This is a genomic window from Plantibacter lichenum, assembly GCF_050587525.1.
Taxonomy (GTDB): Bacteria; Actinomycetota; Actinomycetes; order Actinomycetales; family Microbacteriaceae; genus Plantibacter.
Genome location: NZ_JBOBFT010000005.1, coordinates 57,430 through 113,522, shown reverse-complemented (window position 1 = coordinate 113,522; position 56,093 = coordinate 57,430). Strand labels below are relative to the sequence as shown.

54 protein-coding genes (2 of these 54 only partly in view) are annotated in these 56,093 nt (G+C 68.2%); 34 read left to right on the top strand and 20 right to left on the bottom strand.

Translation table 11 applies throughout. From position 1 onward, the window contains the following. The 4 genes from ACQ3HB_RS08700 to ACQ3HB_RS08685 all read right to left on the bottom strand — a co-directional run. A protein-coding gene (locus ACQ3HB_RS08700; RefSeq protein WP_430919543.1) for an NADPH-dependent FMN reductase crosses the window boundary here: on the bottom strand, positions 1-257 show its 5' portion. Its footprint begins 328 nt before the window's first position; the window shows 257 of its 585 coding nt (coding positions 1-257); the start codon lies at positions 255-257; its stop codon lies off the left edge, out of view. A 64-nt stretch (positions 258-321) separates the two neighbouring features. Beyond that, a complete protein-coding gene (locus tag ACQ3HB_RS08695; RefSeq protein ID WP_430919541.1) occupies positions 322-1,617 on the bottom strand; it encodes a hypothetical protein in 1,296 nt (431 codons plus the stop codon). A 38-nt stretch (positions 1,618-1,655) separates the two neighbouring features. Further along, entirely contained in the window at positions 1,656-2,267 is a 612-nt protein-coding gene (locus ACQ3HB_RS08690) for a GNAT family N-acetyltransferase (RefSeq protein WP_430919539.1), read from the bottom strand. Between the two features lie 10 nt (positions 2,268-2,277). Continuing rightward, positions 2,278-3,123 (bottom strand): ABC transporter permease, encoded by an 846-nt coding sequence (locus ACQ3HB_RS08685; RefSeq protein WP_430919538.1) that lies wholly within the window; start codon positions 3,121-3,123, stop codon positions 2,278-2,280. A 389-nt stretch (positions 3,124-3,512) separates the two neighbouring features. On the opposite strand from ACQ3HB_RS08685, the gene ACQ3HB_RS08680 reads away from it, so the two are divergent. Further along, positions 3,513-3,812, top strand: a complete 300-nt coding sequence (locus tag ACQ3HB_RS08680) for a rhodanese-like domain-containing protein (protein WP_430919536.1) — start codon at positions 3,513-3,515, stop codon at positions 3,810-3,812. A gap of 10 nt (positions 3,813-3,822) precedes the next feature. Here ACQ3HB_RS08680 and ACQ3HB_RS08675 read toward each other — a convergent pair whose 3' ends face one another. Next, a complete protein-coding gene (locus tag ACQ3HB_RS08675) occupies positions 3,823-6,030 on the bottom strand; it encodes a hypothetical protein (RefSeq protein WP_430919534.1) in 2,208 nt (735 codons plus the stop codon). A gap of 276 nt (positions 6,031-6,306) precedes the next feature. Between ACQ3HB_RS08675 and ACQ3HB_RS08670 the strand changes: the two genes are divergently transcribed. From ACQ3HB_RS08670 to ACQ3HB_RS08655, 4 genes are read left to right on the top strand one after another with little or no spacing between them, the layout of a single operon-like run. Further along, complete coding sequence (locus ACQ3HB_RS08670) at positions 6,307-6,927, top strand: TetR/AcrR family transcriptional regulator (RefSeq protein ID WP_430919532.1); 621 nt, start codon at positions 6,307-6,309, stop codon at positions 6,925-6,927. Then, positions 6,920-8,164 carry an MFS transporter gene (locus tag ACQ3HB_RS08665; protein WP_430919530.1) on the top strand — a complete coding sequence of 415 codons (1,245 nt, stop codon included), beginning with the start codon at positions 6,920-6,922 and terminating at the stop codon, positions 8,162-8,164. Before ACQ3HB_RS08670 ends, ACQ3HB_RS08665 begins: the two co-directional genes overlap by 8 nt. Beyond that, complete coding sequence (locus ACQ3HB_RS08660) at positions 8,164-9,408, top strand: amino acid deaminase/aldolase (protein ID WP_430919529.1); 1,245 nt, start codon at positions 8,164-8,166, stop codon at positions 9,406-9,408. Before ACQ3HB_RS08665 ends, ACQ3HB_RS08660 begins: the two co-directional genes overlap by 1 nt. After that, positions 9,405-10,718, top strand: a complete 1,314-nt coding sequence (locus ACQ3HB_RS08655; RefSeq protein WP_430919528.1) for a D-arabinono-1,4-lactone oxidase — start codon at positions 9,405-9,407, stop codon at positions 10,716-10,718. The genes ACQ3HB_RS08660 and ACQ3HB_RS08655 overlap by 4 nt, the downstream gene beginning before the upstream one ends. 53 nt (positions 10,719-10,771) lie before the next feature. Here ACQ3HB_RS08655 and ACQ3HB_RS08650 read toward each other — a convergent pair whose 3' ends face one another. Together ACQ3HB_RS08650 and ACQ3HB_RS08645 are read right to left on the bottom strand one after the other, a co-directional pair. Continuing rightward, on the bottom strand, positions 10,772-11,506 hold the full coding sequence (locus tag ACQ3HB_RS08650; RefSeq protein WP_430919526.1) for an ABC transporter permease: 735 nt from the start codon (positions 11,504-11,506) through the stop codon (positions 10,772-10,774). Then, entirely contained in the window at positions 11,503-12,336 is an 834-nt protein-coding gene (locus ACQ3HB_RS08645; RefSeq protein ID WP_430919525.1) for an ABC transporter ATP-binding protein, read from the bottom strand. Before ACQ3HB_RS08645 ends, ACQ3HB_RS08650 begins: the two co-directional genes overlap by 4 nt. 186 nt (positions 12,337-12,522) lie before the next feature. On the opposite strand from ACQ3HB_RS08645, the gene ACQ3HB_RS08640 reads away from it, so the two are divergent. Beyond that, on the top strand, positions 12,523-13,089 hold the full coding sequence (locus tag ACQ3HB_RS08640) for a LemA family protein (protein ID WP_430919524.1): 567 nt from the start codon (positions 12,523-12,525) through the stop codon (positions 13,087-13,089). 126 nt (positions 13,090-13,215) lie between these two features. Next, the gene (locus ACQ3HB_RS08635; RefSeq protein ID WP_430919523.1) at positions 13,216-14,100 is read left to right on the top strand and encodes a M48 family metalloprotease; all 885 of its coding nucleotides are present in this window, start codon (positions 13,216-13,218) and stop codon (positions 14,098-14,100) included. A 60-nt stretch (positions 14,101-14,160) separates the two neighbouring features. On the opposite strand, the gene ACQ3HB_RS08630 is transcribed toward ACQ3HB_RS08635, so the two are convergent. Together ACQ3HB_RS08630 and ACQ3HB_RS08625 are read right to left on the bottom strand one after the other, a co-directional pair. Further along, the gene (locus tag ACQ3HB_RS08630; protein ID WP_430919522.1) at positions 14,161-15,705 is read right to left on the bottom strand and encodes a zinc ribbon domain-containing protein; all 1,545 of its coding nucleotides are present in this window, start codon (positions 15,703-15,705) and stop codon (positions 14,161-14,163) included. A 43-nt stretch (positions 15,706-15,748) separates the two neighbouring features. Further along, positions 15,749-17,113, bottom strand: a complete 1,365-nt coding sequence (locus tag ACQ3HB_RS08625; protein ID WP_430919521.1) for a winged helix-turn-helix domain-containing protein — start codon at positions 17,111-17,113, stop codon at positions 15,749-15,751. Between the two features lie 139 nt (positions 17,114-17,252). Between ACQ3HB_RS08625 and ACQ3HB_RS08620 the strand changes: the two genes are divergently transcribed. Next, on the top strand, positions 17,253-18,476 hold the full coding sequence (locus tag ACQ3HB_RS08620) for an AI-2E family transporter (protein WP_430919520.1): 1,224 nt from the start codon (positions 17,253-17,255) through the stop codon (positions 18,474-18,476). Next, on the top strand, positions 18,469-19,740 hold the full coding sequence (gene ilvA, locus ACQ3HB_RS08615; protein ID WP_430919518.1) for a threonine ammonia-lyase: 1,272 nt from the start codon (positions 18,469-18,471) through the stop codon (positions 19,738-19,740). Before ACQ3HB_RS08620 ends, ilvA begins: the two co-directional genes overlap by 8 nt. A 106-nt stretch (positions 19,741-19,846) precedes the next feature. On the opposite strand, the gene greA is transcribed toward ilvA, so the two are convergent. Together greA and ACQ3HB_RS08605 are read right to left on the bottom strand one after the other, a co-directional pair. Beyond that, positions 19,847-20,335: a transcription elongation factor GreA gene (gene greA / locus ACQ3HB_RS08610; protein WP_430919517.1), complete on the bottom strand. Its 489-nt coding sequence runs from the start codon at positions 20,333-20,335 to the stop codon at positions 19,847-19,849. A 276-nt stretch (positions 20,336-20,611) separates the two neighbouring features. Then, positions 20,612-21,031 (bottom strand): DUF4307 domain-containing protein, encoded by a 420-nt coding sequence (locus ACQ3HB_RS08605; protein WP_430919516.1) that lies wholly within the window; start codon positions 21,029-21,031, stop codon positions 20,612-20,614. 91 nt (positions 21,032-21,122) lie between these two features. On the opposite strand from ACQ3HB_RS08605, the gene mca reads away from it, so the two are divergent. Both mca and ACQ3HB_RS08595 read left to right on the top strand, forming a co-directional pair. Beyond that, positions 21,123-21,989 (top strand): mycothiol conjugate amidase Mca, encoded by an 867-nt coding sequence (gene mca, locus ACQ3HB_RS08600; protein WP_430919515.1) that lies wholly within the window; start codon positions 21,123-21,125, stop codon positions 21,987-21,989. Then, positions 21,986-22,336, top strand: coding sequence for a hypothetical protein (locus ACQ3HB_RS08595; protein ID WP_430919514.1), 351 nt, complete (start codon positions 21,986-21,988; stop codon positions 22,334-22,336). Before mca ends, ACQ3HB_RS08595 begins: the two co-directional genes overlap by 4 nt. A 38-nt stretch (positions 22,337-22,374) precedes the next feature. Here the strand turns inward: ACQ3HB_RS08595 and trhA are convergent, their stop codons facing one another. Beyond that, the gene (gene trhA / locus ACQ3HB_RS08590) at positions 22,375-23,172 is read right to left on the bottom strand and encodes a PAQR family membrane homeostasis protein TrhA (protein WP_430919513.1); all 798 of its coding nucleotides are present in this window, start codon (positions 23,170-23,172) and stop codon (positions 22,375-22,377) included. 120 nt (positions 23,173-23,292) lie between these two features. Between trhA and ACQ3HB_RS08585 the strand changes: the two genes are divergently transcribed. The 5 genes from ACQ3HB_RS08585 to ACQ3HB_RS08565 all read left to right on the top strand — a co-directional run bounded on the left by ACQ3HB_RS08585 (position 23,293) and on the right by ACQ3HB_RS08565 (position 28,884). Then, positions 23,293-24,075 (top strand): isoprenyl transferase, encoded by a 783-nt coding sequence (locus tag ACQ3HB_RS08585; RefSeq protein ID WP_430919512.1) that lies wholly within the window; start codon positions 23,293-23,295, stop codon positions 24,073-24,075. Between the two features lie 4 nt (positions 24,076-24,079). Then, positions 24,080-25,201, top strand: coding sequence for an aminotransferase class V-fold PLP-dependent enzyme (locus ACQ3HB_RS08580; RefSeq protein WP_430919511.1), 1,122 nt, complete (start codon positions 24,080-24,082; stop codon positions 25,199-25,201). A 392-nt stretch (positions 25,202-25,593) separates the two neighbouring features. Beyond that, a complete protein-coding gene (locus ACQ3HB_RS08575; protein WP_430919770.1) occupies positions 25,594-26,868 on the top strand; it encodes a PhoH family protein in 1,275 nt (424 codons plus the stop codon). A 218-nt stretch (positions 26,869-27,086) separates the two neighbouring features. Continuing rightward, positions 27,087-27,824 carry a prepilin peptidase gene (locus tag ACQ3HB_RS08570; protein ID WP_430919510.1) on the top strand — a complete coding sequence of 246 codons (738 nt, stop codon included), beginning with the start codon at positions 27,087-27,089 and terminating at the stop codon, positions 27,822-27,824. 76 nt (positions 27,825-27,900) lie between these two features. Beyond that, positions 27,901-28,884, top strand: a complete 984-nt coding sequence (locus ACQ3HB_RS08565; protein ID WP_430919509.1) for an aldo/keto reductase — start codon at positions 27,901-27,903, stop codon at positions 28,882-28,884. A 143-nt stretch (positions 28,885-29,027) separates the two neighbouring features. Here the strand turns inward: ACQ3HB_RS08565 and ACQ3HB_RS08560 are convergent, their stop codons facing one another. The 6 genes from ACQ3HB_RS08560 to xseA form a co-directional block, all read right to left on the bottom strand. Continuing rightward, the gene (locus ACQ3HB_RS08560; RefSeq protein ID WP_430919508.1) at positions 29,028-29,471 is read right to left on the bottom strand and encodes an EF-Tu/IF-2/RF-3 family GTPase; all 444 of its coding nucleotides are present in this window, start codon (positions 29,469-29,471) and stop codon (positions 29,028-29,030) included. Positions 29,472-29,642: 171 nt separating this feature from the next. Beyond that, positions 29,643-31,046, bottom strand: coding sequence for a class II fumarate hydratase (locus tag ACQ3HB_RS08555; protein WP_430919507.1), 1,404 nt, complete (start codon positions 31,044-31,046; stop codon positions 29,643-29,645). Between the two features lie 5 nt (positions 31,047-31,051). Further along, positions 31,052-31,681 (bottom strand): carbonic anhydrase, encoded by a 630-nt coding sequence (locus ACQ3HB_RS08550; RefSeq protein WP_430919769.1) that lies wholly within the window; start codon positions 31,679-31,681, stop codon positions 31,052-31,054. Positions 31,682-31,752: 71 nt separating this feature from the next. Next, positions 31,753-32,424 carry a DUF4245 domain-containing protein gene (locus ACQ3HB_RS08545; protein WP_430919506.1) on the bottom strand — a complete coding sequence of 224 codons (672 nt, stop codon included), beginning with the start codon at positions 32,422-32,424 and terminating at the stop codon, positions 31,753-31,755. Next, on the bottom strand, positions 32,421-32,690 hold the full coding sequence (locus ACQ3HB_RS08540) for an exodeoxyribonuclease VII small subunit (protein WP_430919505.1): 270 nt from the start codon (positions 32,688-32,690) through the stop codon (positions 32,421-32,423). The genes ACQ3HB_RS08545 and ACQ3HB_RS08540 overlap by 4 nt, the downstream gene beginning before the upstream one ends. Positions 32,691-32,699: 9 nt before the next feature. Continuing rightward, a complete protein-coding gene (gene xseA, locus ACQ3HB_RS08535) occupies positions 32,700-33,953 on the bottom strand; it encodes an exodeoxyribonuclease VII large subunit (RefSeq protein WP_430919504.1) in 1,254 nt (417 codons plus the stop codon). Between the two features lie 277 nt (positions 33,954-34,230). Between xseA and ACQ3HB_RS08530 the strand changes: the two genes are divergently transcribed. Both ACQ3HB_RS08530 and ACQ3HB_RS08525 read left to right on the top strand, forming a co-directional pair. Continuing rightward, entirely contained in the window at positions 34,231-35,265 is a 1,035-nt protein-coding gene (locus ACQ3HB_RS08530) for a 4-hydroxy-3-methylbut-2-enyl diphosphate reductase (protein ID WP_430919768.1), read from the top strand. Continuing rightward, a complete protein-coding gene (locus ACQ3HB_RS08525; RefSeq protein ID WP_430919503.1) occupies positions 35,262-35,885 on the top strand; it encodes a DUF6264 family protein in 624 nt (207 codons plus the stop codon). The genes ACQ3HB_RS08530 and ACQ3HB_RS08525 overlap by 4 nt, the downstream gene beginning before the upstream one ends. Before the next feature lie 8 nt (positions 35,886-35,893). On the opposite strand, the gene ACQ3HB_RS08520 is transcribed toward ACQ3HB_RS08525, so the two are convergent. Beyond that, entirely contained in the window at positions 35,894-36,838 is a 945-nt protein-coding gene (locus tag ACQ3HB_RS08520; RefSeq protein ID WP_430919502.1) for a zinc-dependent alcohol dehydrogenase, read from the bottom strand. 319 nt (positions 36,839-37,157) lie between these two features. Here ACQ3HB_RS08520 and ACQ3HB_RS08515 point away from each other — a divergent pair, with 319 nt between their 5' ends. From ACQ3HB_RS08515 to aldh, 16 genes are all read left to right on the top strand, one after another. Continuing rightward, on the top strand, positions 37,158-38,237 hold the full coding sequence (locus ACQ3HB_RS08515; protein WP_430919501.1) for a Gfo/Idh/MocA family protein: 1,080 nt from the start codon (positions 37,158-37,160) through the stop codon (positions 38,235-38,237). Continuing rightward, a complete protein-coding gene (locus tag ACQ3HB_RS08510) occupies positions 38,237-38,971 on the top strand; it encodes a ThuA domain-containing protein (protein WP_430919500.1) in 735 nt (244 codons plus the stop codon). The genes ACQ3HB_RS08515 and ACQ3HB_RS08510 overlap by 1 nt, the downstream gene beginning before the upstream one ends. A gap of 70 nt (positions 38,972-39,041) precedes the next feature. Continuing rightward, positions 39,042-40,019, top strand: a complete 978-nt coding sequence (locus tag ACQ3HB_RS08505; RefSeq protein ID WP_430919498.1) for an ABC transporter permease — start codon at positions 39,042-39,044, stop codon at positions 40,017-40,019. After that, positions 40,020-42,089 carry a dipeptide/oligopeptide/nickel ABC transporter permease/ATP-binding protein gene (locus ACQ3HB_RS08500; protein WP_430919497.1) on the top strand — a complete coding sequence of 690 codons (2,070 nt, stop codon included), beginning with the start codon at positions 40,020-40,022 and terminating at the stop codon, positions 42,087-42,089. Beyond that, positions 42,086-43,267, top strand: a complete 1,182-nt coding sequence (locus ACQ3HB_RS08495) for an ABC transporter ATP-binding protein (RefSeq protein ID WP_430919496.1) — start codon at positions 42,086-42,088, stop codon at positions 43,265-43,267. Before ACQ3HB_RS08500 ends, ACQ3HB_RS08495 begins: the two co-directional genes overlap by 4 nt. Before the next feature lie 107 nt (positions 43,268-43,374). Beyond that, positions 43,375-45,030: an ABC transporter substrate-binding protein gene (locus ACQ3HB_RS08490; protein WP_430919495.1), complete on the top strand. Its 1,656-nt coding sequence runs from the start codon at positions 43,375-43,377 to the stop codon at positions 45,028-45,030. Between the two features lie 86 nt (positions 45,031-45,116). Further along, positions 45,117-45,782 (top strand): ThuA domain-containing protein, encoded by a 666-nt coding sequence (locus tag ACQ3HB_RS08485; protein ID WP_430919494.1) that lies wholly within the window; start codon positions 45,117-45,119, stop codon positions 45,780-45,782. Beyond that, positions 45,779-46,600, top strand: a complete 822-nt coding sequence (locus ACQ3HB_RS08480) for a sugar phosphate isomerase/epimerase family protein (protein ID WP_430919493.1) — start codon at positions 45,779-45,781, stop codon at positions 46,598-46,600. Before ACQ3HB_RS08485 ends, ACQ3HB_RS08480 begins: the two co-directional genes overlap by 4 nt. Beyond that, a complete protein-coding gene (locus ACQ3HB_RS08475) occupies positions 46,597-47,577 on the top strand; it encodes an NAD-dependent epimerase/dehydratase family protein (protein ID WP_430919492.1) in 981 nt (326 codons plus the stop codon). The genes ACQ3HB_RS08480 and ACQ3HB_RS08475 overlap by 4 nt, the downstream gene beginning before the upstream one ends. Positions 47,578-47,773: 196 nt before the next feature. After that, the gene (locus ACQ3HB_RS08470; protein WP_430919491.1) at positions 47,774-48,814 is read left to right on the top strand and encodes a Gfo/Idh/MocA family protein; all 1,041 of its coding nucleotides are present in this window, start codon (positions 47,774-47,776) and stop codon (positions 48,812-48,814) included. Then, positions 48,811-49,602 (top strand): GntR family transcriptional regulator, encoded by a 792-nt coding sequence (locus tag ACQ3HB_RS08465; protein WP_430919490.1) that lies wholly within the window; start codon positions 48,811-48,813, stop codon positions 49,600-49,602. The genes ACQ3HB_RS08470 and ACQ3HB_RS08465 overlap by 4 nt, the downstream gene beginning before the upstream one ends. Positions 49,603-49,745: 143 nt before the next feature. After that, complete coding sequence (locus ACQ3HB_RS08460; protein WP_430919489.1) at positions 49,746-50,522, top strand: sugar phosphate isomerase/epimerase family protein; 777 nt, start codon at positions 49,746-49,748, stop codon at positions 50,520-50,522. 80 nt (positions 50,523-50,602) lie between these two features. Then, positions 50,603-51,721 (top strand): Gfo/Idh/MocA family protein, encoded by a 1,119-nt coding sequence (locus tag ACQ3HB_RS08455; RefSeq protein ID WP_430919767.1) that lies wholly within the window; start codon positions 50,603-50,605, stop codon positions 51,719-51,721. Positions 51,722-51,778: 57 nt separating this feature from the next. Next, entirely contained in the window at positions 51,779-52,810 is a 1,032-nt protein-coding gene (locus ACQ3HB_RS08450; RefSeq protein ID WP_430919488.1) for an SIS domain-containing protein, read from the top strand. Continuing rightward, complete coding sequence (locus ACQ3HB_RS08445; protein WP_430919487.1) at positions 52,807-53,850, top strand: N-acetylglucosamine kinase; 1,044 nt, start codon at positions 52,807-52,809, stop codon at positions 53,848-53,850. Before ACQ3HB_RS08450 ends, ACQ3HB_RS08445 begins: the two co-directional genes overlap by 4 nt. A gap of 2 nt (positions 53,851-53,852) precedes the next feature. Continuing rightward, on the top strand, positions 53,853-55,229 hold the full coding sequence (aldh, locus tag ACQ3HB_RS08440) for an aldehyde dehydrogenase AldH (protein WP_430919486.1): 1,377 nt from the start codon (positions 53,853-53,855) through the stop codon (positions 55,227-55,229). A gap of 225 nt (positions 55,230-55,454) precedes the next feature. Here aldh and fbaA read toward each other — a convergent pair whose 3' ends face one another. Next, a protein-coding gene (fbaA, locus tag ACQ3HB_RS08435) for a class II fructose-bisphosphate aldolase (RefSeq protein ID WP_430919485.1) crosses the window boundary here: on the bottom strand, positions 55,455-56,093 show its 3' portion. 387 nt of this gene lie beyond the right edge of the window; 639 of the gene's 1,026 nt are visible here — the last part of the coding sequence; its start codon lies beyond the right edge, outside the window — the gene reads right to left on this strand; the stop codon is at positions 55,455-55,457.

Here is a 56,093-nt window from a genome sequence, read left to right as displayed (position 1 = left end):
GCCGGAGCCCAGTTGTAGATCGGGAACGCGAGGACGACCCCGTCCGAGTGGCTGATGACGTCGTGCAAGCGAGTGAAAGCAGAACTCGTGAAGACCGCGTCGTTGTCGAATGCGGGGAGCGGATGGTCCACCAGGTCGACGAGCGGAGCAGTGTGCCCCGCCTCCGCAAGATATCGGGCCGACCGCTCCGCCAGTCGCCGACTGGCGCTCGACGGATCAAGGCTGCAGGAGATGACAGGAAGGGTGAGCGGAGGCACACTCGACGGTATCGCGCCGGACTCCCCGTCGGCATCGCCTCCGCGCGGGACGGGCCGCTCCCGTTCAGATGTCGAGCACGCCGCCGACGGCCTGGTCGACGGGAGGGAGCTTCGTCGCCAGATCCTCCCTGAGGTGCACGTCCGCGTACTCGCTTAGCTGCACCCGACCGGCGTCGTCGAAGACTCGGACCCGCCGACGTATCCGCGCATCGGGCCCCAGAGCGTCCGTCGCATGGGGATGGGCGAACACGACCTCGATGATCGTTCGGGGCCAATCGCCGACCGCCCGCACGACCGCGTTCGTGATCGAATGCGAACCGAAACCCGTCCCCTGCGATCCGTCCGGCGTCACGAGCGGTTCGAACAGCCGACGACCCGCAGTGACGGCTGCATCGATTGTCTCGGCGGGCAGATCGACGAGTGGCCATCGCGAACCGGGTACCCCGCTCAGATCGATGTCGGGAGCTGGCGGCTGCTGCCGGGAGCGATTCGCGATGTCGAGTACTTCGGCCATGTTCGCTTCCGTCACCTCGGTCACATCGCTGGGATCAAGATCATCGAAGCCGATCCTGGCGGGAAGGCGCTCGGACGATGGCAACCGGACGAGCACGACATCGCTCTGGCGTTTCTTCGACGAGAGCGAGTTCGGGATCGGCATCAACCCGGAACCGCCGGGCGTGCGGACCATCATCCGGACCGGCATGAATCCGGTGCTCCCGAGTCCGTCAACGGTCGAGACGACCATGATCGGCGCCGACCGCTCGAACAGGACCTCGACACCGCCGTCGGACACGGCATCAGCCGATGCTCCACCGACCGCTCGCACCATCATGATCGGCCGATCCCAGCCGAGCGTCCTCGTCGAACCGTCCACCGACTTCAGGGTGATGTCCCACGGCGCGGTCCACGCGTCCTCGTCGCGCGCTGCCCCGGAAGGACGCTCATCGATCCAGAGCGTCCTGTCCTCTGCGCCAACCACTCGGCCGGCGCCGACGTCGATCCAGTCGACGGAACCATCCACACCGATGCGAACGGCGGAGACAGCCCCGATATCGGGAGGAGGGCGGAGGAGTCCGGGATCAGTGACCTGGTAGATCACCCACACGCCGTTCGGCACAGCGATCAGCCGAGCGGACATCGCGATGATCGGTTGGGGCGCATCAGCCCACGTCACGAACCGGAGCCCGGTCCCTGCGCCGCCATCTGCGCCGCCCCCATCGTCGAGTGCCGCGACCGGGCGCTCCGCGTCCACGAAGAACGACGTCCCGTCGACGGTCTCACGGCGCAACGAATGCAGCAGGTCCGTCGGTGTCGGAGGGCGATCGCCACCCGGTTCAGGCAATTCGGCTTCGGGACGCATCCACCGACCCTACGCAGCCACGGCACGGAAGACCAGACTCACGAACTCCGAAGCGCCCGAAGATCGAACACCCACGCGTTGACGCGGATGGGATGCCCTTTCGGATACTCGAAGTCCTGCTCGCCCCGGAACACGAATCCTGCTCGCCGACAGAGCGCGTTGGACGCCGTGTTGTCGATCCGGGGGAACGCGACGACATCCGAGCGCTCCGGCTCGCCGTGCTCGGCCGCGTGGCGCAAACAGGCGGCGAGCGCTCGGCTCGCGATGCCACGCCCTTGGTGCGCGCTATGGATGCTCCACCCCGTCTCGTACACCGGCCGACCCTCCCACTCGGTCCTCCAGTAGCCGATCGATCCGACGGCCTCCGGCTCGCCTGCGACGACGATGCGGAACATCGACGCCTCGCCGGTCTCCCAGAACCGGAGGAACTTCGCGTGCCTCGCCATGACCTGCTCCGGCGACTCCGGACCGCCCAGATACACCGTCATCTCTGGAGTGTTGCTCCGCTCGATGACGATCTGGTCCGCAGGCCCCCAACGTTCGAGCGAGACCTGCACGTCCGGACGCGCTGCACCGGTAGATGCGCCTGCATCCTGGGGACCGGGCATGGACTGGTCGTCAGGATGCACGTGCTCAGAACGGTCGGACATGGCTGGAACGCTACGCTTCTCCTCCGACATGCGGAACAGGCGCATCAGGGCGGGACTTCGGAGGGCGACGCTGGCCGGGTGGATGACGGAGCGCTCCGTCATCATCAGGTTTCGTGGCGACGGCGCCGATCATCCGCATGAGCAGCACCGCAGTGATGGATCCTGCCGCGAGGATGCAGGCGAGCACAACGATCTGGAAGCGTCCGGCCTCCAGTGGCGACGCGCCACCGAAGATCGCACCGACGAACGCGCCGGGTAGGACCACGAGGCCGGTGGTCTTCGTTTGGTCGATCGAGGGGATGAGCGACGAGTGGATCGATTGCCTCGCCATCGACCTGGTCGCCTCGATCGGTCGCGCACCGAGTGCCAACCAGCCCTCGACCTCGTCCCAGCGACCGATGACCACGTGCCCGAAGGTCCTCCCCGCGAGCGTCGTGATGCTCATGGTGTTGCCGATGACGATGCCGGCCAGCGCGAGCACGTAGCGGGGGCTGAACTCCACGGCACCGAGGGCGAACACCGTGCCGAGCGCGACGATGATCCCGGCTCCCATGCACGCGATGATCTGGAGGATGGACGCGCCCCCGGAGCGGATCCGACGGTGCACAGTGACGGCCGCGGCCACGAACATCACCACCAGTGCCGCTGCGACGAGGTACGGATCACCGATGACTCCGGAGAGGATGAGGCTGAGGACGACCAACTGCAGGCTTCCGCGGAGGAGTGCCCAGAGCGGTGCCGTCGGGCTCGGGGCGCCGGACCATCGCAGCATCACGATCGTGACGCCGGCGAGGACGACGACGGCGATGACCGTGGGAATCACCGCCGTCGAAACCCCTGCAGACCACCAGTCCATATCGACCGACACTAGTCCACAGATGTTGGGTTCGGAGCTTCGATCTGCCCTGGTGGTCGGCTGATTTCCGGCCGTTCCGGAGCCATGGGAACCCGGTGGAACGACCGGTTGCCAATCCACCCCCATTCGCGGCACAACTTCGTGTTCGCGACACGCGCGACACGACCCCCGAAGGGCAGCGCGCGCTCGTCGTTTCCGCTACCTTCGTCTGAGGGCGTCCCCCGTGAGCCGGTCGCCCGAGCCTCTCTGAGTGCTTGTGCGTCGACCGGTAGCTAGACGCCTCAGTGGGGGCGAGATATTCGGGTTATCTCGCCCCCACGCCCCATTCGGCGGAGTGATCCCACGATCCTGCGGGATCTGAGGCGCGCAGACCCGGGTATCGTGGGACCGTGCAGCAGATCACTCCGCTCGACCTGAGCAAGCTCGACCAGCCCGTCATCATCGATGTCCGCGAGACGAATGAAGTCGAAGCGGCGGCCGTGGAGGGCGCGACCCACATCGCCATGTCATCGTTCCTCGATCACATCGGGGAAGTGCCGCGCGAGGAGACGGTCTACGTGCTCTGCCACTCCGGCGGACGAAGCGCCCAGGTCACCCAGTACCTCGAACAGCAGGGCTATGACGCCGTGAACATCGTCGGCGGCATCACCGAGTGGGCCGCGAGCGGCCTGCCCGTCGTCCGTCCATAGCGATCCGGAGCTAGCCTGCCTGCTCGAGCATCGGGCGGAGATACCTCGTCCACGCCCACGCTGTGGCGCCCACGGCTGCGAAGATCAGGACGACGATCACGACCGACGTCAGATCGGCCGCAGACCCCGCCGCAGTGATCGCAGGTCCGAGGAGGCCGAAGAGGAGTGTGAACGCGGCGAGGGCCGTGAGCGACCACACGCTCCGAGACCACCGGAACACGGCGAGTCCGCCGAGCGAGCCGATGGGCAACAGGGCGATCGCGGCCGAGCCGATCCCGGCCATCGCGGTGACGTTGACGACTTCCGCGACGAAGGACTGGGCAGCCCCCACGGGTTCAGCCATCACGGCGGACACGAGCCAGGCGAGCGCACCGATCGCGGCAGCGGCACTGATGCGCACCTGTGCGAGCCGTCCGGCGATCGCGAGATCGGCAGCGGGGGAGTCCTCCACCTCGGTCGGCGCCTTGACCGGCCGCGCCTCGGCGATGAGGCCGAACAGCAGCGCTGGCTGCAACCCGAGGAACCGCGAGAGCATCGAGACGGCGCCCACCGTGAGGATCCATCGAGGCGCGGGACTGATCTGCAGAGGTCCGAGTCGTCCGAAGTGCGCGAGGAGGAACTGGGCCCCGACCGCGACCGTGTTCACCAGGACGATGGCGGCGAGCGAGGCGCCCCAGAGGCGCAGGTACGCCGGCTGCCCCTCCACCGGATGTGCGAGGATCACGAACCCCGACGCGAGCACAGCGGTCGTGACGGCCACGATGACCGTGCTCGGGGGCCCCAGACGGGGCGCCGACTCGAACTCGGAACGGGAGCGATTGCGTCCCGTGAGCGGTGCGCGGCGAGCGGCGAACGCAGCACGAAGCGCAGGACCGACACTCGACGCCAGCATGCGCGTCGGGATCGCGATGAGCAGGAGGGCGGCGAGGGCGAGCAGTACCGCGACCCACCAGACGGGCTGGCCGCGTCCGTCCGCGGAACCAGCGAGCGTCGCCGTGAACGGTGTCGCACTCGCCCACGGTCCTGTGCCGCCACCGCCGCCGCCGAACGACGGCGCCGGGCCGGAGGCGTCGGGCCGACCTGTCTGCGAGGGCGACGGAGCTGGCGATGCTCCAGGCGTTCCCGGTGCCGGAACCACGGGAGCCGCCGACGTCGGTCCGGGCGTGGGAGTCGGCGAAGCCGTGCTCGGTGGCGCGTACCGGAGGGTGAATGCTGCGCTCGCGCCACTCGTGTTGCCAGCGAGGTCCTGCTGGATCGCGAGGACGAGATGCGGTCCCTCCGGGACGCCGGAGCCCTGGCAGCTCCACTGGCCGCCGGTGACCACGGCGCTGCAGACGGAGGTGCTGTCGGCGAAGACCGTGACGGTTGCGCCGTCCTCTCCCGTGCCCGTGTAGCTCGACGGGCCGAGCGGCATGAGTGTTCCGACCACGGGGCTCGTGATGACGGGGGCGGCAGGGGCGTCGCGGTCGATCATGACGGTGATCGGTGCGGAGGTGGCCGACCGCTTGCCGTTCGTGAACGGAGCGCTCTGGGTGGCGGTGATCGTGTGCCGACCGGAGGAGAGTCCCTCGCCGAGGACGCAGAACCAGCTGCCGGAGGCATCGGCCGGGAAGGAGCAGCTGGAACCGTCGTCAGCGGTGGCCGTGACGATGGCGCCCGGGTAGCCCGTCCCGCGGACTCCGCCGTTCGTGACGTCGGTGGGGGAGATGACGGGAGCGCTGAGCGACGAGACGGTGAGCTGTGTCGTGAGGGTGTCGCCGAGGCCGGTCTGCGCGGCACGGATGACGATCCCCGGGCCGTCGGAGACGGAGATCGAGCACTCCCAGCTCGTGCTGTCATCGGCGTCCACGATGCACACCGGCTCTCCGGAGGAGCCGATCAGGAGTTGGATGCCGGCACCCTGCGCCTTCGTGCCCCTGACGGTCAGCCGGCCGTCGTCGGTGAAGGCGCCGTCCTCGGGGGAGGTGATGGTGGGCGGTTCCGTTGGCGGGACCGATGGCGTCTGCGTCGGCGTCGCGGAGCCTCCGGGTGCCGGATCCGGTGAATCCGAGGGCTCGGCGGCAGGTGGCTGGATGCCGGTGTCCACCGAGCCGGCAGGGGCGCTGGCGAGAGGTGATGCTGCAGCCGCTGCGGCTCCCGGACCGGTGAACGCGAGCGCTGCGACGACCATCGTGAGGAGGACTCCGGTGGCGAGGGATCCGAGGAGCTTTTCGCTCATTGTTCCGGCCCCGAGGACCGCTCGACGCCCGGTCGACCGTGTCGACCGGACTCCTCGCTCGTCTCGCGTCGTCCCCTGCACCGTGCTTCCATTCCCCCAAAGCGAGGGGGCAAAGTCAACCTCCTCGGCCCGGTGTCGGGGGATTCACGGGCAATCTGGTGCGAAATCGGCTCTGATCGTGCATACTTACCGCACTGGGTCATTTGACCCAGTCGGCCCGACGTCATCGCCGACGACGGGACCTGACCCGCTGGCGGGCACCACCGGAGGTGGTCGGTGACGAGGATCCCCGCGTCGGAACGTCGACAGGCGCTCGTGCGTGCAGCACTTCGGGTCGTGGCGGCCGGGGGAGTCTCCGCCGCGACCACCCGCGCCATCGTCGCAGAAGCGGGCATGTCCCTCGCGAGCTTCCACTACGCCTTCGCCTCGCACGACGAGCTCATGACCGAACTCATCTCGCACGTCGTCGCGGAGGAACGGGTCGTCCTTCCCGCCGACACCGTGACGGAAGGCGACCTCCGCGACCTCGTTCGGGGTGGCCTGCAACGGTACTTCGAGTCGATGCGCGCCGACCCCGGTCGGGAGGCGGCGATGCTCGAACTCACCTACTACGCCCTCCGCACGCCCGGCCTCGAACACCTCGCGGCCGAGCAGTACCGCCGATACTCCGAACTCTCCGCCGAAGCGCTCGAAGCTGCGGCCCGCCTCTCCGGCTGGCAGTGGCAGCGCCCCATCGACGAGATCGCCCGCCTCGCCGTCGTGTTCAGCGACGGCGTGACCGTGTCGTGGCTCGTGCACCATGACGAACGCGTGGCCGAGGAACTCCTCGACCACGCGGCCGACTTCCTCACCTCCCTCGCTTCCCCCGCTGGACGGAGCACCGATGACCATGGCTGATGCAGCAACGACGGGCGCCGAACGGCGGGTGACGGGCCGATGGGTCGCCGCCTTCGCCATGGCCTGGCTCGGCATCTGGATGGCGCAGCTCGGCCCCATCCAACTCCTCCTTCCCGCGCAGATCGACGAGCAGCTCCACCCCGACCACTGGATCGAGAGCGTCGTCGCCTTCGGCGTCGTGTCCGGCATCGCCGGCCTGTGCTCGGTCATCGCCTACCCGCTGACGGGCGCGCTCTCGGACCGCACCCGCTCACGGTTCGGGCGCCGTCGCCCCTGGATCGCCTCCGGCGCGGTCGTCTTCGCCGTCGGACTCATCCTGCTCGGCCTGCAGCAGGACATCATCGGGATCGGCGTCTGGTGGTGTGTGGCGATCATCGGCTTCTGCGTCCTCGGTGCGGCCCTCACTGCAACGATCTCCGACCAGGTGCCCGTCGGCCAGCGCGGATTCGTCTCCGGTTGGATCTCGGCGCCGCAGGCCGTCGGAGCCATCCTCGGCATCGCCCTCGTGCTCCTCCTCGCGACCGACCGCTTCTTCGGCTACTCAGCGCTCGCCGTCCTGTTGCTCATCCTCGTGATCCCGTTCCTGCGGTTGCCCGATCCGCTCCCGCCGGCATCGGTCGTCGCACCGCTGTCCGCGAAAGGGCTCATCGAGAGCCTCTGGATCTCGCCCAGGAAGTACCCGGACTTCGGCTGGACGATGCTCAGCCGCGTCTTCGTGAACTTCGGCAACGCCTTCAGCACCTCGCTCCTCTTCTACTTCCTGCTGTTCGGTCTGGGGGACAAGGAAGCGGAGACCGACCTCCTGCTCGTCACGATCGTGTACACGGTCTTCGTCGTCCTGGCGTCCCTCGTGCTCGGACGGGCCTCGGACCGATCGGGCCGCCGCAAGCCGTTCGTGGTCGCGGCGGCCGGCTCGCAGGCGCTCGCCGCACTGCTCCTCGCGATCTGGCCGTCGCTCCCGATGGGCTTCTTCGCCGCCGCCCTCATCGGTCTCGGCTACGGCTGCTTCATGTCCGTCGACCAGGCCCTCGCCACGCAGGTGCTTCCCGGCCCGGCGTCGCACGGCAAGGACCTCGGCATCATGAACATCGCCCAGGCCGTGCCGCAGGCCATCGCCCCGCTCGCCGGAGCGCTCGTCGTCGCTGCGCTCGGCGGATTCGCCGGCCTTTACTTCCTCTCCGCGCTGTGCGCCGTCGCCGGAGCCCTGTCCGCCCTCAAGGTGAAAGCAGTCAACTGATGACCATCGAACTCTCCGCCGCGGGCAACGCCACCGTGCCGGCGCCCTGGCGTGATCCGCGCCGATACTGGGGCGGCCTCACGACGGCGACGCAGACGATCGACTCGCCCGTCGCGGTCCTGCACCTCGGGGCACTCCGGTACAACACGCACGACATGCTGCGGAGAGCCGGCGGGAAGCCCATCCGGGTGGCGAGCAAATCGATCCGGGTGCGCGGCGTCGTCGATGCGCTGCTCCGGCAGCCGGGATACGCAGGCGTCCTGGCGTACACGCTCACGGAAGCCCTCTGGCTGTCCGAGACGATCGACGACATCGTCGTGGGGTACCCGACCGCGGAACGCAATGCGATCGAGCGCCTCGCCAGTTCGTCAGAAGCCGCATCGCGCATCACCCTCATGATCGACTCGATCGAGCACCTCGATCTCATCGATGCCGTGCTCGCTCCGTCGGCCCGGGAGGCCATCCGGATCTGCATCGAGCTCGACGCATCGTTCCAGGCCCCCGGCCTCGGCCACATCGGCGTGCGGCGCTCGCCGCTCAGGACGCCGGACGAGGTCAGGGCGTTGGCGGAGGTCGTGCTCGCACGGCCGGGCTTCACCCTCGTCGGCATCATGGCGTACGAAGCGCAGATCGCGGGCCAGGGCGACGATGTGGAAGGTCGGCCGGGCTGGTCCGCGGTCCTGCGCGGCATCCAGAAACGCTCGTGGGCCGAGCTGCGCGAGCGCCGTGCCGCGGTCGTCGAGGAGGTGCGGTCGATCGCCGAGCTCGAGTTCGTCAACGGCGGCGGGACGGGATCGCTCGAACTCACGGGCTCCGACGACTCGGTCACGGAGATCGCGGCCGGCAGCGGCATCTTCGGAGGTCACCTCTTCGACAACTACCGTCGGTTCACCCCGGCGCCTGCCGCGGCCTTCGGGCTGTCCGTCGTCCGCAAGCCGACGCCGGGCTTCGCGACCGTGCTCGGCGGGGGATGGGTGGCGTCGGGCCCTCCAGGACTCGATCGGCTGCCCAAGATCGCCTGGCCGGAGGGCATGACGATGCTGCCGCGCGAGATGGCAGGCGAGGTCCAAACGCCCCTTTCGGGCGATGCAGCGGCCGCCCTCCGACTCGGCGACCGCGTCTGGTTCCGACACACGAAGTCCGGAGAACTGAGCGAACGCATCGACGAGTTCCACGTCGTGGACGGCGACCGCATCGTCGACGTGCTGCCCACCTACCGGGGTGAGGGGAAGGTGTTCCTGTGACGGCGACGGGCGCCGTCTGGCGGAACTGGGCGAGGACTGAGCACGCGAAACCGATCCGTGTGGAACGTCCATCGTCGATCGGCGCCGTCCAGCGGGCCGTGCGTGCCGCCGCGGGCGCGGGACTGCCGATCAAGGCCGTCGGCGCCGGACACAGCTTCACGGGCATCGCCGTAGCACCGGGCGTCCTGCTCGAACTCGATGATCTGCAGGGGCTCGTGAGCGTCGACCGGGAACGGTCGCGCGTGACGCTGCTCGCGGGCACCCGTCTCCACGCGATCCCACGGCTCCTCCGCCCCTACGGGCTCGCGATGGCGAACCTCGGCGACATCGACCGGCAGTCGATCAGCGGTGCGATCTCGACCGGTACGCACGGGACCGGCACGACGTTCGGGGGCATCGCCACCCAGGTCGTCGGCATCACCCTCGTGACCGCCGACGGGGAACTCCTGACGGCTGACGAGCACGAGCACACGGAACTGCTCCCGGCGCTCGCGCTCAGCCTCGGCGCCCTCGGCATCATCGTCTCCGTCACCCTCCAGTGCGTCCCGGCGTTCGTGCTCGAAGCCGTCGAACGACCGGAACCGCTCGAACCGCTGCTCCCGACCCTGCTCGACCGCGCCGCCGCGGCTGACCACTTCGAGTTCTACTGGTTCCCGCACACCGAGACGGCGCTCACGAAGACGAACACCCGCCTGGCCGGCGACGCACCGCGCAGCCCGATGCCGCCGGTCCGGCGCTGGGTCGACGACACCGCCATCGCGAACGGCGCGTACCGCGTGCTCTGCAACACGGGACTCGTCGCACCGAAGCTCATCCCGCGCATCAACCGCCTCGCCGACCGGGTGACGGGCAACCGCAGCTTCACCGACCACTCGACGAACGTCTTCACGACGAGTCGAACGGTCCGGTTCCAGGAGATGGAGTACGCGATCCCCGCCGAGCACGTGCCCGAAGCCTTCCGACGGGTGCGCGAGCTCATCGAGGAACGCGGTTGGAACATCTCCTTCCCCATCGAGGTGCGCTTCGCCGCCGCCGACGACCTCTGGTTGTCGACCGCGTCCGGTCGCCCGTCCGGGTACATCGCCGTGCACCGCTTCTTCCGTGAGAACACGACGCAGTACTTCGGAGCGGTCGAGGAGATCATGATGGAGTACGGAGGACGTCCGCACTGGGGCAAGATGAACAGCCGCACGGCCGAGTCGCTCCGCACGGTGTACCCGCGGTTCGACGAGTTCGTGGCGCTGCGGGACCGTCTCGACCCGGGTCGGCTCTTCGCGAACGACTACCTCCGGCGCGTCCTGGGGGAGTGATGGGGATGAGCGGCGTGGTGCGCCCGGGTGAGTACCAGTGGTGAGCAGCTTCCTCAGGGAGTCCGTCGTCGGAGGGTGAGCGACCCGAGTGTCACGGCTCCGACCGACCACGCGAGGATGATCAGCACCTGACCCATGACGTACGCGTCGTCCTCCGCACCCGTCACGACGGCGTTGAGCGCGTCGATGGCGTGGGTGAGCGGCAACCAGGTCGCGATGGCTTCGAGCACACTCGGCAGCTGATCGGTGGGCAGGAAGAGCCCGCCGAGCAGCACCTGCGGGAAGACGAGCAGCGGCATGAACTGGACGACCTGGAACTCGGTTGCGGCGAACGCGCTCGCGAGGAGACCCAGCGTCGTGCCGAGGAGCGCATCGCACACCGCGACGAGCACCATCAGCCCGGTGGATCCGGCGATGTCCAGTCCGCACACCCAGACGGCGAATCCGACGGTGATCGCCGCTTGCAGCACGGCGAGCAGCCCGAACGCGAGCGTGTACCCGAGGATGAAGTCCCCGCGACCGAGCGGCAGGCTCAGGAGCCGTTCGAGCGTGCCGGAGCGGCGCTCCCGGAGCGTCGCGATCGACGTCACGAGGAACATGACGATGAACGGGAACAGAGCGATGACGGCCGGCCCGATCCGTTGGAACACGTCGGTGTCGGAGAAGATCCAGGAGATGAGGCCGACGAGCAGACTCGGCACGACGAGCAGCAGCACGATCGTGCGCGGGTCGTGCGCGATCTGCCGGAGGACCCGCGCGGCCGTCGCGAACGTGAGGCGGGGGTTCACCGTGCACCCCTGTCGTTGTCGTCGACAGTGGTGTCATCGTTGTCGACATCGTTGTCGTTGTCGTCTCCATGCCGCGGCGCATCGGCGTGGTGCTCGCGGGGACCATCGCCCCGGATGACGCGCAGGAACGCCGTCTCCGCGTCGACCGCACGCGTCGTCTCCAGCAGCCGGGTGGGCGTCTCGTCGGCGAGGATCCGTCCCTCCCTCATGAGAAGCAGACGATCGCAGCGCACGGCCTCGTCCATGACGTGGCTCGACACGAGGAGGGCGGTGCCTGTCGCGGCGAGCGTGTGGAAGAGCTCCCAGAGCTGCACGCGGAGCACGGGATCGAGACCGACCGTCGGTTCGTCCAGGACGAGCAGCTCCGGTTCGCCGAGGAGTGCGGCCGCGAGCGAGACGCGGTTGCGCTGACCGCCGGAGAGGTTCGCGGCCAGCCGCCCCGCCTCCGCGACCAGGTCCGTCTGCTCGAGCACACAGTCGACCAGTGCCCGGTCCGCACCGACCACGCGACGGAAGTAATCGAGGTTCTGCCGCACGGTCAGGTCGTCGTAGATGCTCTCGAGCTGCGTCATGTACGCGACGCGCCTCCGCAACGACCGATGCCCGGCAGGCGCTCCCAGCACCGAGAGCGTTCCGCGCACGCCGCGTTGCACCCCGACGATCGAACGCATGAGCGTCGTCTTGCCGCACCCGCTCGGCCCGAGCAAGCCGACCACGCTGCCGCGCGGCACTGTGAACTCGAGCCCGTGGAGGACGTCTGCGCGTCCACGGCGGACGCTGAGCCCGGAAACCTCGACCGCCGGCTGCGACGGTGCAGCATGTCTCGTCATGTGATGCATTATTCGCGCGTCGGACCTCGTTGCATAGGGGTGCGCGAGCCGCTCGTGCGGTCCGTCGACGGCTGCACGGCGGCCGGATGCTTGCTGCGGGGTTCCTGCGAAGCATCCGGGAACCCCCACCAGCTCGCAGTACAATATGGCGACCTGCACCACCCGAGCCGCAAGGAGCCCCACCCCATGGAATGGCTGATTCCAGTCCTCATCGTCGTCGCCCTGGTCGTCATCATCGGCATCTACTTCTGGGCGACCTACAACTCGCTCGTCACGCTCAACGTGCGCGTCGACGAAGCCTGGAGCGACATCACGGTGCAGCTGAAGCGTCGTGCCGACCTCATCCCCAACCTCATCGAAGCGGTCAAGGGCTACGCGGCCCACGAGAAGTCCGTCTTCGAGAATGTGACGAAGGCCCGCGCAGAGACGTTGAGCGCGCAGGGTCCTGCGCAGGTCAGTGAAGCCGAGAACCACATGCAGCAGGCCCTCAAGAGCATCTTCGCGGTCGCCGAGGCGTACCCGCAGTTGCAGGCCAGCCAGAACTTCCTGCACCTCCAGTCGGAGATCGTCGACACGGAAGACAAGATCCAGGCATCGCGCCGCTTCTACAACGGCGGCGTCCGCGAGCTCAACACCAAGATCAAGGTCTTCCCGAACAACCTGTTCGCCCGCGGCCTCGGGTTCAGCGCCCGTGACTTCTTCGAGGTCACGGACAACGCCGCGATCGCGGAACCTCCTCGCGTCCAGTTCTGATCCACGCGCTCGCAGCGCCGAGCAGATGACCGGGGCGTGACGCCCCGGTCATCCTCGTACCCGGACACCCGAACCAGCACCCATCCACACCCGTACAGCCCCTAGACCCTCCAGGAAAGCCCTCCCATGTATCGCGCGATCGCCAAGAACAAGTTCAACACGGTGGTCATCTTCATCGTGTTCCTCGTGATCATCGGCGGCCTGGGCTGGCTCGCGGGGTCCATCTACCAGAGCCCGACGATCACGATCGTGGTGCTCGTCGTCGCCATCGGCTATGCACTCCTGCAGTACTTCTTCGCGGGTCGTCAGGCCATAGCGATGAGCGGTGCGCAGCGCATCGAGAAGGCGGACAACCCGCGGCTGTACCGGGTGGTGGAGAACCTCGCGATCACGACCGGCATCCCCATGCCGGAGGTGTACATCATCAACGACCCGGCCCCCAACGCCTTCGCGACGGGACGGGACCCGGAACACGCGATGGTCGCGGCGACCACGGGCCTGCTCGAGATCATGAACGACTCGGAACTGGAAGGCGTGATGGCCCACGAACTCGGCCACGTGCAGAACTACGACATTCGGGTGTCGATGGTCGTCTTCGGCCTCGTCGTCGCGATCGGCTTCCTGTCGGACGTGCTGCTGCGCATGACGATCTGGGGCGGCGGCAACCGGAACAACAACAACGGCGGCAACCCCGTCATGCTCGTCCTCGGCATCGTCGCGATGCTCGTCGCGCCGCTCCTCGCGACACTCGTGCAACTTGCGATCTCTCGTCAGCGCGAGTACCTGGCCGATGCGACCGGCGCTCTCACGACCCGCCACCCTGAAGCGCTCGCGAGCGCCCTCGGCAAGCTCGCCACCTACGGACGCCCCATGGCGAAGCAGAACTCGTCCATGGCGCACCTGTGGATCTCCGACCCGCTGAAGCCCGGCGCGGTCGCTCGCCTGTTCAGCACGCACCCGCCGCTCGTCGAGCGCATCAAGCGACTCTCCACGATCGGCAGCGGCTTCTAGTCAGCGCGATGCGCTCGCGGCACAGGCCCGCGCTCGGCGGGCCTGCGCCGCGCCAGTGCACTACTCGTCGAAGGTGACGGTGACCTTGTCGTCCTTGTCGATCGTGATCGTTCCACTGAACGACAGGTACGTCGCCGAAAGCGACTGCGTCTCGACCGGACGGCCGTAGCGCGAGGCGTCGAAGGTCGCATCGATCTGACCGTCGCTCGTGTAGAACGAGGTCCCCGAGCCGTTCACGTTGACGGTGGGCGGCGAGGTGAGCTTCCACGTGACGGGACCGACGTTCGTGAACGCGGTCTGCTGCCACGACGGCATCGCCTCACACGTCGTGTCGAGCGTGTTCACCGAGATGCACTTCTCGAGCATCGAGACGACCTGCTTCTGCACCTCGGAGGAGAGGGCGTCGGTCGGCTTGATCTCGAGGTCGACGAACGCGGAGCCGCCGCCAGCCGAGAAGGAGGTCAGGGCCACGTCCTGCGCCTTGCCCGTGAGGTACTTGCTCTCCGGTGCGGCGACGGCGTAGACGGCCGGGTACGCGAGCAGTGTCTGATCCGAGGACGCCTCGACCGTGACGCCGTTGACGCTGACGCTCGATCCTGCGTTGCCGGAGTAGACGGAGATGCCGCCGACGAGCGGGCTGTCGATCTCCCAGTCGTCGAAGAACACGGCCTGCTTGCCCGTGCGGTCGAGCTGCACGGTGTCGCGGTAGGACTTGCCGTCGAGCTTGTAGCGCACCTCCACGGTGGCCTTGTCGCCGTAGACGGCGGTGCGGCTGACGGTCTGGTTCGTGATCCGCTTGTCGGCGGCCTTCAGGACCTCGTTCGTGAGGAGGGCCCTCGGGTCGCCCGTCGCATCGTCTCCGGACGTGGAACCGTAGCGGTCCAGGAACGACTTGTCCGGGGAAGCGATCTGGTTCGCGGTCTTGGCGTCACCGGCGGCGATGGCGTCGAGGTACTTCTGCACCTGCCCGCCCGGACCGTAGACGGTCGTGTTGACGGTCGAGATCGTGATGGCGGCTGCTGCGATCAGGACGAGCGCGCCACCGGCGATCGACGACCACAGGATGATCCGCTTCTTGAGCTTCGGGTCCATCGGCGCCTTGGGAGCGGCGGTCGCGTAGGGATTCTGTGCCGTGGCGTAGGGATTCTGCTGTCCCGTGGCGTAGGGGTTCTGTGCGGTGGCGCCGTAGGGCTGCTGTGGCTGCGTGCCGTACGGGGCCGGCTGCTGGGCGCCGGGCTGCTGGGACGGTGCACCGTAGGGCTGCTGGGCAGGGGCGCCGTAGGGCTGCTGGGGTGCGAGGGGCTGCTGGCCCGTGGGCTGAGCCGGCGGCTGGCCGGGCTGCTGCGGCGTGACGTGCGGCTGGCCGGCAACGGGTGGGACGACCGGCGACTGCTGCGGCTGCTGCGAGTCGGCGGCCGATGGCGTCTGCGGCGCGGTCGCCGGCTGGTCCGGCCGTGCTGCCTGGTCGTGCTGCGCTGCCTGATCTTGCTGCGCTGCCTGATCCGCCTGCGCTGCTGATGTCGGCTGTGGCTGTGCTGTCTGTTCTGGCTGTGCTGACTGCTCCGGCTGTTCGCTCTGCTCGGGCGTCGGGTCGTCGGTGCTCACGGGGCTACTCCTCGATCGGGACTGAAGTGCCCCAAGCTAGCAGTCAGTCGAGCTCGTCCGCGGCGTTTTCCGCTTCTGCGGCATGGGGAGTGGTACCCATACCCCCGTCCGGGAGTGTTTCGGCACCCGGCCCTGCGAGCGGAGTGCTGAGGGGCACCCCGAGGGCTGCAGCGAGGGGGCCGGCGAGCGTTCCCCGGTCCGCGACGACGACTCCGTCGAGCCCCTGCCAGGCGGCGGTCCGTTCGAGCAGCCGCGCGAGACGGTGTGCCACCTCGTCCCGTGCGAGCGGCGGGGTGGCTCGCCCCGTGAAGAGCCGAGGGTCCGCCTCCTGCTCCAACCAGGACGCCTGCACCCGGAGGACGCCTGCCTGCCGATCGCTCTTGAGGTCCACCCGAGCGGCGATCGCGTCGTCGAGGAGCACGGGCAGGACGTAATAGCCGAAGACGCGTTTCGGGGCCGGCGTGTAGATCTCGATTCGGTAGTGGAGGCCGTACATCCGCAACGCGCGCTCACGGAACCAGACGACGGGATCGAAGGGACTGAGGAGCGCGTCGGCCTCGATCCGGCGGGGACGTTTGGCGTCCCGGTGGATCCACGCTGCCTCCGGCACCCCTCGACGGTCCCATCCGGGAACGGTGACGGGTTCGAGCTCGCCGGCGTCGACGAGCTCCTCGATGGCGCGCCTGACCTCCGTCTTGGGCTTGATGCGGAAGTAGTCGGCGAGGTCTGGCAGCGTGGCGATGCCGTGCGCGGCGGCGGATCGGCGGACGAGCTCGCGGATCGCGTCCTCACGACTCACGTCACGGCCGAGGAGTTCCTCGTCGAGCACCTGCTCGGGGAGGGCGTAGCGGCGCTCGAAGCGGTCGCGGCCCGCCGTGACGACGTCACCGTGACGGAAGAGCGTCTCCAGGGCGCGTTTGACGTCCGACCAACCCCACCACGGCCCTTGCCGGACGTTGGCGTCGTGTTCGATCTCGCTCGCTCGCAGTGGACCCTTCTCCCGGAGCTCGTCGAGGACCCACTGCAGCATCGCGGGGTTCTGAGCGGCCCAGCCGGACTCGTCGGCGAAGTCGTTCCGGCGATTGGCCTCCATGCGCCAGCGGAAGAGCGGCCAGGCGTCGCGCGGGATGAACGCCGCTTCATGGGCCCAGTACTCGAGGTAGGGCGCACGCTTCCTGACGGTGAGCTTGTCGAGGACGTCCTTGTCGTAGGCGCCGAGCCGCGCGAACAGTGGAAGGTAGTGGCTGCGTTCGAAGACGTTGACGGAGTCGATCTGCACGAGCCCGAGGCGGTCGATCGTCGAGCGCAGCGCGCGGCTCCCCGGCGCGCTCGTCGGGGTGCGGCCGCCGAAGCCCTGCGCGGAGAGGGCGATACGTCTGGCCAGTTGCGGAGTGATCGTCTCGGACATCGATCCGACGCTAACACCGCCCGCCGACATCGCCGCCCCGGACGCGACCGGCGGCACCCGTGCACGCGTGAGGGGAGGCCGATCGAGCCGTCTCCGACGATATGCCCGCTCGGGCATGCGTCGGCCATACACTTGACGGGTGGCGGACGACACTCCGAAGACCTGGTGGGGCCGGCTTCTGCCTGACCCGACCACCGAACGACGACCGGCCGAGGATCCCTCGGTCACTCGCGGCATGCGCACGGCCGCCGCCTGGTCGTGGCGGATCCTCGTGGTCGCTGCGGCCGTCGCGCTGCTCATCTTCATCATCGTGCAGCTCCGGCTCATCGTCATCCCGCTGCTCATCGCCATCCTCGTCTCGGCGCTCCTGACGCCCGTCGTGTCCTTCCTCGTGCGCCATCGCTGGCCGAGGGGCCTCGCGGTCGCCGCAGCCATGCTCGGGGCGATCGCCGTCGTCTCCGGGCTCCTGTACCTCGCGATCTCACAGATCTACGCGCAGTTCGACTCGGTCAAGGACCGCAGCCTCGGTGCGTTCGACGACTTCAAGCAGTTCCTCCTCGACAGCCCGATGCACATCACCGAGGCGCAGCTGAACGACTTCGTCGGGCAGGTCTGGAACTCCGTCCAGGAGGACGGCCAGGTGCTCGTGAGCGGGGCGCTGTCCCTCGGATCGACGCTCGGACACGTGGCGACGGGCCTCTTCCTCAGCCTCTTCTGCCTCCTGTTCATCCTCATCGACGGCAAGACGATCTGGCGCTGGACCGTCCGCGTCTTCCCGAAGCGGGCGAGGCCCGCCGTCGACGGCGCCGGTCAGGCGGGTTGGACGACGCTCGGCAACTACGCACGCACGCAGATCCTCGTCGCCACGATCGACGCCGTCGGCATCGGACTCGGCGCGTTCCTCCTCGGCGTTCCGCTCGCCATCCCCGTCGCCGTCCTCGTCCTCCTCGGCTCCTTCGTGCCGATCATCGGTGCGGTCGTGACGGGCGCCGTGGCGGTGTTCCTCGCCCTCGTCTACAACGGTCCCTTCATCGCGCTGCTCATGCTCATCGTCGTGCTGGCCGTGCAACAGATCGAGGGGCACGTCCTGCAACCGCTCATCATGGGCACGGCCGTCAAGGTGCACCCGCTCGCCGTGGTCCTCGCGGTCGCGGGCGGCACCATGGTCGCGGGCATTCCAGGGGCGCTCTTCGCCGTCCCCGTCGTCGCCGTGTTCAACGTCATGGTGCACTACATCTCGAGCGGCGTCTGGCGAACACCCGACGCCCTTCCGGCAGCCTTCAGCGTGGATGGCATCTGGCACACCGTCCCCGCACACAGACCCGGTTCCAAGAAAGCCCAGGTACCAGACCCACATGACTGATCAGACCCACACGAACGACCAGCGCGTCGTCGACAGCTTCCCGGGTCCCTCGTTGGCTGCATTCGAACGCGCCCGTGAGACGCTCGCCGGGACGGTGCAGGCGACGCCGATGGAGAGCTCACGCTACCTGTCCGACGTCCTCGGCGCGGACGTGCACCTCAAGTGCGAGAACCTGCAGCGCACGGGCTCGTACAAGATCCGCGGCGCCTACAACCGCATGGCCGCCTTGTCCGCCGAGGAGCGGGCGCGCGGCGTCGTGGCGGCCTCCGCCGGCAACCACGCGCAGGGCGTCGCCTTCGCGGCGCGCGAGCTCGGCATCAAGGCCACGATCTTCATGCCGCTCGGTGTGCCGCTGCCCAAGCTCTCGGCAACCCGCGACTACGGCGCCGATGTCGTCCTCGGCGGCCACACCGTCGCAGAGCCGCTCATCGCCGCGGCCGAATTCGCGGCGGAGACCGGCGCCATCCTCATCCCGCCGTTCGACCACATCGACGTCATCGCGGGTCAGGGCACGCTCGGCCTCGAGATCTTCGACGAGGTCCCCGACGTGCAGACCGTGATCGTCCCGATCGGTGGCGGAGGCCTCATCTCGGGTGTCGCCGGCGCGCTCAAGCAGCGTGCGGCGCTCGAAGGCCGCACGATCCGGATCATCGGCGTGCAGGCCGCGAACGCCGCCGCCTACCCGCCCTCGCTCGAAGCCGGCGAACCCGTCAACGTGACGGTCCAGCCGACGATCGCGGACGGCATCGCGGTCGGTCGTCCCGGCACGCTCAACTTCGACATCATCAGCAAGCTCGTGGACGAGGTCGTGACCGTGACGGAGGACGATCTCGCGAAAGCGATCGTCGTCCTGCTGGAGCGCGCGAAGCTCGTCGTCGAACCGGCCGGTGCAGCAGGTGTCGCGGCGATCCTCGCCGGGAAGATCGTTCCGGAGGGCACGACGGTCTCGATCCTCTCGGGCGGCAACATCGACCCGCTCCTCCTCCAGAAGGTCGTCAGCCACGGGCTCGCGGCCTCCGACCGCTACCTCACGCTCCGCATTCCGTTGCCGGATCGCCCGGGCCAGTTGGCGCGCACGGCCGAACTCGTCGCCCAGGCGAACGCGAACGTCATCGAGGTCCTGCACACGCGTCACGGGCACGGCCTCCAGATCAGCGAGGTCGAACTGGAACTGAGTGTGGAGACGCGCGGACCGGACCACCGCGACCTCGTCGTCCAGACGCTCCGCGAAGCCGGCTACGACCCGCAGATCGTCGACGACTGAGCAGGTCGGCGCCCGTCTCACACGAAGAAGCCCTCCCGCTGCCTGCATGCAGGCAGTGCGGGAGGGCTTTCGTCGTCAGGACGTGCCTGCGAAGCACGTTGCTCGATCAGCCGGTGAAGTTCTCCACCTTGATGATCTTGACGGTGATCTCCTTGCCGTTCGGCGCCGTGTACGACGTCGATTCGCCGACCTTCAGGCCCTGGATGGCCGTGCCGAGCGGGCTGCCCTCGCTGTAGACGTCGAGGTCGGTGCCGTCGGCGATCTCACGGCTGCCGAGGAGGAAGACCTCTTCGCCGCCCGCGACATCGGCCGTGATGACCGTTCCGGACACGACGACGCCGTTCGACTGCGGAGCGACGCCGACCTTGGAATCGCGGAGGAGCTGGGTGAGCGACCTGATGCGTGCCTCCTGCTTGCCCTGCTCATCCTTCGCCGCGTGGTAGCCGCCGTTCTCCTTGAGGTCGCCTTCTTCACGGGCGGCTTCGATCTTCTTGGCGATCTCTTCACGGCCGGTGGTGCTCAAGAAGTCGAGTTCTCCCTGCAGGCGGTCGTACGCCTCCTGCGTGAGGAACGTCTCCTGGATCTGCTCGGACACGATGGAACTCCTTTGCATCGGATGGAACAGGCGATTGGACGAGGTGCGTCATACGCCAGACGCCCTGGCAGTGCGCCAGGGCGTTCAAGGAAATGCTTTCAGCGATTCTCTCACGGTCCGCTCGTCGGCGGCGAATCCGGCGCGCAGTCTGGCATTCTTCCCCGCCATGTGCCAAGGGGCTGGTCAGAGCTGGTCAGAGCAGGTGTCAGAGCAGCTCAGAGCGGGATGAGAACTGGTCAGAGCGGGTGGGAGCAGCTCACAGTGGCTCGGAACGGCTCAGGAGTCCTTCGTGAGGACCCAGCACTCGGACACGAGGCCCGTGTTGCTCTGCTCCGTGGTGCGGACGGTCTCCGTGAAGTTGCGGGTGCGTTCCGCGGACACGGGCAGCTCGATGACCTTCCAACCGATGACCGCGAACTGCTCGTTGAGCGCTTTGACGGCGCACGCGAGGGGGGTGTTCGGGGGAGCGGTGACCTCGAAGGAGACGCTGACGGTCGTCGCGTCGACGAGCTCGTGCGCCGTGTCCCGCGTCTCGATGGTGGGACCGCTGCCGTCGAGGCCGGCCCAGACCACCCACGCTGCGAACACGGCGACGAAGGCCGCAGCGACGATCCAGAGGATGCGTCTGTCGCGTTTGGCGCGTCCGGGCGTCCGGCCGTAGCGTGCGTCGAGGGCCGCCTGAGGGGTACCGGTCATCGTCACGCACTCCAGTTCGAACGGTTAGTCTTGAACCTCAAGGCTATTGCCTCTTCCTGACAGTCCGTACGCTCCGAGAGGTGTGATCTCCGTGACGCTGAGACTCATGTCCGTCCACGCCCACCCCGACGACGAGTCGAGCAAGGGTGCAGCCACGTCGGCCGCGTACCGTGCACGAGGCGCCGAGGTCATGATCGTGAGCTGCACGGGCGGCGAACGCGGCGACATCCTGAATCCAGCCGTGGAAGCGATCCCGATGGCGCAGCGCGATCTGCCCGGGTACCGCCGACTCGAGATGGCCGAGGCGCAGCGCGTCCTCGACGTCGAGCACCGCTGGCTCGGCTACATGGACAGCGGCATGGCGCAGGACGACGGCTCGGTTCCGCACGCCTCCTTCGCCTCCATCCCGCTCGAGACCTCCGTCGGCGTGCTCGTGCGCCTCATCCGCGATTTCAAGCCGCAGGTCCTCGTCACCTACGACGAGAACGGCGGCTACCCGCACCCCGACCACATCCGCTGCCACCAGGTCAGCGTCGCCGCCATGGAAGCTGCAGCCGACCCGGAGCGGTATCCGGAGGCCGGACCCGCCTGGCAGGTCTCGAAGCTCTACTACGACCAGTCGTTCAACACGCAGCGCCTCACGGCCGTGTACGAGTACCTCCTCGAACACAACCCCGGCGCCCCGGAGACCGAGCGTCTCGCCGAGATGCGTGAATGGATGGCAGATCGCGTCGACCGTTCGACGACGCACGTCCCCGTCGGTGACTTCTTCGAAGCCCGTGACGCAGCGCTTCGTGCGCACCGCAGCCAGGTGCCGGACGACTCGCCCTTCTTCTTCTGGCCGAACGATGCACAGCGCGCGGCCTGGCCGTTCGAGGACTTCGAGTTGGTCACCTCCCATGTCGGCTCCTCCGTCCCGGAATCCGATTTGTTCGCTGGAATAGAGGACCCTGCATGACGCTCACCCACCTGTTCACCGAGTTCGTCCTCGCGGTCACGCCGTCGCCATCGCCGTCGGCGCCGCAGTTCGACGAAAACCAGGTGACCCCGGGTCCGTGGGGCTTCGTGGCGACGTTCGCCGTCGCCGCAGTGGTCGTGCTGCTGATCATCGACATGACGCGTCGTGTCCGCCGGGTCAACTACCGTGCAGAGGTCGAGGAACGCCTGCAGGCGGAGCTGCGCGAGCGCGACGAACAGGGCGGAGTGCAGGGCGAAGCATCCGGCGCGTCCCCCGCATCAGGAGCATCCAGTGCACCGTCCGCTCCCGAGACGAACCCGGACTCGGAAGCGCCCAGACGCGACTAACTCGCCCGAGCGTGAGCCGATGCTCGCGAGCGAGCAGCTCAGGCGTTGTAGACGGGCGCGATCGCGAGCAGCAGGATGCCCGTCCAGTGGCAGAGGAACGCGAGCAGCGTGCACGCGTGGAACAGCTCGTGGAAGCCGAACTTCCCCGGCCACGGGTTCGGCCGCTTCACTGCGTACATGACGGCGCCGACCGTGTAGAACAGGCCGCCAGCGGCGACGAGGACCATGGTGGCGACATTGGCGTTCGCGATGTCCACGAGGTACGCCACGGCGCCCCAGCCGAGCGCGAGGTACAGGGGCACGTACAACCAGCGGGGCGCGTTGATCCAGAACACGCGGAACCCGATGCCGAGGATCGCACCGCCCCAGACGAGCGAGAGCAGCAGCACACCCTTCGACGGCGGCAGTGCGAGGACGGCGATCGGCGTGTAGGTGCCCGCGATCAGCAGGAAGATGTTCGCGTGGTCGATGCGCTTGAGGACGACACGCACCTTCGGCCGCCAGGTGAAGCGGTGGTAGAGCGCAGAGTTGCCGAACAGGAGCAGTGAGGTCAGCGCGAAGACCGCAGTGCTCCATTTCGCGGCAGGGCCCTGGGCGAGCGCGACGAGGACGATGCCGGCGGCGATCGCCACGGGAAACGTTCCGGCATGGATCCAGCCGCGCCACGTCGGCTTGACCTCAGCGAGAGCGGCGTCGGCCGCGGCCACCTCCAGGAGCGGCAGCTTGGGGAGTTCGGCCCCTGCATCGCCAGCCGCCTCGATCGTCGCGGTGTCCGAATCGTCGTCGACCCCGCGGAAGCCGGTGGGATCGTCGTCGTGGGTGCCAGGGGATGCCATGCAGCAAGAATAGTCGCGTGGCCAGGTCAACCCGACAGACGCGGGAGATCACAGGCAGATGGGCGGCACGAGCCGATCCGCTCGGGTGCTCCAGGAAAAAGGCACTAGCGTTGCATGGTGATGAGCAAGCAAACCGCGTCGGGGGATGGATTCCTCTACGACCTGTATGCGAGACGTCTGCGGAAGAGCCTCCGTCCCGAGACCATGCCGCACCACGTCGCGATGATCATCGACGGCAACCGGCGCTGGGCGAAGCAGCTCGGCTACGACTCGGCGGCCCACGGACACCGCGCCGGCGCGGCGAAGATGCGCGAGTTCCTCGAGTGGTGCGACGATCTCGGCGTCAGCGTCGTCACCCTGTACCTGCTGTCGAGCGACAACCTCACGAATCGCTCGCCGGAAGAGTTGAACGACCTCATCGAGATCATCGCCGATCTCGCAGAGGACCTCTCGCACTACCGCGACTGGCGGGTGAAGCACGTCGGCTCCGAGAAGGGCCTGCCCGCACCGCTCATCGCCGCCCTCGGCGCGGCGGAACAGCGCACGGCCGCCAAGCAGGGCCTGCACATCAATCTCGCGGTCGGGTACGGCGGACGCACCGAGATCGTCGACGCCATGCGCAGCATCGTGTCACAGCACCACCTGGAGGGCCGCAGCCTCGAAGAGCTCGCCGCCCTCCTCACCCCCGACCTCATCGGCGAGCACCTCTACACGGGCGGCCAGCCGGACCCCGATCTCGTCATCCGTACGAGCGGTGAACAACGGATGAGCGACTTCATGCTCTGGCAGAGCGCTCACAGCGAGTTCTACTTCGTGGAAGCACTCGGCCCCGACCTGCGTGAGGTCGACTTCCTTCGTGCATTGCGCGACTTCTCCCGACGGAACCGGCGCTTCGGAGGCTGACACCATGACTGCACTCGACGCCTTCCGGAACGGGTTCCCGGAGGAGACGGGCTATCTGGACTACGGCCGCGTCGGACCGATGTCGGAGACCGTCGCCGCGGAATCGGCGCTCTGGAACGGCACGCTGAGCCTCGGCCGTGCCGGTGCGCTCCGGGGCATCGACGAACAGAGCCTCCGGCTCCGCACCGCGGTAGGCGCCTTGACCGGTTACCGGACCGATCAGGTCGTGACGCAGCCGAACACCTCCCAGGGCCTCATGCATGTCATGTTCGGGCTCACCGGCTCCGTGCTGATGTCCCGCGACGAGTTCCCGAGCATGCCGCTCGCGGCCGAGCGGGCCGCAGAGCACAGGCACGTCCTCACCCCGGCCTGGCTCGACACCGAGCACGGACCTGTCACCCCCGGCCGGATCCGCGATCAGCTGACCGATGCGATCACCGCCGTCGCCGTGAGCCTCGTCGACTACCGCACGGGATACCTCAGCGACATCGAGGGCATCCGCGAGGTCATCGGCGACCGTCTGCTCATCGTCGACGCCATCCAGGGCTTCGGCGTCGTGGACGCACCGTACGAGCTCGCGGACGTCGTCGCCACCGGCGGACAGAAGTGGATGCGCGCCGGCTGGGGCACGGGGTTCCTCGCTCTCAGCGACCGCGCCCTCGACCGCCTCGTGCCCGTGTTCTCCGGCATCACCGGCACCGATGAGCCGTGGCCGTTCTCCGTCACGCCAGCGCCCAGCCGTTCAGCGAACGCATTCTCGATCACCCGGGCCGACCCCATCGCGGAAGCCCGCTTCGCGGCGAGCCTCGAGGACACGGCATCCGTCGGCGTCGCGGCGGTCCAGAGCGTCATCACCGATCGTGCGAGCGAGGTCATCGACCTGGCCGACGAATTCGGCCTCCCCGTCACGTCCTCCCGCGACGAATCGGAGCGGGCCGGCATCATCGTCGTCGAACCGGACCCGGCCCTCGTGACCGTGCTCTCCGAATCGCTCCTCAACCACGGCGTCACCGCGACGACACGTGCCGGTTCCGTGCGCTTCTCGGTGCACGCCGGGACGACGGACGAGACCATCGCGCAGCTGCGGGCAGCTCTCGTATCGTTCGGCACGGCCGCGACGTACTGAGCCGGTGAGCGATCGATCGGCTGCACACGGATTGTTCATCTGCCCGTAACAGGACGCGGGGCGTGTCGCGCACCTGTGGATGCTTCGCGGACGTACCTTCGTCTCATCAGGCATGGCGCCTGGTCGAGACGGCCACACAAGTTCGGCTCGAAACCCGCTACGTGGCCTTCCTCGCAGAGTGATCCGAGCACGAGTTGCTCGGGGTGGGAGTGGTTGTGGCCGCGCAAGAAGCACTCAACACGTCGGACCAGACCGGTACGAGCGACACCGTACCGACGAAGGCGACGTCGACACGCACTGCATCGACACGGACTGCGGGAGCGCAGTCGGGAAGGCGAACGACAAGCGAACCAGCAGGGGACCGGAGCGTCGAACAACTCGAGCGCACCTACGTGCTCGACACCTCGGTGCTCCTGTCCGATCCGAAAGCGCTGTTCCGTTTCGCGGAGCACGCTGTCGTCATCCCGGTCGTCGTGATCAGCGAGCTGGAGGGCAAGCGGAACGATCCGGAGATCGGTTACTTCGCCAGACAGGCCCTTCGCCTGCTCGATGAACTGCGCGTCGAACACGAACGGCTCGACTTCCCGATTCCCGCCGGCGACGGCGGTTCCCTCCGCGTCGAACTGAACCACTCCAACATGGGGGTCCTGCCGTCCGGGCTGCAGCTCGGTGACAACGACTCGCGGATCCTCGCCGTGGCGCTCAACCTCTCCAACGACGGCCTCGCCGTCACGGTCGTGTCCAAAGACATGCCGCTGCGCGTGAAAGCGGCATCGATCGGGCTCGCGGCCGAGGAGTACCGTGCAGAACTCGCCGTCGACTCCGGCTGGACCGGCATGGACGAGATCACACTCGGCTCCGATGCGATGAGCGAACTGTACGAACGCGAGGACGGCACGACGGCCCTCATCGAGGACATGCCCATCAACACGGGCCTCGTCATCCACTCCGACCGCGGATCCGCCCTCGGCCGGGTCACGGGCAAGCGCTCCTACAAGCTCGTGCGCGGCGACCGGGACGTCTTCGGGCTCCACGGACGCTCTGCAGAACAGCGGCTCGCGATCGACATGCTGCTGGACCCCGAGATCGGCATCCTGTCGTTGGGTGGGCGAGCAGGGACGGGGAAGTCCGCGCTCGCACTCTGCGCCGGACTCGAGGCAGTCCTGGAGCGGCAGCAGCACAAGAAGATCATGGTGTTCCGGCCGCTGTACGCGGTGGGCGGCCAGGAGCTCGGCTACCTGCCGGGCGACCAGGGGGAGAAGATGAACCCCTGGGGACAGGCGATCTTCGACACCCTCGGCGCGGTCGTGTCGCAGAACGTCCTCGACGAGGTCGTGGAACGCGGCATCCTCGAGGTGCTGCCGCTCACGCACATCCGCGGTCGATCGCTCCACGACGCGTTCGTGATCGTCGATGAGGCGCAGTCCCTGGAGAGGAACGTGCTCCTCACGGTGCTCAGCCGCATCGGGCAGAACTCTCGGGTGGTGCTCACGCACGACGTCGCCCAGCGGGACAACCTGCGCGTCGGTCGTCACGATGGCGTCGCATCGGTCATCGAGACGCTCAAGGGCCACCCGCTGTTCGGGCACGTGACGCTCACGAGGTCCGAACGGTCCGCCATCGCCGCGCTCGTCACCGAGATGCTGGAGGGGAACGAGCTCGCTTGAGGTGAGGTGAGGTGAGGTGAGCTCAGGTGAGCTGAGTTCAGCCGCTGCGCCAGCAGCCCGCGACCGTTGACGGTTCGCGGGCTGTCGCGCGTCTGCTGCCGTTGGCGCGCTGGCGCCGTGCTGGTGCCGTCCTGGTGCCGTGCTGGGGTGGTGACCGTCGTCGGGGCGCCTGTGGAGAGATTCCGCGGGGCGACGGCGCGAGTGCCTAGTCTGGGCCGATGGTTGGAGCGGTGGGGCGAAACGGCGGTTCGGGAGCGGCTCTGGGCGTGGGCGGATGGGCAGTGCCGTGGGGCAGCCTTGCGTGGCAGGTCCCGCTGGGGTTCGCGCTCGTCGTGCTCAGCTGGGTCGTCGCAGGGACACGGCCGGTGTCTGCCGCCCTCGTCGTGATCGCGGTGATCACGCCACAGCTCGTCCGCATCGACGTGCGCGAGCATCGGCTCCCGAACCGCCTCCTCCTGCCAGCGATCGTGATGGCGGTGCCGTCGGTCCTCGCGGATGCGTTCGTGTCGGATCTCCCCGTCTGGTTGCCGTTCGCGACCGGCGTCGTCTGGTTCGGGGTGTTCTTCCTCTTCGCGCTGGCTGGCAGCCTCGGCATGGGTGATGCCAAACTCGGGCTCCTGCTGGGGCTCGTCGCGGGCTGCTTCGGGCCGTCCATCACGATGCTCGCCGCCATGCTCGGCGTCCTGTTCGGCGGTGGCGGCGCGGTCGTGGTGCTGGTGGCCGCGCGTGTGCAGCGATGTCGGCGGCGCAGCCGAGGGGGCGCGCATCGGGACGGTCGTCGGGATGCTCGTCGGAACGACGGTCGTGATGTTCGACGGTGCGCGTCCTCCGACGGGCGGCCCTTCGATGCCGGCCGCATGGCCTTCGGACCGTTCCTGCTCGCCGGATTCTGGGCGGCCGTCGGCGTCGTCCTCTTCTTCGGTCGTTCCGGCCCGGCGATCACCGTGCTCAGCTGAGCTGTCATGCGCCGACCGCGAGGAGACGGACGGGTCCCGATCGCGACGAAGCACCCGACAGCCGTAGGCTTGGAGCATGGAAGAACGCATTCTCGGCCGCACCGGCAGGCCCGTTTCGATCGTCGGCCTCGGCACGTGGCAGCTGGGCGCGGACTGGGGCGATGTGAGCGAAGCCGATGCTCGTGCCGTCCTCGCCGCATCGGTCGAGGAGGGCGTGACCTTCTTCGACACCGCCGACGTCTACGGCGACGGACGCAGCGAACGCATCATCGGCGGATTCCTGGCTGACAACCCGGACGCGCGCATCACCGTCGCGACGAAGATGGGTCGCCGCGGCGAGCAGGATCCAGCGAACTTCACCCTCGCGAACTTCCGCGAATGGACCGATCGTTCCCGCACGAACCTGGGCGTCGACCGCCTCGACCTCGTGCAGCTCCACTGCCCGCCGACCTCGGTGGTCTCGAACGACCTCGTCTACGACGCCCTCGACACGCTCGTCGCCGATGGCGCCATCGCGAACTACGGTGTGAGCGTCGAGACGTGCGACGAGGCGCTCGCCGCCATCAGCCGCCCCGGCACCGCGAGCGTGCAGATCATCCTGAACGCCTTCCGCTTGAAGCCGCTGGACCAGGTGCTCCCCGCCGCGGTTGAAGCCGGCGTCGGGATCATCGCGCGGGTGCCGCTCGCCTCGGGGCTCCTGAGCGGCCGGTACACGACCTCGACGTCGTTCGCCGCCGACGACCATCGGAACTACAACCGTGACGGCAGCCACTTCGATGTGGGTGAGACGTTCTCCGGCATCGATTTCGCGAGTGGCGTGGCCGCTGCGAAGGAGCTGACGGAGCTGGTCCCCGACGGCCTCACGCCCGCACAGGCCGCCATCGCGTGGGTCACCCAGCAGGAGGGTGTGACGAGCGTGATCCCTGGTGCGCGCTCCATCGAACAGGCACGCTCCAACGCCGCAGCAGGCCGTGCCGATGCGTTGCCCGCCGCCTACCTCGACGCCGTGCGCTGGATCTACGATCGTGACTTCCGTGAGGCCATCCACGACCGCTGGTGACCGCACCGCGTTCCCCACAGGTGCTTGCGCAATTCCGGAAGTCCTGTGACACGAGTGACGACATCGGCCGAAATCCGCCGTTTTCGTCACTCCTGTCACACCTTCTCCGGAATTGTGCACACGCCAGAGGCGGAGGGCGCTGCTCAGGAGTGCGGGGACGGCGGCTTCGGCGGAGGCGTCGGGAGCGTCGCCTCAGCAGCGGTCAGGACACGACCGCGCTGCAGATCGGACGCAGGCGTGTTGCCGAGCAGCAAACCGATGTGATCGCCTGCGGCACCGACCGTGAGCGTCCGTCGGAAGGCTTCGATACCGGTCACCCGGAGCTGCACGGGATTGCCGCCGTTCGGATCCTGGGCGGTCAGCCGATCACCGATCGCGACCCGACCGCTCTGAACGGTACCCGTCGCGACCGTCCCACGACCCGTGATGACGAAGGTGTCCTCGATGACGAGTCGGAACGGAGCAGCCGCCGCCTCAGCGGCGACCGTGCGGTCGTAGCTCGCACGATCGAGTGCGGCCTCGCCCTGGTAGTCGGACACCGTCGTGTCGTACTCCGTGCGTCCGAACAACTTCGACCAGAACCCCATGGTCCGAGTGTAGGCGTGTGCGACAGGTGTTGGACGCCGCAGTCATCCGGCACAGCGAAACGGACGCGGGTGTCCTTGCAACGGGCCCGGACACAACGACGCGCGGACTGCGAGAGCAGCCCGCGCGTCGCGGAGTGAGCGTCGCCGCTCAACGGGTGTCGGGCGAACCGATCAGCCGGCGTGTGTCATCGACAGGACGTCGAGCGCGCTGTCGAGTTGTGCTTCCGTGATCTCGCCGCGCTCGACGAAACCGAGGTCGATGACGGCCTCACGAACGGTGAGACCCTTCGCGACCGAGTGCTTCGCGATCTTGGCAGCCGACTCGTAGCCGATGATCTTGTTGAGCGGCGTGACGATCGACGGAGACGACCCGGCGAGGGCCGCAGCACGCTCGAGGTTCGCTTCGAGACCGTCGACGGTCTTGTCCGCGAGCACGCGCGTGGCGTTCGCGATGAGGCGGATGCTCTCGAGGAGCGACGTGCCCATGACCGGGATGGCGACGTTCAGCTCGAATGCTCCGGAAGCGCCGGCCCAGGCGATCGTCGCGTCGTTGCCGATGACCTTGGCGGCGACCATCAGGACGGCTTCCGGGATGACGGGGTTGACCTTGCCCGGCATGATCGACGAACCGGGCTGGAGGTCGGGGATGTGGAGTTCGCCGAGGCCCGTGTTCGGGCCGGAGCCCATCCAACGGAGGTCGTTGCAGATCTTCGTGAGGCTCACGGCGATGACGCGCAGCGCACCGGACGCGTCGACGAGGCCGTCGCGTGCGCCCTGGGCCTCGAAGTGGTCCTGTGCCTCCGTGATGGGGAGCTCGGTCTCCTGCGCGAGCAGTTCGATGACGAGCTGCGGGAAGCCCTTCGGCGTGTTGATGCCGGTGCCGACGGCGGTGCCGCCGAGCGGGACCTCCGCTACACGGGGAAGGACCGTCCGGACGCGCTCGATGCCGAGGCGGATCTGGCGTGCGTAGCCGCCGAACTCCTGGCCGAGCGTGACGGGGGTCGCGTCCATGAGGTGTGTGCGGCCCGGCTTGACGGCGCCCTTCCAGAGCTCCGCCTTCGCCTCGAGCGCCACTGCGAGGTGGTCGAGCGAGGGGATGAGGTCGTCGATGAGCGCGCTCGTCACGGCGATGTGAACCGAGGTGGGGAAGACGTCGTTCGACGACTGCGATGCGTTGACGTGGTCGTTCGGGTGCACCTTGCTGCCGAGGCGGCTGGTGGCGAGCGTCGCGAGGACCTCGTTCATGTTCATGTTCGACGAGGTGCCGCTGCCGGTCTGGTAGGTGTCGACGGGGAACTGCGCGTCGTGTGCGCCGGTGACGACCTCGTCAGCGGCCCACGCGATCGCATCTGCGATGCCCTGGTCCAGCACACCGAGCTTCGCGTTGGCGACGGCGGCCGACTTCTTGATGCGGGCCAGCGCCGCGATCTGTGCGGATTCGAGCCCGGATCCGGAGATCGGGAAGTTCTCGACGGCACGCTGCGTCTGCGCACCGTAGAGCGCCGATGCGGGAACCCGCACCTCGCCCATGGTGTCGTGCTCGATGCGGTACTCGGTTGCGGAGTTCTCTACCACGCTGTTCATTCTCCTTCGGTGCTGTTCTGTGCGTCGGGGATGCTGGTGTCGCCGATGATCAGGTCGGGGACCGCGGTTCCTTCGAGGAGGCGGTAGTTGGCGCCGACGACGACGAGTTCGCCGTCCGCGACGGCCTGGCTGATGAGCTCGGACTGCTCGAGGAGCTCTGCGACCGTGTGGCGCAGGTGCTCGCGGCCGACCTGGAGGGCGTCGACCGCGGCCGGGTCGACGTCACTCGTGCCGGCGACCTGCCGCACGGCGGGGACGATGCGCTGGACGATGTGGTCGATGTGCGCGGGAAGCGGAGCCGCGTCGGGCGCCTGGGAGTCGATGGCGGCACGCACGGCACCGCACTCGTCGTGGCCGAGGACGAGGATGAGCGGGACCTTCAGGACGCTCACGGCGTACTCGAGCGAACCGAGCACGGAGTCGGAGATGACCTGGCCTGCGTTCCGGACGACGAAGAGGTCGCCGAGGCCCTTGTCGAAGATGATCTCTGCGGCGAGGCGAGAGTCGGAGCAGCCGAAGAGGGCCGCATGCGGTTCCTGCACGTGGGCGAGCTCCGTGCGGCGTTCGACGTCCTGGCGGGGGTGGAGCGGCGTCCCTGCGACGAATCGCGCGTTGCCGCGGAGCATCTCCTGCCAGACCTTGCCCGGCGCACGGCGCGAGGGGTTGGAGGGGTTCGGGAGCGTGGTGGTGTCTGCGTTCACTGGGCGTCCGTCGTGTCGGGGGAGAGGGCTGCGTTCGCGCGGACGTCGTCGGCGATGCTGCCTGCGACGGTCTGCACGGTCTTGTCTGATGCGGTGCCGAAGACGGCGATGGTGCTCGGGCCGGCGACCGTGGACATCGCGTAGGACACGTTGCCCTTGCCGGTCCCGCTGCCGTTGGCGTAGACGATCCAGTCGACGCCGTCGATCGTGGTCGTGCCCGTCGGGCGTGCGCCGTCGAGCTGGGTGGAGAGCCAGGTGTCGTTCGCATCGATGCCCTGGACCACGCCGACGAACTGGTCGTCGGGTGAGATGAGGCCGATGTTCCACGACTGGATGTTGTCGCCGCTCGACACCCGGAGCTCGGCGTAGTTGCTCGCCCAGGTCTTCGGCAGTTCCGGCACGAGCAAGGGCTCGGTGATGCCGGACTGCGCCTGGTCCGCGAGCATCGCGAAATCGATGTCGGGGCGTTCGGGCGCCTGGGCGCGGGGAACGGCGAGGACGATGATGACGACGAGCGCGACCGTGGCGATGAGGGACAGCACGAGGTTGTTGACCGTCTGGCGCTGCCGGTGGTTCCGCGAGTTCACCGCTTTGCGGGCCGCGGTCTCCTCCGGGGTCTCCGGACGGCCGAGTTCAGCAACGACGCGAGGCGCCTTGGCAGCGCTCACGCGGTGGCCGAATCTGCATCGCCGGCAGTGCTTGCCGTGCCAGTGCTCGCGCCACCGCCGGTCTGCGCCGCACGAGCGGCGTCGAGGCGAGCCTTCGCTCCGATGAGCCAGTCCTCGCAGCGCTGCGCGAGGCTCTCGCCGCGCTCCCACAGCTGCAACGACTGCTCGAGGGTGGACGAGCCCTGCTCGAGTTCGGAGACGACACGGACCAGTTCGTCGCGCGCTTGCTCGTAGCTGAGCGCCGAGACATCGGTGGGGGTCGCCATGGTTCTATCCTATTCGTGGTCAGCGGTGGTGGGGGTGCGGTGATCGTCTTCCGGACGGGCGCCCGTGGAGGACGCCCCGAGCGTGCCGACGGCGAGCGTCAGCAGGAGCTCGGCACCGGCCGGGGCCTCGTGGGCGTCGCGGACGACGCCTCCGCCCGGGAGCTGCACGATCGCGTAGCCGCGGTCGAGCGTGCGCTGCGGCGACAGGGCCCGCAGCTGGGATCGGAGGTCGGAGACTTCGCGGCCCGCGCGTTCGATGGCGCGGTCGATCAGTTCGGCGCCGCGCGCGACCGTGCGCGTGAGCTCCTCGGAGCGAGAGTCGACGATCCACTCCGGGTACGCGAGGACCGGGCGGGAGCGGAGCGCGGTCAGACTGTTGATCTCATGCGTGATCAGCGTTGAGACGCGCGAGGAGAGTCTGGCCTTCGCCTGCTGGACGTGGGAGAGCTCCTCCGCGACGTCCGGCACGACGCGCTTCGCGGCATCGGTCGGGGTGGAGGCGCGGAGGTCGGCGACGTCGTCGAGCAACGGGCGATCGGCTTCGTGGCCGATGGCGCTCACGAGCGGGGTCTCGCACGCCGCCGCGGCGCGGACGACGCGCTCGTCGCTGAAGCCGAGGAGATTCTGGAAGTCGCCGCCGCCGCGGGCGACGATGATGACGTCGACCTCGGGGTCCGCGTCGAGCGTCTGGATCGCCGAGACGACCTCTGGAACCGTGCGGTCGCCCTGGACGGCGGAGTGCACGACACGGAACTGCACAGAGGGCCACCGGAGCTGCGCGTTCCGGAGGACGTCCTTCTCCGCATCGGAGTCCTTGCCGGTGACGAGGCCGACGCAATTGGGCAGGAAGGGGAGCCGGCGTTTGCGCGCCGCATCGAAGAGCCCTTCGGACGCCAATTGCTTGCGGAGTCGTTCGAGCCGTTCGAGGAGGTCGCCGAGACCGACGTGCTTCATGGCGAGCACCTGCATGGTGAGCGTGCCGCCCTTGAGCCAGTAGTTGGGCTTCACGAGGGCGACGACGCGGTCGCCCTGCTTGAGGTCCGCCGGGATCTTCGCCCGAACGGACGACCAGACGGTGAACCCGACCGTCGCATCGACGTCGACGTCCTTGAGCTTGCCGTAGACGTTGCCGCCGGAAGCGCCCCACTGGGTGATCTCGCCCTCGACCCACACCGATCCGAGGCGGTCGATGTAGTCGCGCAGCTTCGTGCCGAGCTGCGAGACCGGCCACGGGGCTTCGGCACTCGGCGGGGCGTCGGTCACGGTGCTCCTCTGGGCTTGCGGGTGGCTGGTGGCTGGGCTGTCTTCCGGGCTTGCCTGCTCCGCTGGCTCGAATGACCGGGGCGGGCGGTTCTGTGCCGGATTCGGCCCTTCCAGCCTACCCGCCACCGCTGACGGTCGGAGGCTCTCCACAGCTCCGGAGCCATGGACCCGGGGCGACGGATCCCGAGTCTGGGAGCCCGGAGGGAGTGAGTCGGTACCAGCCGCGTAGAATCAAGGTGTGACAGATCTGCGTGAAGCCACCGCCGTCGGACTCGGGATGCCCCGCCTCCGCCGGGTCGTCGGTCGACTGGCCAACAACCCCGTGGCGGGTGAGAAACGGGTGCTGCTCGCCGCCCCGCGCGGCTACTGCGCCGGCGTCGACCGCGCCGTCATCGCCGTCGAGAAGGCCATCGAGCACTACGGCGCCCCCGTGTACGTGCGGAAGCAGATCGTGCACAACATCCACGTCGTGAGCGAGCTGGAAGCCCAGGGCGCGATCTTCGTCGACGAGGTCGACGAGGTGCCGACCGGCGCCCACATCGTGTTCAGCGCGCACGGCGTCTCGCCGGCCGTGGTCAACGCCGCCGCGGACCGCGGACTCCAGGCCATCGACGCGACTTGCCCGCTCGTCACCAAAGTCCACCGCGAAGCCGTGCGCTTCGCCCGCGACGACTTCGAGATCCTCCTCATCGGCCACGAAGGTCACGAAGAGGTCGAGGGAACCGCTGGCGAGGCCCCCGAGCACGTCACGATCGTGAACAGCCCGGACGCCGTCGCAACGCTCGAGGTCAAGGACCCCGAGAAGGTCGTCTGGCTGTCGCAGACGACGCTGTCCGTCGACGAGACGATGGAGACGGTCCGCCGACTGCGCGAACGGTTCCCGAAGCTCCAGGATCCGCCGAGCGACGACATCTGCTACGCCACCCAGAACCGTCAGGTGGCCATCAAGAAGGTCGCTCAGGACGCCGATCTCGTGATCGTGGTCGGTTCGGCGAACTCCTCGAACTCGGTCCGCCTCGTCGAGGTCGCCCTCGAGTACGGCGCCAAGGCCGCCTACCGGGTCGACTACGCGAGCGAGGTCAAGCAGGAATGGCTGGACGGCGTCGCGACCGTCGGCGTCACGAGCGGGGCCTCCGTGCCTGAGGTGCTCGTGCAAGAGGTGCTCGACGACCTCGCAGGCGCCGGGTACGGCACCGTTCACGAGGTCAAGACGGCGGAGGAGGACCTCGTGTTCTCGCTGCCGAAGGAGCTTCGCAAAGACCTCAAAGGGAAGCAGGACGACCGGGCGCTCGGCGGCCGGAACCGATCATGACCGACTCCACCCGCCCAGCACGTCCGCAGTTCGGTGAGTACGCAACGCCCGAGGAACAGCGGGCGTCGATCCGCGAACCCATCGATCACCAGCGCGCAGAGGAACTGGGCGTCGCCCCCGTCGTCCCGCTGACGGATCATCGGACGCACGACGCCGTTCCGGAACGCGCACCTGAACGAGCGCCGGCGCCGACCGGCCCCGCGCACCCCGTGAACCTCGACCCGGCCGTTCCCGCGGCGGGCAGAGGACCCGCTTCTGGCGACCGCACGGCGACGTTCGTGCTCCTCGGCATCGGCATCTTCAACATCGTCATCACCCTGCCGATGCTCGTGGACCTGCCCGGCGCCCTCCGCCCCGCGTTCGTGCAGCTCGGCATCACCGGCTACTCCTCGGACGCACTCGCACAGATGCTCGGCATCATCGCGCTCATGGCGCAGGTGGTCCTCTGGATCGTCACCCTGTGGTTGTCGACCAAGTCGTTGCGTGCCGGACGCACCACGTTCTGGATCCCGCTCGTCGCGGGTGTCGTCGCCAACATCGTGGTGCTCGGCTGCCTCATGATCGCGATGCTCGCCGACCCGGCGGTCGCGGCGTACTTCCAGACCATGGCCGGTCGCTAGGCGCACGATCAGGGGATGACGACGCCCTTCACGTAGGACGCGTCGCGCGCCGTCATCAGTTCGTAGGCCGAATCGACGCCGTCGAGGCCGAAGCGGTGCGTGATGAGCGGCTCGTAGCTGAACCGGCGTGATGCGATGAGGTCGATCGCGCCGGACATCGCTTCGACGAGCCTCGTGCGGTCGGGGCAGAAGCCGTTGATGACGGTCGCGGCCTTGTACCAGAGCTCCATGTCCATCATCGCGTCGCCCGTGTGGTGGTAGCCGACGACGCACACTTCGCCGAAGGGCCGGACGAGCGATGACGCCACCCCGAGGGCGCTCGTCGCGCCGGCCGCTTCGAGGACGACGTCGATGCGCCCCTCCGGACCCGTCGTGGGCGCCTGAGTCAGTTCCGCAGGCAGCTCGTCGGGGTGGTACGCGGCCGATGCGCCGAGGGCGAGCGCCCGCTCCCGTGCCGCGGGGCGCGGATCGACGCCGATGAGTGCGGCGGGGGCGAGGACCTTCGCGAGCTGGACGAGGCCGAGCCCCATGAAGCCGAGGCCGACGACGGCGATCCGGCTGCCGGCCCTGGCGCTCGTTCGGGAGAGCGCTTCGTAGAGGTCGGCGATGGGCTCGCCGATCGCGTGTTCCGGAGCGATGCCGGCAGGCACCGGAAGGATCGCGTTGGCGTCCATCACGGCGCGGGTCGCGAATCCGCGGTCGCCGAGACCCGTGACGACATCGCCGACCCTCCAGCGTCCCGCGTGGTTCCCCGCGCCGATGACACGGCCGACGATCTCGTGGCCGAGGGAGATGGGCTCTTCCGGTGTGCCCTGCCCGAGCCACGGGCTGATGTCGGAGGTGCACACGCCGCTCGCGAGGACGTCGACGAGCACCTGGGCGACGCCGGGCACCGGGTCGGGCAGTTCGACGATTTCGGAACGGCGGGGACCGGTGACTCGGCTGATGCGCACGGAGGACTCCTGACGGGGTGAGCGGGGTGGTGGTGTTGATCGATGGTGGTGCTGATCGATGGCGACAGCGTACCTCGTTGGTCCCTCTGTGGTACATAGTGGCTTTTCCTTTGGGCGTACATCTTTTGTTCGTCAAGCGCTCTATGTCCCGCGGTAGCGCGGGATTTCCGGTGTGTGACAGCGGGTTCTGGGTGTGAACATCAGATTTCGTTCCGAAATTTGCTTGCTGTGCACGAAGCGACCGTCTTACACTGGCGTCAAGTGGTATCTAGTTGGTTTACATCCAGGTAAGACTCGCACTGCTCAAAGGAGAAGCACCATGGTTTCGACCACGGCAGCCGTCATCGCGGCGGGCTCGCAAGGACGAGTGCATGCGCTCGGCTATCGGAGCGTTCCCGGTGTGACTCTCGCCGCCGTCGCCGATCCAGTGCGCGAAGCCGCCGCAGCGCTCGCCTCGGAGCTCGACGTGCCGCGGATCTACGATGACGCCCTGACGCTCCTCGAGGCAGAGCGCCCGGAGCTGCTCAGCATCTGTACGCCGCCCGCGAGTCACCTCGCGATCGTCGAGGCGGCGATCGCGAACGGTGTGCGGGCGATCCACTGCGAGAAACCCATCGCCCTCTCCTATGCCGACGCGCTCGAGATGCACGACCGCTGCACCCGCGCCGGTGTGCAGCTGACCTTCAACCTCCAGCGTCGGTTCGAGCCCGTCCACCGTTTCGCGAAGGAGCAGCTGGACGCGGGAGCGATCGGCGACATCGTGAGCATCGAGGGCTACTGCCCGAACCTGCCCGACTGGGGCACCCACATCCTCGACCTCATCCTCTTCTACCTGGGCGACGCTCCGCCCGCCTGGGTCATGGCGCAGGTCGACGTGACCGTGAACCGATTCGTCTACGGCGCGTTCGCCGAGACCTCCTCGCTCACGCAGGTGAAGTGGGAGTCCGGCGTACAGGCGATCGTCGCCACGGGACGGGAGCCGCAGACGCCCGTGCTCAACCTGGAGAACGAGCTCGGGCTCATCGTCCAGGGAACTCGTGGACGGCTCGTCTCGCGGGGGGAATCGTGCCGGGTGGACCGCTTCGCCGACACCGGGATCGTTTTCGACACACCCTTTGAAACCGATTTCACGACGTGGGACCGCGGCGTCGATCCGGCGATCATCGCGTGCACGGCGGCAGCCATCGCCGACCTCGTCGAATCGCTCGAGCAGGGGACCGAACCCGCCCTGTCGAGCCGTCGCGGCCTCGCCGGCGCCGAACTGATCTTCGCGAGCTACGAGAGCAGTCGCTCCAGGAGTCGTGTCCACCTGCCGCTCACCGCAACGGACAACGCACTGCTGGACGGGCTCGAACGAGGCTTCTGGCAGCCCGTCGGCGAACAGCGGGCGACCTACTGATGGCGATCGGGACAGGGCCTGCAGCAGCGACCCGGACGACGCCGTCCGTGGACGGCGCGCTCATCGTGATCACGGGCGACGACGTCTACGAGGATCTCTTCTCCGCCTCGCTCGAACTGCAGGAGATCGCGATCGAGACCGGCTTCGTCGCGAGCGTCGGCATGGGCATGGCCCGTTTCGCCGCGAACTCCATCGCCCGGCCGACCCAACGCGTCGTCGTCCTCTACACGGCGATGGGCGAGTTCACGGCGGAACAACAGGAAGGCCTCGACGAGCTCGTCCGCGGGGGCACCGGCCTCGTCGCGATCCACGCCTCGAACGTCTTCGGCCAGACCGAGGACGGTGCGGTGGCGGAGGAGTACCGGACCGCGTTCGGCCTCATCGGCAGCCGGTACGCCTCCCACGGCCCGCAGCCGCACGAGAGCCGATTCACGGTGCACCTCGATCCGGACCACCCGATCACGGCAGGCATCGACCCGTTCGAGATCGGCCACGAACACTACGCACTCGAGCTCGCCGGCTCCGTTCCTCGGCCGGACGTCATCGCGTGGCGTGAGACGGGAGACGGTGACGGCCTCGGCACAGAACCGCTCGTCCACGTGCGGGAGTCGGGTGCTGGACGGGTCTGCTACGTGCAGCTCGGACACGACATGCGCGTGTGGGACGACCCGTCGGTCAGACGGCTCCTCGCGCGCGCCATCAGCTGGGCAGGCCGGAAGGACGACTCCGAATGACGACGACCCACCAACCGGTCGGAGGCGCGAGAGCGACCTCCGGCGAACGACACCACGAGAGGACCGGCCGATGCGCATCCTGCTGAGACGCGGGCTCTTCTACATCGTCACCGCGTGGGCGGCGATCAGCCTCAACTTCCTCCTCCCGCGCATCATGCCGGGGGATCCCGTCGAGAGCCTCATCCAGAAGTTCCGAGGCAAGCTGAGCCCCGAGGCCATCGAAGCGCTGCGAGTGCTGTTCGGCCAGAAGGACACGTCCCTGTGGGACCAGTACCTCGACTTCTGGCGGAACACCTTCAGCGGCAACCTCGGCATCTCCTACGCCTACTACCCGACGCCCGTCGCCGATGTGGTGGGGTCGAGCATCGGCTGGACCCTCGTCCTCATCACGCTGTGCACGATCCTCGGCTTCCTGATCGGAACGACGCTCGGCATGATCGTGGGCTGGAAGCGGGGAACCTGGCTCGACTCGCTCATCCCGATCACGACGTTCATCTCCTCGATCCCGTACTTCTGGTTCGCGATCATCATCGTGCTGTTCTTCGCGATCGTGCTCAAATGGTTCCCGCTCTCCGGCGGCTACTCGCTCTCCGAGACCGTCGGGTTCAACTGGGGCTTCATCAGCAGCGCCGTCTACTACGCGATCCTCCCCGCGTTCACGATCGTCGTCGCCTCGATCGGCGGCTGGCTCATCGGCATGCGCAACATGATGGTGACGACGCTCAGCGAGGACTACGTGCGCCTCGCCGAGGCGAAGGGCCTCTCGAAGCGCCGGGTGATGTTCACCTACGCGGCCCGCAACGCCATGCTGCCGTCGTTCTCGAGCTTCGCGATGTCGCTCGGTTTCGTCGTCGGCGGCTCGATCGTCACCGAGATCGTCTTCAACTACCCGGGCATCGGGTCCGTCCTCTTCAGAGCGGCGACAGCGCAGGACTATCCGCTCATGCAGGCGATCTTCCTCGCGATCACGATCACCGTCCTCGTCGCGAACATGCTGGCGGACATCGCCTACGTGTTCCTCGACCCACGCACCAGGCAGGAGAGCTAGATGGCCATGAATGCAGCGACGATCGCCGAGGTCGAGGCGGTCCAGACCGTTTCGACCACGGGGATCAAGAACCGCTTCGGCTGGCTCCGCGGGCTGAAGTCCCGGAAATCCCTCGTCGGGTTCGTGATCGTGGGCTTCTTCTGCCTCCTCGCGATCTTCGGGCCGTTCCTCGCGCCGTACGACCCGTCGGCCGTCAGCTACGACGCGCTCCAGGGCCCGTCGGCCGCGCACTGGCTGGGGACGACCCAGACGGGGCAGGACGTCCTCTCCCAGATGCTCTACGGAGCGCAGGTCTCCGTGTTCGTCGGCTTCGGCGCAGCCGTCGTCGCGACGATCGTGTCGGTCCTGGTGGGGCTCACGGCCGGATATCTGGGCGGCTTCGCCGACGAAGCGCTCTCGCTCCTCGCGAACGTCTTCCTCGTGCTCCCCGGTCTGCCGCTCACCGTCATCCTGGCCGCGTACCTCCCGAAGTCGGGATCGCTCGGCATCATCCTCGTCATCGCGATCACCGGATGGGCCTGGGGCGCGCGCGTGCTCAGGGCGCAGACGCTCTCCCTCCGGAAGCGGGACTTCGTCGAAGCGGCGCGAGCGACGGGTGAGACGACGTTCAAGATCATCCTCCGCGACATCCTCCCGAACCAGCTCGCCATCATCGCCGCCTCCTTCCTCGGAACGGTGACGGGCGCGATCCTCACCCAGGCGAGCCTCGCGTTCCTCGGGCTGACCGACGTGACCGAATGGTCGTGGGGCACCATCCTCTACTGGGCACAGGTGAGCAGTGCGCTCCTCGTCGGCGCCTGGTGGTGGTTCGTCCCGGCGGGTCTCGCGATCGCGATCCTCGGCACCGGCCTCTCGCTCATCAACTTCGGCATCGACGAGTTCATCAACCCGCGGCTCCGCCAGGCCGGCATCGGCACCAAGAAGTCGCAGCGCGACCGTCTCAAGCGCAAGCGCAAGCCGACGGGGCCGAAGCGCGTCTCCGGCGCCGGTCGTCAGGCCCGCAGCGAGCCCGTCGCGTTCACGGCGACGAGCAACGACACGATCCTCGAGATCAACCACCTGCGCGTCGACTACGTCAACGGCGAGCAACGGACCCCGGCGGTCAACGACGTGTCCCTGACGCTCCGTCGCGGCGAGGTCCTCGGGATCGCGGGAGAGTCCGGATCCGGCAAGTCGACGCTCGCCTACGCCATCACGCGGCTCCATAAGCCACCGGCCGAGATCTCCGGCGGCGAGATGATCTACACGAACTCCGACGGCTCGAAGGTGGACATCCTGAGCCTGTCTGAGGAGGAGCTGCGCGACTTCCGCTGGGAGGAGCTGTCCATCGTCTTCCAATCTGCGATGCACGCGCTCAACCCGATCCTCACGATCGGCACGCAGATCGACGACGCCATCCGCGCCCACCGTCCGGACATGGGCACGGCCGAGCGACGCGCACGCATCGCGGAGCTCCTCTCGCTCGTCGGCATCCAGGCGGACCGCGTCGGGGCATTCCCGCACGAACTGTCCGGAGGCATGCGGCAGCGGGCGATGATTGCCATCGGGCTCGCGCTCGACCCGGAGATCATCGTGATGGACGAGCCGACCACCGCGCTCGACGTGGTCATCCAGCGGCAGATCGTCGAGAAGATCATGGAGCTCAAGGACCGTCTCGGCTTCTCGGTCATCTTCATCACCCACGACCTGTCGCTGCTCATCGAGCTGTCCGACACGATCGCCGTCATGTACGCCGGCCGGATCGTGGAGATCGCTGCGGCCGACGACTTCTACCGCCGACCCCGGCATCCGTACAGCCAGGGACTGCTCGCCTCGTTCCCGACGCTCACGGGGGACAAGCGCGAACTCACCGGCATCCCGGGAGCACCGCCCGACCTCCGGAAGCTGCCGGGCGGTTGCGCCTTCAACCCGCGCTGCCCCCTCGCCTTCGACTCGTGCACGGCGGTCGTCCCACCGCTCTTCACCCTCTCCGGCTTCACCGAACAACAACAACCGCAGGCCGCCTGCCTGCTCTACGAATCCGAATCCGAACCGGCGGCGCTCGTCGGGGCAGGGGAGACGCCACGATGACCGACACCACGATGCAGCGGCGAAGCGGAGCGGACGAACGCGCGGCCCGCGAGCCCGTCCTCGAAGCGATCGGGGTCACGAAGCACTTCCCGGCGCGCGGATCGATGTTCTCCCGGAAGGGCGGGAAGGTCGTCCACGCCGTCGACGACGTCACGATCTCCCTCTACCGCGGACACATCACGGCGCTCGTGGGGGAGTCCGGGTCCGGCAAGTCGACGCTCGCCCGCCTCCTCGCCCAGCTCTATCCGCTCACGAGCGGGGAGATCCGGCTCGCCGGGAAACGTGTCGTCGCGACACGGGGCAGGGCGTTCCGCCAGTACGTCAGCCGCGTGCAGCTCATCCTGCAGGACCCGTTCGGCTCCTTCAACCCGGTCATCACGATCAAACGGCACCTGCAGCGGGCGACCGCGATCCACCACCCGAAAGCGAAGGGGCCGGCGCAGGACGCGCTCATCGACGAACTGCTCACCCAGGTGAACCTCGTGCCGTCGACGCAGTACTCGGAGAAGTACCCGCACGAACTCTCCGGCGGTCAGCTGCAGCGCTCCTCGATCGCGAGGGCGCTCGCCGCGAGCCCGGACGTCTTCCTCGCCGACGAACCCGTCTCGAGCCTCGACGTCTCGATCCGCCTCGGCATCCTCAACCTCCTCAAGAAGCTGACCGTGGAACGCGACGTCGCGCTCCTCTACGTGACGCACGACATCGCATCGGCACGGTACTTCGCGAGCGACACGGCCGTCATGTACGCGGGAGAGCTCATCGAAGGCGGCCCGTCCGAGGACGTCACCCAGCGCGCGGCGCACCCGTACACGCAGCTCCTCATCGACTCGGCCCCCGACCCGTCCCGCGCGCCGGAGGATCCGCGCATCCGCGACATCGGACAGCCGCCGAGCCTCATCAACCCGCCGAGCGGCTGCCGGTTCCACCCGCGCTGCCCGCTCGCGATGGAGCGCTGCACGGAAGAGCGCCCGCCCGTCTTCGACCTCGAGAACGGCCACTGGACCCGCTGCTGGGTCTACGCCGACGACGAGGAAGCCACCGGCCGACGCGAAGCACGCGAAGCCGAACGAGCCAGCGTCAGCCGGAGGCCCAACACCCTGGGTCCCGTCCGACGCACCGGAACAGCCCATGCACCGTCCGGAGAGGGGGACTCCACAGCTTCCGACGACGAGCGATAACCGCCGCCGTCACGTTCTGCACCACCGCATCACGCGCATTACGCGCACCATCCGTCAGAACCGCTCACCACACATACGACATCACACGTCAGAGGAGAACATCCACCATGGCACGACTCACCTCAGCACGAACCAGACGGGTCACCGGCCTCGCCGTCGCCGTCGGGCTCGTCGCCGGCCTCGCCGCCTGCTCAGCAGGCTCAGGGGACAGCGCCGACGGCGTCATCCTGAACGTCGGCGGACAGGCCGACAACCTCACACAGGTCTTCAACCCCTTCCTGCCCGACACCGCCCTCGGACTCGGATCCAAGGGCATGATCTACGAACCCCTCGTCCAGATCAACTACGTCAAGGTCGGCGACGACCTCCCGTGGCTGGCGAAATCGACCGAGTGGTCGAACAACAACGAGACCTTCACCATCTCGCTCCAGGACGGCGTGAAGTGGTCCGACGGCGAGAAGTTCACGGCAGACGACGTCGTCTTCACCTACGAACTCCTCAAGAAGTTCCCCGCACTGAACCTGACGGGCGTCGACTTCGACACGATCACCGCGACCGACCCCGACACCGTGACGATGACGTTCACGAAGCCGTCTGAAGTCGACTTCACCACGATCGTGTCCGTGCCCATCGTCTCCGAGCACCTGTGGAGCAAGGTCAAGGACCCGACCTCCTTCGAAGACAAGGAGCCGGTCGGAACCGGCGCATTCGAGCTGTCCACGTTCTCCCCGCAGAGCTACCTGCTGACGAAGAACAAGGACTACTGGCAGCCGGGCAAGCCCGCGATCGACGGCCTCCGCTTCATCGCGTACAAGGACAACCAGGCACAGGCGAACGCCCTCGTGCAGGGGCAGATCGACTGGGCGGGCACGTACATCGCCAACGTCAAGGAGACCTACCTCGACAAGAACCCCAACTTCCACTACTGGGCGCCCGACGTCGGCATGGACGGGCTCATCCCCAACCTCGAGAAGTTCCCGCTGAGCGACCTCGCCGTGCGGAAGGCCATCAGCCTCGGCGTCGACCGTGAACAGCTCGCAGCATCGCGCAACTCGCACCCGGCCACGAGCCAGATCGGTCTGCCGATGCCGTCCTTCGAGGACGCGATCGCCCCGCAGTACAAGGGACTCGACTTCACGCAGGACAAGGCAGCCGCGATCAAGACCCTCGAGGACGCCGGTTACACGAAGAACTCGGACGGCTACTACGAGAAGGACGGCAAGCAGGTGGAGTTCGCCATCAGCTTCCCCTCCGCCTACACCGACATCGCGGCTCCGGCCCAGGTGCTCGTCTCACAGCTGAAGGACATCGGCATCAAGGTCGACATCGACGGCGTCGCGGTGACGGACATCAACAAGATGACCTCGTCCGGCGACTTCGAGGCGACGATCGGCTACCCGGTCGACTCCGCGCCGCGAGTGTTCTCGTTCTACAACAACATGATGAACCCGAACTTCTACCACCCCACCGGCGAGGACACTCCGACGTTCCAGAACATCGAGCGGTTCCAGAACGACCGCGCCAAGGAGCTGTTCAACGAGTACCCCCACGCGACGACCGACGAGGAGCGCAACACGATCCTCGCCGAGCTGCAGGGGATCTGGATCGACAACCTCCCGGTCATCACGCTCTTCTACTGGGGCTACTACGGCGACTGGAGCACGGAGAAGGCGACCGGCTTCCCGGACGAGAGCGACCCCTACTTCGCTCCGAACCCGAACGCCGTCGTCGCCGTCAACCTCAAGCCGACGGCGAAGAAGTAACGAACACCTGCACCACCCGGTGCGGGTCCTGAGCGATCAGGGCCCGCACCGGTCCCCACCAGCAGCGCAGCACAGAACGGACCCCCATGTCAGGCAATGCACCCCGCGCGATGGTCATCGTCAACGGCGACGACATCCACCACGACCTCCTGAGCGCCTCCCTCGTCTTCCAGCAGCTCGGCGTCGAAGCCGGCTTCGCCACCCGTCGTGCCGCCGGGACCAACCGCTTCGTCGACCCGAGGCCTGAGACCGCCGAGGCCGACGTCTACCTCTTCTACACCGCAGGGGGATCCTTCCCCACCCACCAGCAGGAGGCGCTCGCGGAAGCGGTGCGCGCGGGCAAGGGTGTCGTCGCGCTCCACGCCACCGACGTCCTCGGATGGGAGGGCGACGGGCTCGATCCGGCCGACCGGCCGCTGTACGAACTGCTCGGCAACCGCTACCTCTCGCACGGGCCGGACCACCACGAGGGCCGCCACCTGATCGAGATCGTCGCGGAGCACCCCATCACCGCCGGCGTGACCGACTTCGAGCTCTTCGACGAGTACTACGAGTTCGAGTTCGCGAGCGACGACCACACGATCCTCGCCGAGCGGCGCCGTGCCGACGGCGAGATCATCCCCGTCCTGTACACGCGGGAGGTCGGGGAGGGTCGGGTCGTCTACCTGGCGCTCGGCCACGACATGCGGGCGTGGGGCGAACCGTCGTTCCGGACCCTCGTGCGCCAGGCGCTCGTCTGGGCTGCGCAGTGACGGATCCGCTGAGCGACGCCGCTGCGGTGGATGGAGCGCCGCGCATCGCCGTCATGGCGTACACGGTGCTGGATCAGGCCACAGCCGACCTCCCCGGAACCCTCGCGCGCGTCGCCGACATCGGCTACCTCGGGATCGAGACCTACGGGATCGTCGAACGCTTCGGAGCGCGAGCCGTTCGATCCGCGCTCGACACCGTCGGCCTCGCGCTCACGAGCTCGCACGCACCCTTCCCTGCGGGGCTCGACGCCGATCTGATCCTCGACGAGTACGCCGAACTCGGGGCGACGACACTCGTCTGGAGCATGGAGCGCGAAGAGTTCGCCACCGCGGAGACGATCGCGCGCGGCGTCGAACGGGTGAACGAAGCGGCCGAGCGGGCAGGTGCGCGCGGGATGCGCATCGGCTACCACAATCACTTCGCGGAGTTCCGGAATCGGATCGACGGACGCGTCGCCTACGACGTCCTCCTCGACCGATTGCACCCGGACGTCGTCCTCGAACTCGACCTGTACTGGGCGAGGATGGGCGGCGCCGAGCTCCCGGAGCTGCTCCACGACCTCAGGCACCGAGTCCGTCTCGTCCACATCAAGGACGGCCCGGCGGTGAGCTACGAGGACGACACGATGGTGCCGATCGGCGATGGCGCCATCGACTGGGACGTCGTCCTCGATGCCGGCACCGCCATCGACTGGCACATCGTGGAACTGGAACGCCTCCACATCGACACGTTCGAGGCCCTCGAACGCAGCTATCGGCACCTCGTCGGACGCGGCCTGTCCCGCGGCGGCGTGCCACTGAACGGAGCGAACGCATGAGCACACGAGTCCTCTTCCTGGGTGGGGCCGGCATGATCGGCACCGCCGCAGCGACGGAAGCGGTTCGCCGCGGCATCGATCTGACGATCGTCACGAGATCGGAACCGAAGCGTGAGCAAGCGGCAGGCGTGCGCCAGGTGCGAGCCGATGTCCGTGATCCGGACAGCCTCCGCGGAGCGATCGACGGCGAGGAGTACGACGCGGTCGTGAACTGGGTCGGCTTCTCGCCAAAGGACCTCGACGGCCAGCGCGAGCTGTTCCAGGGACGGACCGGTCAGTACGTGTTCATCAGCACGTGCTCGGTCTTCGGCCGCCCCGTCCCGCAGCTGCCGATCACGGAGTCGAGCCCCAGACGGCAGCCGGTCTTCACCTACGCCAAGGAGAAGATCGAGTGCGAGGACGTCCTCGAGCGCGAGTACCGCGAGCACGGTTTCCCCGTCACGATCGTCCGCCCGTTCCACACCTACGACCGGACCACCGTCCCGCTGCTGTCCGGGTGGACGGCGATCGAACGGATGCGGCGCGGCGACGGCGTCATCGTGCACGGCGACGGCACCTCGCTCTGGAGCCTGACGCACTCGAGCGACTTCGCGCGGGCGTTCGTGCCGCTCCTCGGCAATCAGCACGCCGTGGGGGAGTCCGTCAACGTCGTGAGCGCCGACATCCTCACCTGGGACCAGATCCACCTCACGCTCGCCGCCGCCGCGGGGGTGCACGACCCTCGGCTCGTTCACCGCTCGAGCGAGACGATCGCTCACGAGGTCCCCGGGTGGGGCGATGTCCTCGAACATGATTTCCGGCACTCGATGCTGTTCGACACGACGAAGCTGCGGGCCCTTGTCCCCGACTTCGCTCCGCAGGTCTCGTTCTCCGCCGGAGCCCGGGAGGTCATCGAGTACCACGACGCCCACGAGGGTCATCGCGGTGTGAGTGACGAATTGTCCGCTGCGTTCGATCGGTTGATCGCGGCGCCCTGAAGCCGCGGGTGGCGGCGGGTGCATGGTCGCCGTCACCCGCTTCCATCGTCGGTTCCGAACCGACCCGAACAGAGGTTCGCAGTGGTATCGGAATTGTTCAACTAGATACGCATTTGCATAGACCACTACGTACCAATTTGCTAGCATCGATCCAGGATCGACCGCCACGGGAGGCGGTCGACGACGAGGAGGAACTGTGATTCGTGTAGGACTGCTCGGCTCTGGCTTCATCAGCGACACCTATGCCGATGCGCTGCAGGACGTGCGGAACGCGGAGATCGTCGCGAACTACTCACGCGACGCCGACCGTGCCGACTCCTTCGCCGAGAAGTGGGGGCCCATCGCGAAGCAGTACACGGACATCGCTGAGCTGTGCGCCGATCCGGACGTCGACCTCGTTGTGATCGCACTGCCCAACGAGGCGCACGTGGAGGCCGTGAGGATCGCTGCCGAAGCGGGCAAGGGCATCGTCTGCACGAAGCCGCTGGCCCGCACCGGTGCGGAGGCCGCCGAGATCGTCCGTATCGTGCGGGAGCACGGCGTCTGGCACGGGTACGCCGAGAGTTCGGTGTTCTCACCCAACATCGCCAAGGCCCATCAGATGGTGGCGGCCGGCGCGATCGGTGAGGTGCTCACGATGCGCGCCCGCGAGGCGCACTCCGGTCCGCACGCGCCGCACTTCTGGGACGCGGAGACGGCCGGCGGCGGCGCGCTCCTCGACATGGGCTGCCACACGGTCGAGTCCGCGAGGCACTTCTTCGGCAAGGACAACCCCGTCACCGAGGTCTTCGCGTGGGGAGCGACCATGGTGCACGGCGACAAGACCACCGGTGAGGACACGGCCATCGCCCTGCTCAAGTTCGCAGACGGGCAGCTCGCGCAGATCGAGTCGTCCTGGATCGAGAAGGGCGGCATGCAGCTCCGCCACGAGCTCGTCGGCACGGCCGGTCGCATCGTCACCGACACCTCGAACACGCCTGTGTGGGGATTCATCGAGAACCCCGCCGGCTACCTCGTGGAGAAGGCCGACGCGGACACCGGATGGGTCTACCCCGTGCCGGAGGAGGCCCGCGCCTACGGTTTCAGCCAGGAGATGCGCCACTTCGTGGACTGCTTCGCGAAGGGCGTTCCGCCGATCGAGACCTTCGACGACGGCCACATCGTCAACTGCATCCTGGACGCCTGCTACGCGTCGATGAAGTCGGGCGTCTGGGAGACGGTGCAGCTCCCGGCATGACCGCTGCAGACGTCGTCAGAACACCCATCAGGGTGGACAGCATCGCGCCGCTCTGGTCGCAGGCGGCCGATGCCGTACGCGCCAGGATCCTCGACGGTGCGCTCAAGCCGGGCATGCGCCTCCCGCCGGAGCGGGAGCTGTGCCTGAGCCTCGACATCAGTCGGGTCACCCTCCGGAAGGCGCTCCTCAGGCTCGTGGAGGAGGGCGTCCTGAAGTCCTCGCACGGCCGCGGCTGGTACGTCGCGGGCGACGATCGCAAGGAGTGGCCGAACAGTCTGGAGTCCTTCTCGGAGACGGCGCAGCGCATGGGCCTCGTGGCGAGTTCCGTCGTCCTCCGCTGCGAGCCCGCCATGGCGACCCTCGACGAAGCAGAGCGTCTGGGCGTCGCGCCGGGCACCTCGGTCTTCCAGCTCGCGCGCGTCCGCAACCTCGACGGCGTGCCGATCGCGATCGACCGCTCGATCGTCCCGGCGCACCTCGCCCCATCACTCGGACAGGTGGACTTCACTACGGCATCCCTCTACGACACGCTCGCCGATGCAGGGCTCGATCTGATCGATGCCGGCTCCACGATCGAAGCGCGCGAAGCCGATGAGGAGGTCGCGGGCCTCCTGGGCGTCGCCCCGAACCGGCCCGTGCTCGTGATGCATCAGATCGTGCGGGATCGCGGCGGGAGGGCGATCCTCTCGTCGACCATCCAGTACGCGGGGGACCGGTACCGACTGCGGACGTTCTTCGCGCGGGCCGGCTCGGGTCCCGGAGCGCTCACGACGTTCGGGGTGGACTGAATGCCGGATCGATCGGTGGATTCTTCGGTACAGCACGCAGTGCATCTAGTGGACAGTATTTGGTATGCTGTGGTTCTGTCTGGTGTGCGTCCTTGTGACGCCGCCTCGCACGGGATCGCAGAGGGGAACAGGGAGATCGCATCATGACTACGACCCATCCGCTCGGCGTTCAGCTCTACAGCGTCCGCGACGATCTGGGGAAGGGCCATCGCGAAGGCGCCGAGTACGAGACGCTCGCGCGCACCCTCGAACGCCTCGCCGGCTTCGGCTTCACGCACGTCGAGCCGTACGACATCCTCGGCTACACCGATGCCCTCGGGCGGGCGATGCGCTCCGCGGGACTGCAGGCGACCGCCGCTCACGCACGCATCACCGACGACACGGCGGATGCGGTCTTCGCCGCCGCGGGCGCCCTCGGCATCTCCACACTCATCGTCCCCTGGGTCGAGCCGACCTCCATCGCCGACCTCGACGGGGTCGAACGGCTCGCCGATGCCGTGAACCGAGCTTCCGCGCGGGCGGCGTCGCATGGCCTGCGAGTCGGCTATCACAACCATGATTTCGAGTTCGCCCAGCACATCGACGGCGTTTCCGCCTACGAACGGCTCGTGGCCCTGCTGGACCCGGCCGTGATTCTCGAGGTCGACACGTACTGGGCGGCGACCGGGGGAGCGGATGTGTTCGAGCTGCTGCCTCGCCTCGCCGACCGGGTGCGATTCCTGCACGTCACGAACGAACCGCCGGTCGCCGACGACCCGCCGATCCAGGGCGTGGACATCACGGGCCGCCTCGCGCAGATCGTGCAGCTCTCCACGAGCTTCGTCGAGATGCCGGTCGTCGAGGTCGTCGTCGACGACGGAGACGTCTTCCCGCTCCTCGAACGGAACGCGCGCTTCTTCCTCGAGCAGGTGAACGTATGACGGCTCCGCGTACCTCGGGCGCTTCGGGCGCTGCGGATGCCCCGGGCGCTTCGCCGATCAGACGGTCCGGGACCGGCCCCATGGGCGTCGGCATCATCGGCGCCGGCAACATCTCGGACGAGTACCTCCGGAGCCTGACGTCCTACCCGGACGTCCGGGTGCTCGGCGTCGCCGACCTCGACCTCGAACGGGCCGCCGCGCAGGCGGCGCGGTACGGCGTCCCGTTCTCCGGGACGCCTGAAGCGCTCCTCGCCCTCGACGACATCGAACTCGTCGTCAACCTCACGATCCCCGCCGTGCACGCGCAGGTCGCGCTCGACGCGATCGCCGCCGGCAAGCACGTGTGGGGTGAGAAGCCGTTCGCTCTCGATCGCGAGTCCGCGAAAGCAGTGCTCGATGCGGCCGCCGCCGCCGGGGTCGTCCTCGGCAACGCCCCGGACACCGTGCTCGGGGAGGCCGTCCAGCACGCGCACCGGCTGCTCGCCGACGGCAGCATCGGCGACGCGCAGACCGTCCTCACCCTCATGCAGGGCCCCGGCCCCGACAGCTGGCACCCCCGGCCGCAGTTCCTCTTCGCTCGCGGGGCGGGACCGCTCTTCGACATCGGCCCGTACTACTTCGCGACGCTCGTCCAACTCCTCGGCTCCATCGAGAGCGTCCAGGCCGTCGGCCACCGTGCGCGCACCGAGCGGGTCATCGGATCCGGCCCTGATGCCGGCACGACGTTCCCCGTCGAGGTGTCGACCCATGTGAGCGTCCTGACCCGATTCCGCAGTGGTGTCGTCGGCACGTCCGTGTACAGCTTCGACTCGCCCGTCCGCCGCCAACTCTTCGAGATCACCGGTTCACTCGGCACGCTCGACGTGCCGGTGAGCGGATTCGACGGGCCCAGCCGGATCATCGCGAACGGCGTCGCCGACAACGCATGGGAACGCCACGATCCGCCGGGTGCGCACCGGGAACGCGGAGTCGGCGTCCTTGAGATGGCGCGCGCCATCCGGGCCGGCCGTGCGCCGCGTGCCGATGGGACGCTCGCGTACCACGTGCTCGACGCGATGCTCTCGGTCGAGGAGTCGATCGCCTCCGGCTGGCCCGTGCGGGTGCGGAGCGAGGTCCGACCGGTGAGCGCCGTCGAGGCCGACTGGGATCCGGCCGAGCCGACCCTCTCCGCCAACGCCGAACACGAGGCCGCGTCATGACGACTCGACTGAGCGCACCGCACCACCGACCACGTACCAACACGGAACGGAACCACCATGCACGGTGACTACATCGCCTACGAGACCGCGAGAGCGGCACAGGCCGACCGGCTGCAGACCGCGGTCGCCACGATCTCGGAGCAGGTGCTGCGACGCCAGGCTGCCGGCGAACTGACCGGCCCCGGCCCGATCTTCGTCGGCATCGGCGCGAGCCTCGCCGCAGCGTGCGCCCCCGTGTGGGCCCTCCGAAGCCGCGAGATCCATTCGTGGCGCCTCGGAGCAGGGGACCTCCCGCTGCCGTTCCCCGCCGCCGACAACCCCATCATCGGGATCTCCCAGAGCGGCCGGAGCTCGGAGACGATCGCCGTGCTCCGCTCCGTCGAGGAGTCGCGCCGGTACGCGGTCGTCAACAACGTACCGTCGCCCCTTGCCGAACTCGTGGAGCGCACCATCACGCTCGGCACGATCCCGGACAGTTACGCGTCGACGATCGGCTACACGGCCACGGTCGTCGCCCTCGGCATGATCGCCGAAGCCTGGAACGGCGGAGCGCTCGACCCGGAGTGGGAGCAGCTCCACCTCGACTTCCGGCAGGCGGAGCAGGATCTCGCCGCCCCGCTCGCCGAGGTCGCGAAGCTCTTCGTCGACACCCCCTCCGTCGACTTCGTCGGCACCGGTCCAGCCGTCGGGTCCGCCGAGGCGGGCGCACTCCTGTTTCGTGAGGTGGCCCGCATCCACTCGACCGCCATGAGCACACGCCAGTACCTGCACGGGTCGATGGAATCCGCAGGCGACGGCGTCCACGTCCTCTTCGGCGACGAGCGGGAACTCGAAGTCGCGAGGACGCTGTCCGAGGCAGGGCATCAGGTCGTGCTGTTCTCGAACGAGGACGTCACACCCACCGAGCACCTGCACATCGTGCGGCTGCCGAAACTCGGCGCCTCGCGCCGGGCGATCATCGAAGCGCTCGCGATGCAGATCCTCGTGGGCGAGGTCGCCGCGCTCCGCGGCGTCGACATCGAGGAGTTCGTGTTCCACAACTCCGACACGAAGGTCGTCGAAGCCGAGCCGAGCGGGTCCGCCTCATGAGCGGGGCCGGATCGCTCGCCGGGCTCGGAGGTGGATCGCGCGGCGCGCTCGCTGACGAATCGCGCGGCGTGTTCGTCGGCATGGACGCTGGCGGCACGAAACTCGCCGTCCGCGTCGAAGCAGCCGATGGCACCCGCCTGGCCGATGTCCAGTTCGCCGCAGAGGACTGGAGCGCCGAGCCCGCTGAAGCGGCCGCCGACTGGCTGCTCGCTCGACTCGAACGAGCGCTCCCGGAGGGTGCCGACGTCATCGCGGTCGGCATCGGCGCACAGGGCTGCGACACTCCGGATCTCTGCGAGGAGATCGAGCACGCGTTCGCCGACAAGGGCGTGGACGCGGTCGTCGTCAACGATGGAGCGCTCCTCGTCCCGGCGAGCGGCCTGACTGACGGCATCGGTGTCATCGCAGGGACCGGATCGATCGCCGTCGGGCTCGATGATGCAGGGCATCCACTCTTCGCGGGCGGCTGGGGCTGGGTCCTCGGCGACGACGGCGGTTCAGCAGCACTCGTCCGCGAAGCGACGAAGGCGGCGCTCACGGCGGTTGACGACGGCGCTCCGGACGACGGACTGCTCGGCGCGCTGCTCGCCGCGTTCGGCGTGCCCAATGCTCCAGCGCTCGCCCGTGCCGTGAACGACGATCCGCGCCTCGAGCACTGGGCGCCACACGGCCCAGTCGTCTACGCGGCGGCGGACGCGGGCTCGCAACTCGCCAGATCCGTGATCGAAGCGGCCGGGCACGACCTCGTCCGCATCATCGGACAGCTCGTCAACCGCGGGGCCGTCGGGACCGATGTCGTCGCGGCGGGGAGCGTCATCGTCAATCAACCGCGACTGGCCGATGCCGTCCGCGCACGTCTCGCGGAACGGCATCCGGGATACGGCCTCCGGCTCCTCGAAGACGATCCCGTGGCGGGCGGCGTACTGCTGGCCCGGCGCCGCCACGAGTCACGCGACCCGGTCCCGGCAGGACGGGCCACGCAGGAGCACACCTCACCGGCACACCTCTCACCCGAACACATCGAGAACGAAGGAGTTTGAGCATGGCAATCGCAACCATCAACCCGACCACCGGACAGGTGGAGCGCGAGTTCACACCGCACACCGACGCGGAGGTCGAGACGATCGTCGCCGGCACCTTCGCCGCCAACGCCGTCCTCGCGACGACGACCTTCGAGCAGCGCGCCGAGTGGATGCGTGCCGCCGCCGATCTGCTCGACGCCGAGCTGGAGACGGTCGCCGCGCTCGCATCGACCGAGATGGGCAAGACGCTCGACACGGCCAAGTACGAGGTGTCGAAGTCCGCACGCGGCATGCGCTGGTACGCGGACCATGCTGCGGAGTACCTCGCCGACGAGCACCCCGTCGAGCCGGGCGACGTCGGCGCGAGCTTGGTCGGCATCCGCTACCAGCCGCTCGGGACCGTCCTCGCCGTGATGCCCTGGAACTACCCGTTCTGGCAGGTCATCCGGTTCGCGGCCCCCGCGCTCATGGCCGGGAACACCGGGCTCCTCAAGCACGCGTCGAGCGTCCCGCAGTGCGCGCTCTACCTCGGTGAACTGTTCGCACGCGGCGGCTTCCCGAAGGAGGCGTTCCAGACGCTCCTCATCGAGGGCGGCCGCGTGTCGCCGCTCCTCGACGACCCGCGCATCCGCGCCGTGACCCTGACCGGCTCGGTCGGGGCCGGCGCATCGGTCGCGGCCGCGGCGGGCAAGAACATCAAGAAGTCGGTCCTCGAACTCGGCGGAACCGACGTGTTCGTCGTCATGCCGTCGGCCGACGTCGCCGCAGCAGCGACCGCCGGTGTCAACGCGCGCGTCCAGAACAGCGGGCAGAGCTGCATCGCGGCAAAGCGCTACTACGTCCACACGGACGTGTACGACGACTTCGCCGACCGGTTCGTCGCCGGCATGGCCGCCCAGCGCCCCGGCGACCCGTTCGGAACCGAGACCGACTTCGGTCCTCTCGCGACGGAGCAGGGCCGGGTGGACGCCCATGAGCTCGTCGAGGACGCAGTGTCCAAGGGGGCGACGCTCCTCGCCGGAGGGGTGCTCCCCGACGGGCCCGGCTGGTTCTACCCGGCGACCGTGCTCGCCGACGTGACCCCGGAGATGCGGATCTTCCGCGAGGAGTGCTTCGGTCCTGTCGCGACCATCTTCCGCGTCGACGGCGTCGAGGACGCGATCGCTCGTGCGAACGACTCAGAGTTCGGCCTGAGCTCGAGTGTCTGGACGAACGATGACGCAGAGGCCGACCGGTTCCAGGACGGGATCGAAGCCGGTGGCGTCTTCGTGAACGGCCTCACGGCATCGTTCCCGCAACTGCCCTTCGGCGGCATCAAGCAGTCCGGATACGGTCGCGAGCTGTCAGCCCTCGGCATCCGCGAGTTCACGAACATCAAGACGGTCTGGCGCAAGTAGTCGCGCGACCCCCAAGCCACCCCAGACCTCCGTTTTCGTGCAGGAAGTGCCCTCGAAAACGGCCGCCTTGCACGAATACGGAGGTTTGAAGACTGAGGCGGGGACTGCGGCGGGGAGTAGGGCGGCAGGGCGGCAGACGAACGACGGCGGGGCCGGTGAGTGATCACCGGCCCCGCCGTCGTTCGTGCTGGGCGCCGCGAGCGTGCGCGGCGCCCAGCCGCCTGCTTAGGAAGCGCTCGTGCCGTAGGAACCGAGCTGCTGCGCGGACTGCACCACACGAGCGGCCATGGCCGTCTCGGCGATCTTGCCCCACGAGCGCGGGTCGTAGACCTTCTTGTTGCCGACCTCGCCGTCGACCTTCAGGAACCCGTCGTAGTTGCGGAGGACCGTGTCGGCGACCGAACGGCTGAACGCGTACTGCGTGTCCGTGTCGATGTTCATCTTGATGACACCGTTCGCGACCGCCTCGGCGATCTCGGCGTCGGTCGAACCGGAGCCGCCGTGGAAGACGAGGTCGAGCGGCTTCGGGCCGTGACCGTACTTCGCGGCGAGGCCGTCCTGGATCTCCTTGAGGAGCTCGGGCTTCAGGACGACGTTGCCCGGCTTGTAGACGCCGTGCACGTTGCCGAAGGTGAGCGCGGCCATGTAGCGGCCGTTCTCTCCGAGGCCGAGGGCTTCGACCGTTGCGATCGCGTCATCGAGCGTCGTGTACAGGTGCTCGTTGATGTCGTGGCTGACACCGTCCTCTTCGCCGCCGACGACGCCGATCTCGACCTCGAGGATCGCGTTGATCGCCTTCGTGCGCTTGATGATGTCCTGCGCGACCTCGAGGTTCTCGGTCAGGGGCACTGCCGAACCGTCCCA

What these genes read in the sequence shown, in the direction of transcription:
- ACQ3HB_RS08695 (WP_430919541.1), bottom strand. Translation starts at nt 1,617, where the DNA reads ATGCGTCCCGAAGCCGAATTGCCTGAACCGGGTGGCGATCGCCCTCCG.
- ACQ3HB_RS08690 (WP_430919539.1), bottom strand. Translation starts at nt 2,267, where the DNA reads ATGTCCGACCGTTCTGAGCACGTGCATCCTGACGACCAGTCCATGCCC.
- ACQ3HB_RS08685 (WP_430919538.1), bottom strand. Translation starts at nt 3,123, where the DNA reads ATGGACTGGTGGTCTGCAGGGGTTTCGACGGCGGTGATTCCCACGGTC.
- ACQ3HB_RS08675 (WP_430919534.1), bottom strand. Translation starts at nt 6,030, where the DNA reads ATGAGCGAAAAGCTCCTCGGATCCCTCGCCACCGGAGTCCTCCTCACG.
- ACQ3HB_RS08665 (WP_430919530.1), top strand. Translation starts at nt 6,920, where the DNA reads ATGGCTGATGCAGCAACGACGGGCGCCGAACGGCGGGTGACGGGCCGA.
- ACQ3HB_RS08660 (WP_430919529.1), top strand. Translation starts at nt 8,164, where the DNA reads ATGACCATCGAACTCTCCGCCGCGGGCAACGCCACCGTGCCGGCGCCC.
- ACQ3HB_RS08645 (WP_430919525.1), bottom strand. Translation starts at nt 12,336, where the DNA reads ATGACGAGACATGCTGCACCGTCGCAGCCGGCGGTCGAGGTTTCCGGG.
- ACQ3HB_RS08640 (WP_430919524.1), top strand. Translation starts at nt 12,523, where the DNA reads ATGGAATGGCTGATTCCAGTCCTCATCGTCGTCGCCCTGGTCGTCATC.
- ACQ3HB_RS08635 (WP_430919523.1), top strand. Translation starts at nt 13,216, where the DNA reads ATGTATCGCGCGATCGCCAAGAACAAGTTCAACACGGTGGTCATCTTC.
- ACQ3HB_RS08625 (WP_430919521.1), bottom strand. Translation starts at nt 17,113, where the DNA reads ATGTCCGAGACGATCACTCCGCAACTGGCCAGACGTATCGCCCTCTCC.
- ilvA (WP_430919518.1), top strand. Translation starts at nt 18,469, where the DNA reads ATGACTGATCAGACCCACACGAACGACCAGCGCGTCGTCGACAGCTTC.
- ACQ3HB_RS08605 (WP_430919516.1), bottom strand. Translation starts at nt 21,031, where the DNA reads ATGACCGGTACCCCTCAGGCGGCCCTCGACGCACGCTACGGCCGGACG.
- ACQ3HB_RS08595 (WP_430919514.1), top strand. Translation starts at nt 21,986, where the DNA reads ATGACGCTCACCCACCTGTTCACCGAGTTCGTCCTCGCGGTCACGCCG.
- trhA (WP_430919513.1), bottom strand. Translation starts at nt 23,172, where the DNA reads ATGGCATCCCCTGGCACCCACGACGACGATCCCACCGGCTTCCGCGGG.
- ACQ3HB_RS08585 (WP_430919512.1), top strand. Translation starts at nt 23,293, where the DNA reads ATGAGCAAGCAAACCGCGTCGGGGGATGGATTCCTCTACGACCTGTAT.
- ACQ3HB_RS08580 (WP_430919511.1), top strand. Translation starts at nt 24,080, where the DNA reads ATGACTGCACTCGACGCCTTCCGGAACGGGTTCCCGGAGGAGACGGGC.
- ACQ3HB_RS08570 (WP_430919510.1), top strand. Translation starts at nt 27,087, where the DNA reads ATGGTTGGAGCGGTGGGGCGAAACGGCGGTTCGGGAGCGGCTCTGGGC.
- ACQ3HB_RS08565 (WP_430919509.1), top strand. Translation starts at nt 27,901, where the DNA reads ATGGAAGAACGCATTCTCGGCCGCACCGGCAGGCCCGTTTCGATCGTC.
- ACQ3HB_RS08560 (WP_430919508.1), bottom strand. Translation starts at nt 29,471, where the DNA reads ATGGGGTTCTGGTCGAAGTTGTTCGGACGCACGGAGTACGACACGACG.
- ACQ3HB_RS08550 (WP_430919769.1), bottom strand. Translation starts at nt 31,681, where the DNA reads ATGCTCCGCGGCAACGCGCGATTCGTCGCAGGGACGCCGCTCCACCCC.
- ACQ3HB_RS08540 (WP_430919505.1), bottom strand. Translation starts at nt 32,690, where the DNA reads ATGGCGACCCCCACCGATGTCTCGGCGCTCAGCTACGAGCAAGCGCGC.
- ACQ3HB_RS08530 (WP_430919768.1), top strand. Translation starts at nt 34,231, where the DNA reads ATGCCCCGCCTCCGCCGGGTCGTCGGTCGACTGGCCAACAACCCCGTG.
- ACQ3HB_RS08525 (WP_430919503.1), top strand. Translation starts at nt 35,262, where the DNA reads ATGACCGACTCCACCCGCCCAGCACGTCCGCAGTTCGGTGAGTACGCA.
- ACQ3HB_RS08515 (WP_430919501.1), top strand. Translation starts at nt 37,158, where the DNA reads ATGGTTTCGACCACGGCAGCCGTCATCGCGGCGGGCTCGCAAGGACGA.
- ACQ3HB_RS08510 (WP_430919500.1), top strand. Translation starts at nt 38,237, where the DNA reads ATGGCGATCGGGACAGGGCCTGCAGCAGCGACCCGGACGACGCCGTCC.
- ACQ3HB_RS08505 (WP_430919498.1), top strand. Translation starts at nt 39,042, where the DNA reads ATGCGCATCCTGCTGAGACGCGGGCTCTTCTACATCGTCACCGCGTGG.
- ACQ3HB_RS08500 (WP_430919497.1), top strand. Translation starts at nt 40,020, where the DNA reads ATGGCCATGAATGCAGCGACGATCGCCGAGGTCGAGGCGGTCCAGACC.
- ACQ3HB_RS08495 (WP_430919496.1), top strand. Translation starts at nt 42,086, where the DNA reads ATGACCGACACCACGATGCAGCGGCGAAGCGGAGCGGACGAACGCGCG.
- ACQ3HB_RS08490 (WP_430919495.1), top strand. Translation starts at nt 43,375, where the DNA reads ATGGCACGACTCACCTCAGCACGAACCAGACGGGTCACCGGCCTCGCC.
- ACQ3HB_RS08485 (WP_430919494.1), top strand. Translation starts at nt 45,117, where the DNA reads ATGTCAGGCAATGCACCCCGCGCGATGGTCATCGTCAACGGCGACGAC.
- ACQ3HB_RS08475 (WP_430919492.1), top strand. Translation starts at nt 46,597, where the DNA reads ATGAGCACACGAGTCCTCTTCCTGGGTGGGGCCGGCATGATCGGCACC.
- ACQ3HB_RS08465 (WP_430919490.1), top strand. Translation starts at nt 48,811, where the DNA reads ATGACCGCTGCAGACGTCGTCAGAACACCCATCAGGGTGGACAGCATC.
- ACQ3HB_RS08460 (WP_430919489.1), top strand. Translation starts at nt 49,746, where the DNA reads ATGACTACGACCCATCCGCTCGGCGTTCAGCTCTACAGCGTCCGCGAC.
- ACQ3HB_RS08455 (WP_430919767.1), top strand. Translation starts at nt 50,603, where the DNA reads ATGGGCGTCGGCATCATCGGCGCCGGCAACATCTCGGACGAGTACCTC.
- ACQ3HB_RS08450 (WP_430919488.1), top strand. Translation starts at nt 51,779, where the DNA reads ATGCACGGTGACTACATCGCCTACGAGACCGCGAGAGCGGCACAGGCC.
- ACQ3HB_RS08445 (WP_430919487.1), top strand. Translation starts at nt 52,807, where the DNA reads ATGAGCGGGGCCGGATCGCTCGCCGGGCTCGGAGGTGGATCGCGCGGC.
- aldh (WP_430919486.1), top strand. Translation starts at nt 53,853, where the DNA reads ATGGCAATCGCAACCATCAACCCGACCACCGGACAGGTGGAGCGCGAG.